Annotated in this window: 24 protein-coding genes (2 of these 24 cut by a window edge); 19 read left to right on the forward strand and 5 right to left on the reverse strand. The window is 72.0% G+C overall.

What is annotated here, in order from left to right; translation table 11 throughout:
- Nucleotides 1–7,874: the 3' portion of a protein phosphatase 2C domain-containing protein gene (locus tag ABEB12_RS34455; RefSeq protein WP_185063299.1), read on the forward strand. 6,112 nt of this gene lie to the left of the window's left edge; the window shows 7,874 of its 13,986 coding nt (coding positions 6,113–13,986); the start codon falls outside the window, past its left edge; it ends in the stop codon at nt 7,872–7,874.
- Nucleotides 7,875–7,887: 13 nt separating this feature from the next.
- Here the strand turns inward: ABEB12_RS34455 and ABEB12_RS34460 are convergent, their stop codons facing one another.
- Entirely contained in the window at nt 7,888–8,559 is a 672-nt protein-coding gene (locus ABEB12_RS34460; protein ID WP_185063298.1) for a winged helix-turn-helix domain-containing protein, read from the reverse strand.
- Nucleotides 8,560–8,848: 289 nt separating this feature from the next.
- Between ABEB12_RS34460 and ABEB12_RS34465 the strand changes: the two genes are divergently transcribed.
- The 6 genes from ABEB12_RS34465 to ABEB12_RS34490 all read left to right on the forward strand — a co-directional run bounded on the left by ABEB12_RS34465 (nt 8,849) and on the right by ABEB12_RS34490 (nt 11,532).
- The gene (locus tag ABEB12_RS34465) at nt 8,849–9,193 is read left to right on the forward strand and encodes a DUF6247 family protein (RefSeq protein WP_185063297.1); all 345 of its coding nucleotides are present in this window, start codon (nt 8,849–8,851) and stop codon (nt 9,191–9,193) included.
- 3 nt (nt 9,194–9,196) lie between these two features.
- Nucleotides 9,197–9,451 (forward strand): hypothetical protein, encoded by a 255-nt coding sequence (locus tag ABEB12_RS34470; RefSeq protein ID WP_185063296.1) that lies wholly within the window; start codon nt 9,197–9,199, stop codon nt 9,449–9,451.
- A gap of 93 nt (nt 9,452–9,544) precedes the next feature.
- Nucleotides 9,545–9,979, forward strand: coding sequence for an SRPBCC domain-containing protein (locus tag ABEB12_RS34475; RefSeq protein ID WP_185063295.1), 435 nt, complete (start codon nt 9,545–9,547; stop codon nt 9,977–9,979).
- Between the two features lie 2 nt (nt 9,980–9,981).
- Nucleotides 9,982–10,299: a metalloregulator ArsR/SmtB family transcription factor gene (locus ABEB12_RS34480; RefSeq protein ID WP_185063294.1), complete on the forward strand. Its 318-nt coding sequence runs from the start codon at nt 9,982–9,984 to the stop codon at nt 10,297–10,299.
- A 7-nt stretch (nt 10,300–10,306) separates the two neighbouring features.
- Complete coding sequence (locus ABEB12_RS34485; protein WP_185063293.1) at nt 10,307–10,780, forward strand: hypothetical protein; 474 nt, start codon at nt 10,307–10,309, stop codon at nt 10,778–10,780.
- Nucleotides 10,777–11,532, forward strand: a complete 756-nt coding sequence (locus tag ABEB12_RS34490; protein ID WP_185063292.1) for a DUF899 family protein — start codon at nt 10,777–10,779, stop codon at nt 11,530–11,532. The genes ABEB12_RS34485 and ABEB12_RS34490 overlap by 4 nt, the downstream gene beginning before the upstream one ends.
- Nucleotides 11,533–11,546: 14 nt before the next feature.
- On the opposite strand, the gene ABEB12_RS34495 is transcribed toward ABEB12_RS34490, so the two are convergent.
- Nucleotides 11,547–14,780, reverse strand: coding sequence for an nSTAND1 domain-containing NTPase (locus ABEB12_RS34495; RefSeq protein ID WP_185063291.1), 3,234 nt, complete (start codon nt 14,778–14,780; stop codon nt 11,547–11,549).
- A 145-nt stretch (nt 14,781–14,925) separates the two neighbouring features.
- On the opposite strand from ABEB12_RS34495, the gene ABEB12_RS34500 reads away from it, so the two are divergent.
- The 11 genes from ABEB12_RS34500 (at nt 14,926) to ABEB12_RS34550 (ending at nt 27,872) form a co-directional block, all read left to right on the forward strand.
- Nucleotides 14,926–15,270 (forward strand): hypothetical protein, encoded by a 345-nt coding sequence (locus ABEB12_RS34500; RefSeq protein WP_185063290.1) that lies wholly within the window; start codon nt 14,926–14,928, stop codon nt 15,268–15,270.
- 5 nt (nt 15,271–15,275) lie between these two features.
- On the forward strand, nt 15,276–15,695 hold the full coding sequence (locus ABEB12_RS34505) for a hypothetical protein (protein ID WP_185063289.1): 420 nt from the start codon (nt 15,276–15,278) through the stop codon (nt 15,693–15,695).
- A 195-nt stretch (nt 15,696–15,890) separates the two neighbouring features.
- Nucleotides 15,891–16,040, forward strand: coding sequence for a GNAT family protein (locus ABEB12_RS42290; protein WP_425572301.1), 150 nt, complete (start codon nt 15,891–15,893; stop codon nt 16,038–16,040).
- A 313-nt stretch (nt 16,041–16,353) separates the two neighbouring features.
- Nucleotides 16,354–16,905: a hypothetical protein gene (locus ABEB12_RS34515; RefSeq protein ID WP_185063288.1), complete on the forward strand. Its 552-nt coding sequence runs from the start codon at nt 16,354–16,356 to the stop codon at nt 16,903–16,905.
- 107 nt (nt 16,906–17,012) lie between these two features.
- A complete protein-coding gene (locus ABEB12_RS34520) occupies nt 17,013–18,227 on the forward strand; it encodes an ABC transporter permease (RefSeq protein ID WP_185063287.1) in 1,215 nt (404 codons plus the stop codon).
- 149 nt (nt 18,228–18,376) lie between these two features.
- Nucleotides 18,377–19,660, forward strand: a complete 1,284-nt coding sequence (locus ABEB12_RS34525) for a cytochrome P450 (RefSeq protein ID WP_185063286.1) — start codon at nt 18,377–18,379, stop codon at nt 19,658–19,660.
- A gap of 12 nt (nt 19,661–19,672) precedes the next feature.
- A complete protein-coding gene (locus ABEB12_RS34530; RefSeq protein WP_185063285.1) occupies nt 19,673–20,767 on the forward strand; it encodes a terpene synthase family protein in 1,095 nt (364 codons plus the stop codon).
- Nucleotides 20,768–20,949: 182 nt separating this feature from the next.
- Nucleotides 20,950–23,637 carry an amino acid adenylation domain-containing protein gene (locus ABEB12_RS34535; RefSeq protein ID WP_185063284.1) on the forward strand — a complete coding sequence of 896 codons (2,688 nt, stop codon included), beginning with the start codon at nt 20,950–20,952 and terminating at the stop codon, nt 23,635–23,637.
- Nucleotides 23,624–25,081 (forward strand): tryptophan 7-halogenase, encoded by a 1,458-nt coding sequence (locus tag ABEB12_RS34540; protein WP_185063283.1) that lies wholly within the window; start codon nt 23,624–23,626, stop codon nt 25,079–25,081. Before ABEB12_RS34535 ends, ABEB12_RS34540 begins: the two co-directional genes overlap by 14 nt.
- Nucleotides 25,082–25,083: 2 nt before the next feature.
- Nucleotides 25,084–26,478, forward strand: a complete 1,395-nt coding sequence (locus ABEB12_RS34545; RefSeq protein WP_185063282.1) for a cation:proton antiporter domain-containing protein — start codon at nt 25,084–25,086, stop codon at nt 26,476–26,478.
- Entirely contained in the window at nt 26,478–27,872 is a 1,395-nt protein-coding gene (locus ABEB12_RS34550) for a tryptophanase (protein ID WP_185063281.1), read from the forward strand. The genes ABEB12_RS34545 and ABEB12_RS34550 overlap by 1 nt, the downstream gene beginning before the upstream one ends.
- A 198-nt stretch (nt 27,873–28,070) precedes the next feature.
- Here ABEB12_RS34550 and ABEB12_RS34555 read toward each other — a convergent pair whose 3' ends face one another.
- A complete protein-coding gene (locus ABEB12_RS34555; RefSeq protein ID WP_221498438.1) occupies nt 28,071–29,282 on the reverse strand; it encodes a tryptophan 2,3-dioxygenase in 1,212 nt (403 codons plus the stop codon).
- Between the two features lie 8 nt (nt 29,283–29,290).
- Entirely contained in the window at nt 29,291–29,986 is a 696-nt protein-coding gene (locus ABEB12_RS34560; protein WP_185063279.1) for a tryptophan 2,3-dioxygenase family protein, read from the reverse strand.
- A gap of 282 nt (nt 29,987–30,268) precedes the next feature.
- Between ABEB12_RS34560 and ABEB12_RS34565 the strand changes: the two genes are divergently transcribed.
- Entirely contained in the window at nt 30,269–30,931 is a 663-nt protein-coding gene (locus ABEB12_RS34565) for a response regulator (protein WP_185063278.1), read from the forward strand.
- A 12-nt stretch (nt 30,932–30,943) separates the two neighbouring features.
- On the opposite strand, the gene ABEB12_RS34570 is transcribed toward ABEB12_RS34565, so the two are convergent.
- A protein-coding gene (locus tag ABEB12_RS34570; protein WP_185063277.1) for an alpha/beta hydrolase crosses the window boundary here: on the reverse strand, nt 30,944–57,671 show its 3' portion. It continues 22,739 nt past the right edge of the window; 26,728 of the gene's 49,467 nt are visible here — the last part of the coding sequence; the start codon falls outside the window, past its right edge; it ends in the stop codon at nt 30,944–30,946.

Raw genomic sequence — 57,671 nt, forward strand, 5'->3', positions numbered from 1 at the left:
CAAGTCCGCTGAGCCGCATGGCCCAGCGCGCCAAGAACTGGGCGGCCGGCGGCGTGGCCGCGCTGACGATCACCCTGCGGGTGCTGAACCCGATCGCACACGAGGCACCGGCCGTCCGGGCCGCCGAGGTCGTGAAGACGGTCGATGCGAACGCCCCGGCCAACGGCAGGCTCAACTTCGACGCACCCGAACGCGGCCCGACCTCCCCCGACCGCACAGCGCCCGGCGATCCGGCGCGGACGTCCCTCGACCGCCTGGCGCCCGACGCCTCGGCCCGGGCGGCCGGCGAACTCTCGCCCGGCGACGCCGTTCCCCGGACAGCCGGCGAACTCCTGCCCGGCGACGCGATTCCCCGGACAGCCGCCGACCTCACCCTGGACGACCGGCCGGCCACACCCGTGGAGGCGGCGACCCGGGCGGCGGTCGCGCAGGCCGCGACCCTCGCCTCGGCCGCCGGGCCGGCGTTCCCGGGCGCGCTGCCGAACCAGCCGCTCACCCCGACGAGCCCGGTCTTCCAGGCATCCGCGCCGGAAACCTGGTGGGCATCCCCGCTGCTGTTGCGGAACTGGCACCCGGTGAACCGGCGGATCGAGTTCGTCCTCTCCGGCCGCCGCACCTCCTGGGACGAGGGCGGCATCGTGGTCGCCGGCGAGGAGCGCCTGCTGGACGTGGCCACCAACTACCTCCACGCCGCCGGCCCGACCAACCTCGCGCTGCCGCGCCCCGAGGGCATCTCGGTGTGGCGCTGGAACCGCATGTCGGTGGAGGACCAGCAGGCCCGGTGGCGCGAGGAGGTCCAGCGCAAGCGGACGGACTTCGACCACCACCTGACCACGGAGGATCGAGCCGCCGCCGAACTGGACGCCGAGCTCGCCGACCTCGAACTCGGCTTCCGTAGCCAGGCGGACGAACTGGAACGCCAGGCCGACGACCTCGCCGCCCAGCTCCCCGCCCCCGGTCGTTACCCGAGCCAGCAGTGGCGCGAACAGCACGCGGAGAACCGGGGCCAGGTCGCCGACCTGCGCACCCAGGCGGCGGACTCCCGGGGGCAGGCCGATGAGCTGGCCCGCCAACGCCCCGAAACGTCCCTGGCGGTGCGCTCCCCGAGCGCGCTGTTCCGCGCCGGCCAGACGGCCGACCAACGCGCCGACCAGCTCGAGGACCAGGCCGCCGCGCTGCACGCCGACCTGCCGGCTCCCGGCCGCCACCCGAGCAAGCAGTGGCAGCGCCAGCACGCCGACAACCGGGCCCAGGTGGACGCGCTGCGAGCGGAGGCAGAGCGGGAACGAGCGACCGCCGACGAGATCTGGGCTCACCTCGAGCAGCGCCGGCGGCCGACACCGGACGAGGTGCTTGCCCTGAGGGAGGACGAATACCTGGCGCAAGCCGCGGCGGCCGAGCGCGAGGCTGACCGGGTGTACGCCGCGCTTCCCTCCCCCGCCCGCTACCTGAGCCGGGAGTGGCAGCGGCGGCACGCGGAGAACCGCGGGCAGGTGGACGCCCTGCTCGCGCGGGCCGTCCAGGCCCGGGACGCCGCCGACGAGGCCCGCAAGTGGCGGGAGGACCTCGCCCCGATAACCGGGTACCTGCCTGTGGCGCGCGATCGGGACGGCGGCCGGCGCCACGGTTCGGACCTGCCGGCGCAGCCGCGAAACGACGGCGTACCGCCGGCCTCGTCCGCCCAGGCCGGCGGTGGGAACGGCATCGGCGGCGGCTCGTCCGGCGCTTCGTCGGATTCCGCACCCACGCGGGCCGAGGACCAACCGGCCGGCCGCGTGCAACCGGCCGCCGACGGCGCCGAGAACAGCAGGGTTCTGGCCGAGCCCGGCCGAGGACCACCGCTGACCCGTCGCGCCATCAACTTCTTCAAGAGTTTCTTCACCGCCACCGAACACCCCGCTTCGGTGGACACCCACATCGCTGCCGCCCAAACGGGCGCCGCCAAGGCCGCATCCACCACACCGCTGACCCCCGAAACCGGAACCCCCGGCCGGCTGCGGAAGATCTTGCTGACCGGCCTCGCCGCGGTAGCCATAAGCCTCGCGCCGGCGGCCGCGTTCACCCCGGCCGCACACGCCGCACCAACCGCGACGTCCCACCCCACCCAGACCACGGACCTCGCCACCGCGAGTCGGGGATCTGGGTACGGTGAGTCGGGGATTCAGGCACGGTCGCCCGCGCCGACCACGACCGAACCGACCACAACCGAGCCGTCCGCGATCGGGCAGACGAACGCGCGGCCGGCCCAGGTGCTGGTTCTGCCCGGCGACCGGTTCAACCAGCTCGCCCGGAGCCTCAGCATCCACCCCGACGAGCTGGCCGGTGCCAACCCGCTGCTCCATGACCGCAACAAGATCATCGCCGGCCAGACCCTGAACCTGCCGGCCGATTGGTCGGGCGGCTACGCGCTGGGCCGGGGCGAAGGCCTGTGGCACGTGGCCGAGCGCTTCGGCATCCGGGACGCCAGCGGTGGCAACGGCTGGCGCCAGCTGGCCGAGTGGAACGCCCGGGCCATCGCCGGGCGACCGCTCACCCAGCTCCGAACCGGCCTGCCGCTCACCGTCACCGCCCCGGCCGCACCGCCGGCGGTGACGACGCCCGCACCCCAACCCCCGGCCCAGGCCACCCCGCCGGCCCAACCACCGACCGCCCCGCGCGCTCCCCCGCCGCCGGCGTGGCCAGCCTGGCTCACCTGGGTGGGCGCGGCGGCCGGTGCATTGGGGCTGGCCGCCCTCGCCCGGTGGCTGGCCAAACGGCCGTGGCTGGCCACGGTCGGCCGCGCGCTGGCGAGCGGCGGACGCGCCGGTGCTCGGCAGTTCGGCAAGGCCGGCCGCGTCATGGGCAAGATCGCCGGAAGGGCCTGGCGGGCCACCGGAAAGGCCGGCCGGGCGTCCGGCAGGGCCGGCAGGGCGCTCGGCGGCGCGATCCTCCGAGGCGCGCGCGCCACTGGGAACGCACTGGGTCTCCGGGCCGCCCGGTGGACCACCGCGGCCCGGCTGCGGTTCGGCGCGGCCTGGCGCGGAGCGGCCACGTTCGTCGACGCCCTCCGCTTCCAAGCCATCTGGTGGACCACCGCCATCAGCGGCCAGGCCAGCGCGGCCTGGCAGGGCACGAAGGCACGGGCCGACGCCCTCCGCTTCCAGGCGACCTGGTGGACCACTGCGGTACGCGGCCAAGCCGGCAACGCCTGGCGAGGCGCGAAGGCGCTGGTCGACGAGCTGCGTTTCCAGGCGCTCGTCTACCGGGGCGCGGTGCGCAACCAACTGGCGGCGGCCTCGTTCCCCCGGCACCTCGCGCAGCGGTGGCGCGCGCACCGGGCACTCGTCACGCAGCGGCGGGCGCTGGCCCGGCTGGCCGCCGCCGCCCGGGCGGCCGAGCGTCACACCCGGCGGGCCGGTCCGGGGCCGGACCGAGACGCCGCACAGGCCGCCGCCGACGACGCCAAGGCGGCGCTGGCCACCGCCCGCAAGACCGCCGAGGCCAAGGTGCGCGAAGCCCGTGCCCCCGGAAACACCAACGCCACGAAGCCGGCCAACGGGAACGCCCCGCGGCCGAACGCCGCCAACGAGAACGCCCCCCGGCCGAACGCCGCCAGCGGCAACGCCGCCGGCAGGAACCCCGCCGGCCCGAAGGACGCCAAGGCGGACAAGCGCCTCGCCAAGGCGCTGGACCGGGCGGCGCGCGGCCGTGGCCTGGCCGGCTGGGCCGCACGACTGTCCGCGCGGCTGGGCCTGCGCAAGGCGCTGTCCCCGCGAACCCGCCGGGCCACGGTGCGCGCGGCGGCCGGACTGGCCGGCGTCGGTGTCGGGCTGGCGGTGCTGGGCGCGGGCACCCCGCTGACCTGGGTCGGCATCGGACTCGCCGGCGTGGCCACGGCGGCGGCCATCCGCGCGGTGTGGTCGCCGAGGCAGGCCAGGGCACCGCCGCTGCGGGTACTGATCGAAAGCCTCCGGGCGCTATGGGCGCACACCAGTGCCCGGGTCGCCGCAGTCACCGCGCTGGCCGCCGGGACCACCTGGGCCGCGCCGATCCTGCACGGCTGGCTGGGCGACGCGATCAACACCCTGGCCGCGCTGCCCAACCACATAGCCCTCAAGGCGCTGCTCGCCTCGCTGGCCACCGGCGTGCTGGTCTGGCGCTACGTGCTGCGCCGGCAGTTGTCCAACCAGCTCAAGGGCATGCAGACCCGGCCGTGGCTGGCCGCCTGGCGCTCCGCCGCACTGGTCGTGGCGATCAGCGCGAGCTACCGGATCGCCACCGCGTTCGCCCAGCAGGCGCAGACGCTGGGCTGGCTGGTCGGGTCGATCGCGGTGGCCACGCCGATCGTGGCGGTCGTCAACGCCCTGGTGCAGGACAAGGACATCGGCCGCACCCGCGTGATCAAGGCGATCATCGCCGGTTTCACCGCGCTGTCCACCGCGCTGGGCACCGGGTTCCTGCTGGCCGCGCTGAACCCGTCGGCGCCGCTGGCCGCCTGGCTGGTCGGCGCGTTGATCTCCGGAATCCTGGTTTCCGGCAACACCCCGATCGCCGACTACCTCGCCGCCGCGTTCGGCAAGCACCGCGTGAAGCTCGCGCAACAGAAGCTGGACCAGCTCACCAAGCAGACCAAGCAGGACGAGGCGGCAATCGCCGAGCAGCTGCACAAGGTCGGCCAGGCCTGGCTGGACTACCTCAGCTTCTCCAAGGTCGACACCCGGGTACTGCTGCGCAAGGCGCTGGACACCGTGCTCAACGCGGTGTTCACCTTCATGATCCTCAGCCCCTGGGCGACCACGGACAGCCTGGGCGACATCACCTTGCGCGCCGCGGTCGTCGCCGCGCTGCTCTGGCTGACCGGCAAGATCCGCGACCGGGACGAGTACCGGGCCAAGGACGAGCCCCGCGACAACGTCTATGGCTACCAGTCCAACCGCGAGCTGCGCGCCCCGTCCCGCCCGTCGCCGCTGCGCGGGAACCGGCTGACCCAGCGCGCCGAGGCCTACCGCACCGCGCTCACCGCCGTGCTGGAGGAGTTCGGCCTGGGCGGCCGGAAGCTGGACCGCGCGCTGGCCGAGGAACTCGCCGCCACCCTGTTCGCCCAGCTCACCGCCGAGATCCCGGCCCGGACCGACGACTGGGCACCCATACCGGGGGCGAACGGGGTGAACGCCGCGCTTGCCGAAGAGCGCGACGCGCAGCGCCGCCGCCAGGACCAGCACCGGATCACCGCCGCGCACACCCTGCTGGTGCTGGCGGCCAACCCGGCCGCCCTGGCCCGAGTGGCCGGCGCGACCGACCCCCGGACCGCCGAGGTGCTGGAGTTCCAGCTGCTGCTCGGCGAGCGGATGGCCCAGCTGGCGGCCCAGAACTCGGTGACCCTGCCCGACAGCACGCCGCTGCTCCCCCAGGGCGCGACCCGCTCCGCCGACTGGCCCGCCCTGCTGACCAGGCAGATCAGGCGGCGACAGGCGCTGCGCCAGGACCACCTGTCCGGGCCGCTGCAGCGGCTGCTGGAAGCGATCGTCGCCCACCACACCGGCCTCGGCCAGCCCAACCACCCGGACGCGGTGAGCGCCCGGCTGCAGCTGATCCGCCTGGAGTTCGACCTGGTCCGCGAGGGCATGCGCAAGCCGTCGTCCGACCCGCTCAGCCAGGTGCGCGAGTTCCACCAGCAGCGCCGCTCCAGCGCCGCCGACGCAGGGAACGACCGGCTGGCCCTCGGCCACGGACTGATGCGCGCGGCCGCCGGGCTCATCAGCGAGGCCGAGTTCCACCGCGTGGAGCGCGCCGCCCAGCGGCAGCGCTGGATCGAGGCCATGAGCCGAGCCAACCAGGCCCGCGCGCCGAACGCCCGCCCCGCCACGCTGCTGGAACTGCTGCTCCTGCTGGCCGGACGGAACGCCCCGGTCACCGCCCAACAACTGGCCGACGAGTTCGGCGGCTCACCCGCCACGTGGCAACGCAAGCTGACGGCGCTGCACCGCGTCAAGGCGATCAGCGCCGACCACCGGGCCGGCCTGGAACTGGTCCGGCTGTGGCGCGACGCTAGCCCTCAACTGCGCCGGGCGCTACGCGCCAACCCGACCGCGCTGCCCCGCGGCCACCTGCTCGAGCCGTTGCACCGGGCCCGGACGAGCGGCCCGACCGAGGCTGCCTACTCGGCCCTGCTGGCCCTGCTGCGCGAAGCCAACCTGGCCTTCCTGCTTCCCAGCGACGGCCCCACCGACGACGCCGCCATCACCTGGCGCCGGCTGATAGGTCGGTTCTACCTGCGCCAACACCCCGAGGGCGCGGTGAACTGGCCGGCCCCGGCGCGGTCCAGCAACGCGGCCACCCGGGAAGCCGCCCGGGCCTGGGCCCGCGCCCGGGTGCCGGCCCAGCAACGCAGGCTGCTCGCCGCCCGGGTGCGCGCGGTGCAGGTGGCCACCCACCGGCGGCACGAAGCACTGCTGCTGGCCACCGAGCTGCGCGCCGCCGGCGCGCCGGACGAGGTGATCAACCGGCTGGTCACCGGGGCCACCGCCCGCCAGCTGGACGCCTACGTCCGCCTCGCCGAGGCCCGGGCCGAGGCCGTCGCCGCGCTGGACCGGGTACGCGCCTACCCGCACCAGGCCAAGCGCACCCTGCGCGCCGCCGACCGGGCGCTGGCCCGCGCACCCGCCGCCGACCCGATGCCCGAACCGGCCGAGCAGTGGCTGCGCGAGGTCACCCGCGACCTGCACGCCATCCGCCGCGCGCTGCAACGCCGGGTCACCGACGAACGCCTCGCCCGGGCGCGCACCCTGCTCGAACGCCACGACCAGGACCGCGCCTACGCGTGGTCGCGCAAGCTCTGGCGCACCCTCGGCGGCTGGCGGGCCATGGAGGACGCCCGCCAGGCGGCCGCGGCGCTGGAACGCCGTTTCCCCGACGCGCGCGACTTCCACCCGCCGCCGGTCGAACCCGGCCAGATCCCGATCGTCACCGACCGAGAGGTCGTCCCCGACACCGGCGCACCCCACCCCGGCGCACCCGGCTCCGGCGCACCCGACGCCCCCGGCTCCGGCGCACCCGGCGTCCCCGGCACTCCCACCTCCGGCTCGCCCACCTCCGGCCCACCCGGCCGCGCCGGCCCGTCCGACGCCACCCGCCCCGCCCCCGACGGCCGCACCGCGGTCACCACCCTGCGCGGCCCCGGCAACCGCACCAACCAGGACGCCGGCACCACCCTCACCCTGCCCGACGGCTCACACGTCCTCATCGTCGCCGACGGCCTCTCCCGCACCCCGCGCTCCGAACGAGCCGCGTTCGTCGCGGTCACCGCCGCCCGCGCCGAACTCGCCCGCACCGACCGCCCCAACTGCGGCCCCCAACGCGCGGTACGGGACGCCTACCAGGCCGCCGCCGACGCCCTCGCGCGCAGCTACGCGATCGACAACCCACACCGCCGGGTGGACACCACCCCGTACGCCACCACCCTGCTGATCGCGCTGGCCGGCCCCGACGGCCGGATCACCGTCGGCTGGGTCGGCGACTCCCGCGCCTACCTACTCACCCCGACGACAACCCGCCAGCTCACCGACGACCACACCCGGGCCGGCATCATGACCCGCTGGCTGTCCCCCGACTACCGACCCACACTCCAGGTCCGCACCACTCGCGCGACCAACCGCGGCCTCCTGCTGGCCAGCACCGACGGCCTGCACGGCCACCTGCCGGACCTACTCGCCGCGCTCACCGGCGGGGCCGGCGCGCTGGCACCCGGTCCGGCGCCTGACGGGAACACCGCCGGCGGAACCGACCCGGTGGCCGCCACCCGAATCCTGGCCACCGCCGCCCGCGCCGCCGGCAGCAACGACGACGCCACCGCCGCCATCGCCCCGCTCGGCCCGCGCCGCGGGCCAACCCGGTGATGTGCGGCCGGTACTAGCAGGTCACCGAGGCGATGGGCAGTGCCAGACGGTAACCGACGCCGCGCACCGTCTCGATGAGATGACGCCGGCCGATCTTGGCCCGGAGGGAGGCGATGTGCACGTTCAGCGTCTCGTCCACGCCGACATAGAAGTCACCCCACACCCGCGAGTGCAGCGAACTGCGCCGGCACACCCCGCCGGCTTCCTCGGAGAGCACCGCCAGGATCTGAAACTCTTTTCGGGCCAACTCGATCACCTTGCCGGCCACGGTGACCGATCGACACCGCAGGTCTATCACCACGTCCTCGATCTCAATCAATTGAGACGGCTCGAATCGGCGCTCGCGAAGTCGCCGGACAGTCTCGATACGGGCGACCAATACGCCGGCGCTGTACGGCTTACTGAGATAGTCGTCCACTCCAGTGCGCTGGCCGAGAATTTGCTCGCCGAACTCATTGCGGGCGACCAATGCAATGATCGGAAGATCAGTTTTCACCCGGAGGGCCCGGCACGCGCCCAGGCTGGGCACGCTGGAAGCCGTGCTGAACACGCCCACGACCACCGCATCGACCGAGTCGAGCCGCTCCGGCGCCTGATCATGGCTCACGTCCACCTGGAGCCCGGCGAGATCGCCGATCAGTTCCACCGTATCGGGGTCGCTGTCACCGATGAACGATAGCCGCATTCGCCAGCCTGTTCTTCTTACGCGCCCTATGCGCGGCCATCCGATGACCGGCGCAGCAGTACCTGTGTGCCGATTGTCCCTTGATTAACGCGCCACAACCGGCGAGCGCACAGCGGCGCGGTTTGCCTGGCATCGTCACCTCGGCCTCCAAGAAAGCCTCGCGTGCCAGCAGCATTTCGAACCGGCGCATACCCGGTCAATGGCCCTAAATCCTCTCTAACATCCCCTTAGGGCAATCTTTGTCTTCCAGGCCGAGGCACCCCTCGCCGACACCCGCTATGGTGGCGCCATGACGGCCGCGGTGAACCCGTTCGACGCATCGCCGGTGCCGGCGCTGCCGCCGGACGCCACCCCCGCCGCGATCCGTGCCGCACTGATCGACGAGGAGCGCGCCGAGTTCGACCAGGCCTACCGGGACGCTCTCGCCGAAGCGGCGCGAACACTGGATCTGACCAGGCTGCTGGACGTGCTGCGCAACTATCACCGCATCGCCTGGCTCACCCAGTCCCAGGGACCCGAGGCACACCGGCGAATGCTGGACAAGGCCACCCAGATCATGCGGACCGGCCAGAACCCCGACGCGGTACCGAACGAGCAGGTCGAGGCCCTGATCCGAAAGCGCCTCGGTCAGTAACGCATGTACCGGCTCGTCCAGGACCGGGCTGTCCTGGAACAGCTCGAAGCGCTGCCGATCGAGGCGCTGTCGAGCTATGCCGAAGCTCTGGCGGTCCTGGAGGTAGCCCCGGCCGGCGGCCGACCCTACAACCAGGACAAACCCGACGGACCGATGTACGAGCTGGTGTTCGGCCCGGCAGGCGAGGGCGCGATCACTTACCTACTGCTCGAACGAGAGCGCGAAGTGCACGTCCTCCTGATCCAGTGGGCCGGTTAGCCTCACCACTTGATGCAACCTAGCGGTTGCGTCACAGTCGAGGATGTGCAACTCTGTGGTTGCACATCAACCGAGCGTGAAGGAGTTCCGCACATGAGCATCGACCAGATCGAGCGCGAGACGTTGATCGCCGCACCCATCGAGCGGGTGTGGGCGCTGGTCGCCGAACCCGGCTTCTGGGCGTCCGACGAGGCGAACCGGTCCGGCGCCACCGCCAAGGAGGGCGAGTCGACCGTGGCCCGGCACAGCCAGCACGGCGACTTCCCGGTGAGCGTGGAGAAGGTGGACCCGCCGCACTACGTGGCCTACCGCTGGCTCAGCGCCTTCCCCGGCGAGACCCCGCGCGAGGACAACACCACCCTGGTCGAGTTCACCCTGACCGAGGAGGGCGACAAGACCCGGCTGCGCGTGGTGGAGAGCGGCTTCGCCCAGCTCCCCACGCCCGAGGACAACCGGCAGAACATCATCAAGGATCACACCAGCGGCTGGTCCAGCTGCATCGACGAGCTCAAGGCCCGCGCCGAGTAGCCATGACCACCGTCGACAACGTCTTCGCCGCGCTCGCCGACCCGCGCCGGCGCGAGTTGCTCGAGCTCATCGCCGAACACGGCGAGGCCACCGCGACCACGTTGGCCGAGCGGTTCCCGATCTCCCGGCAGGCCGTGGTCAAGCACCTCGGCGTGCTGGACTCCGCCGGGCTGGTCACCGCGAACCGGGTCGGCCGCGAGGTGCGCTACGCGGTCCGCACCGAAGCGATGGACACCACCGCCCGCTGGATGGCCGAACGCGCCGCCACCTGGGACCGGCGCCTGGCCCACATCAAACGCCTCGCCGAGGCAATGGAATAGGAGCGAAATGGACACCACCGCACTGCGCGCCGCCTACGAGAAGCTGCTCGACGCGGCGGCCTCCCCCGACCTCGGCGAGGCGGCCGACGGCGGCTGGAACGCCGACCAGGTCCTGGCCCACCTGATCAGCGTCGACGCCTCGACGGCGGCGGTCGCGCTCGGCGTGGTCGCCGGCGCCCGCCCCACCTTCGACAACCGCATCACCCTGGACCGCTGGAACCTGAACCGGATCATCGGCGAGCACTCCGGCCGGGCCGACCTGATCGACCACGTCCGCCGCCAGGCCACCCTCCTGTGCGACATCGCCGACCACCTCGACGAAAAGACCACCGACGTCCTGGTTCCGACACTGCTGCTGTCCAACGACCAGCTGCTGGTGGACCAGCCGGTCCCGCTGCGCGGCCTGATCGACGGCCTGGCCACCGGCCACGTACCCGACCACACCCAGCAGATCCTCAACCTGCGAAGGAGCCAGTCATGACCGCCATGCCCAACACCGTCGACCGAGCCACCTTCCAGGCCGAACTCGACAAGCTGCGCACCAGGGAGAAGGCGCACACCCGCGAGTCCGACGCGATCGCCGCCGCCCGCCGGCGCCTGCCCATGGTGGAGATGGACCCCACCACCCCGCTGGTCGGCCCCAACGGCCCGACCACGCTGCTCGACGCCTTCGAGGGGCGCAAGCAGCTGATCGTCTACTACTTCATGTGGTACCCCGGCCGCCCCGCGCCCGAACAGTGCGAGGGCTGCACCTGGAACAACACCCAGGTCACCGAGCTGTCCTACGTGCACTCCCGGGACATCACCTACGCGGTGTTCTGCCAGGGGCCGTACGAGGAGAGCGCCCGCTACCACCAGTTCATGGACTGGAAGATGCCGTGGTACTCGGCGCGGGACTCCCTGGACACGCTGCTGGCCGGCCGTCAGATCAACCTCATGCACCTGATCTGCTACGTGCGCGACGGCGACCGGGTCTTCGAGACCTACTGGACCAACTACAGGGGCGTGGAGGCGGTGGACTTCAACTACACGCTGATGGACCTCACCGTGTACGGCCGCCAGGAGCCGTGGGAGGACTCCCCCGCCGGCTGGCCGCAGGGGGTCGTGGACGGCACCCGGGTCGACGGCCGCCCCACCGCGCAGTGGTCACGCCTGGCCGCCGGCCGCTCCGACGACCTCGGCAACACGGGCGGGGAGCCACCCGCGGCACGCTCCACAGGCTGCTGCCACTAGCGCGGCGCGACGCCTCATTGGTCGAGTGCGCCGGCGGAGACGCGGAAGATCTCGTTGGCGGACTGGGGAGGTGCGCACGGCCAGCGGATCAGATGCGCGCCGTCGTCCTGGGACGCGTGGTTGACGTCCAGGCATTCGGGTACCGGCGCGGCCCGGGTGATGATGACGTCGGCCGAGGACACCCCCCGGTTCAGTTCGTGGATGTGCCAGCGCCCGCCGTCCGGCGCGTCGCACGGGCGCTGCACGACCATCTCCGCGCCGCCGGCGCGGCGCTCCCCCGACGCGGAGGTCAGGCAGAGGCCGGAGGCCTCGTTCCGGATCCGGTAGCCGTCCCCGTCCGGGAGCAGTGACCAGGTCATACCGGGTTGCCGGGCGCAGGTCTGTTGCAGCGCGGGCGCCGCCTCGGCGCCGTCCTTCACCGCGACGCACTTGTTGCTGTGCTTGGCGCGAAGCTGCGTGCCGCGCTCGGCCGTGGGCCCCTCGTCGGGGGCGGGCGGCCCGGCCGGCTCCGCGCACCGCGGCCGATAGTCGCGGTCGGGCAGGTACCGCTCCCACTGGTCCGGGGTGACGCGGTAGCGGGCCAGCGCGCAGATCCGCTCGGCGGCCCGGTCCGGGTCGGTGTCGAAGGCCTGCACCGTGCCGTCCTGGCCGGCGGTGACCAGTGCGCCCGGCAGCGCGGCCACCGACCAGATGGTCCCGCCGTCGCCGTTGATCGGCCGGGCCAGCGGCTCGGGCGCGGCCGGGTCCGCCACGTCCCACAGCGCGAGGGTGTCGTCGCTGGCCACGGCGAGCAGGTCGCCGGAGAACCTGACGTCGTTCACCGGGCCGGGGAAGTCTGACAGCTCCCGAATCGCCGACGGGTTGCCGATGCGCCACAGGGTGACCGTGGCGTCGCCCTGGCCGGCGGCCATGGTGCGGCCGTCCGGGCTGATCGCGATCGCCTGGACCGGCTTGCGGCCAATGGCGAGCGGCCGGTGCTGTGCTCGGGGCGCGGCCGGGTCGGCCAGGTCCCAGAAGCTGACCGTGCCGTCCGCCGTCCCGCTGACCAGGGTTCTGCCGTCCGGGGTGAACGCCAGTGCGAGCACGTCGTCGTACCGGGGATCGAGGTCGGGGCCGATCGGGCGTGGCTCGGGGCCGGTGAGGTCCCAGAGGCGGATGGTGGCCTCCGTAGCACCCAGGGTGGCCAGCAGCGCCCCGTCCGGGCTGAACGCCAGCGGGCCGCCGTGCCCGGGATGGTCGAACAGCGGGTCGCGGATCGTGCCCAGCCCGGCCGTGGACCAGAACCGCAGACGGTCGTCCGCGCCCGAACTGACCAGCCAGCGCCCGCGCGGATCGAACATCGCCGACAGCACCTGCGTGGGGTGCTCCAGGTAGGCGGCCGGTCCGGCCAGGTCCAGCTCCCGGCCGGGCACCCGCCGCCACACCCGGACCGTGTGGTCCTGGCCGGCGGCGGCCAGCAGTGTGCCGTCGCGGTCCGCCGCCACCATGTGCACCGTGTCCGTGCTGTCCGAATTGATCCGGTGCCGCGAGTCCAGCGCCGGGCCGGCCGCCAGCACCGCGCCCCGCGCTTCCGGGGTGTCGTGCAGGTCCAGCGCGGCCAGCGCGAGGTGCCCGGCCAGCGTCGGGTCCGGCACCCGTTGCCAGTTCGCCGCGGCGGCCACCTCGCGCGACCGCGCGGCGTTGCGCTGCCCGACGGTGTCCAGTGCGACCACGGCGATCAGCGCCACCAGCACGGCGAGCGCGGCGACCAGCGCGCGCAGCCGCCTGGTGCGGGTGACCACGGCGCGCTGCTCGGCCTGCTCGGCGCGGGTGGACTCGCGCAGGAAGTCCTGGGCGACGGCATCGGGCCGGGCGGCGGACGACGCGGTGCGCTCCACCGCCGCCGCCAACCGCGGCCCCCGGTACAGGCTGGCCTGGTGGCGGCCCTCGCGGTGCCAGGCCGCGGCGGCCTCGGCTAGCCGCTGCTCCACCCGCAGCCCGGCCCGGTCGGCGTCCACCGAGCGGCGCAGCCACGGCCAGGAGCGCACCAGGCATTCGTGGATCAGCTCCACTGAGTCGGCGCCGGTGGTCACCAGCCGCGCGTGGACCAGCGTGTTCAGCACCAGCTCGGCGGTGTCGGTGTCGGTGTCGGTGTCGGCGTCGGTCCCGGCGAGGCCGGCGAGCAACCGGTCCCGGGGCACGCGGCGCCGGGCGTCTTTGTCCGGGCTCTCACCGGTCTCCACCAGCCGCGGCAGCAGCGCCCTGGCGACCGGCCGCGCGTCGTCGTCGAGATCGGTGATCGCCTCGTCGGCGGTGGCCGCGATGCAGCCCGCGATGCCTCCGGTCCGCGCGTACCCGGCGTGCGTGAGGCGATCTTCGGTGCGCTCCGCCCAGGTGGCCCGCAGGGCGTGCGAGAGCAACGGCAGGGTGGTCGCGTGCCGCTGCCGGTCGCCGGCCGACTCGGCGGCCAGGCCGAGGTCGCGCAGCATGATCTCGGTCAGCCCGGGCTCCACCTCGAGACCGACCGCCCGGGCCGGGCGCGCGATGGCGTCGCGCAGTTCCGCCTCGGTCATCGGGCCCAGCGGCAGATGCCCGCCGCGCAGCGACGCGACCAGCTCGGGATGATCCATGCAGTTCGGGTAGAAGTCCGCGCGCAGGCCCAACACCACGAACCCGGGCAACGCGCCCAGCGCGCGGATGAACGCCTCCCGGGCTGCGGCGTCCTTGCACAGGGTGAAGATCTCCTCGAACTGGTCGACCACGACCACCCGGCGCTCCCCCGCCGCCTCCAGCGCGCGCATCGGGTCGCTGCCCGGCGTGAGCAGCAGCGGAGCCTGGGCCGAAGCGGCGGGCAGCCGGCCGTCGGCGATCGCCGGGATCAGGCCGGCGCGCAGCAGCGAGGACTTGCCGGCACCGGACGCGCCGACGACGAACAGCGGCCCGGCACCGGCCGGCCGCCGGGCCAGCGCGTCGAGCAGCTCCTGGGTGTCGCGGTCGCGGCCGAAGAACCAGCGCGCGGTCTGCCCGTCGAAGCTGGCCAGCCCCGGATAGGGGCACACCGGGTCGGGCGCGACCAGTTCCCGCAGCCGCTCGCCGGCGTCCAGTGCCCGGTCGAAGCGCGCCGCGATATCAGGGGTGATCGGCTTCCCGCCGTTCTCCAGCTTGCTCAGGTAACCCTTGCTGTAGTGCACCAGCTTGGACAGGTCGGCCAGGGAAAGGCCCCGTTCCTCGCGCAGCCGGCGAAGCTCGGCGCCCGCCGCTCCCCCCATTGCGTAGCCTTTCTCTTCACCAAGTCCGGGGAACGTACCAGCGGGTTTACCGGAATGGGGCCACTTCGGGGTTTCCCAATTCCGGCCTCGGTGGGAAACGGGAAACCCCTGCCGCCGCCGGCTTTGCCCGGTGACGCTGATTCGCATGATTATTCGAACGCCCCGCCGCGGCGTCGCCGTCGGCGCCCTGGTACTCGGATTGCTGGCCGCCGGCGTGGGCACCGCGCACGCCGGCGGAAACGGCCAGCAAATCAACTACTACAGCCACGACGCCACCGGCCAGTGCACCTCGGGCCGGAACCAGAACGGCGTCGCCGTGCGCAACTGCACGACGTTCGACCGCATCGGCGGCAACCCCGACCAGGGCTACTTCTGGGTCGGCCCGGTCACCATCACCTGGATGCGCAAGGCCGGCTTCACCCAGCACAGCACCTGCGTCGTGCCGAAACAGCAGCCGAGTGACTTCTTCACCTGCTACCAGCCGAAGTGAGGATCATGATGCGGATACTGACCGCCACATTGCTGGCCGCCGCCCTCGTGGTGCCGGCTGGCGCCGCCGCCCCGGTCCAGCCGGTCGCGGCGTCCGTGCCCTCGGCGCCCGCCGCGCCGGAGGTGAAGGTCGAGTTCGGCTGGTTCGTCTATCTGAAGTTCACCAAGGACGAGGTCCGCACGTTCGCGCCGCTGCTCAAGGCGGAGTCGAAGGCCGCGCCGGCACTCATCTGCAAGCGGGTACCGCCCGGCAAGGCCCGCGACTTCTGCGCGAAGGGGGTGAAGAAATACATGGGGAAGGTCGCGGACACCTGGCGGAAGGCGGCCGAGAAGAACCAGTGCGTCGAGCACAAGTACCTCTACGCCCCGGTCACACTGGTGAGTTGGAAGGCCTACGACTGTGGCGGCCGCGGCGGCTCGTGGTAGCGGATACGCTGCGGGTCCCCCACCGAACCAGAGGTACGTGTTGCTGATTCGACCAGCCACCGAGGCGGATCTCCCGGCGATCGTGGGGGGCTGCTGGCCGACGACGACATCGGCGCCGGCCGGGAGTCCCCCGATGACCTGTCCCCCTACCGGACGGCCTTCGCCGCGATCGACGCCGACGCCTCGGAAACACTGGTGGTCGCCGCACGCGACGGCGCGGTGGTCGGCACGCCGCAACTCTCCGTCCTCCCCGGGCTGTCCCGCCGGGGTGCACTGCGCGCCCAGGTGGAAGGCGTCCGGGTGGCCAGCTCGGCCCGCGGCGAGGGCTTGGCGAGACCCTGCTGACGCGCACCGCTTCTACCAGCGCCTGGGCTTCACCGCGACACACGAAGGCTACAAACCGCACCCGTAAACGATTACCGCTATATCACGTGTGATCGCCTGCACAGAAACAACATGTGGCTACCGCACCATGGACAACGATGCTATTTTTATTGACTCTTTGACGGCTTTCTGGCCGCTTTATGGCCGTTGACCGCCGGGTGACTAGAACAAGTTCTGGACAGATCCGGCTCAGGCATTTAGGTTCCTCAATGTGAACCCCGGGTCGTGGCCGGACTTAGAGCGATTCATCCGCTTGGTGCGCGTCACCGACTCGATGACGGATTTCCTGACCGCATGGACCGGGCGCGCGGTCCGCACCGAAGTGCTCTACGCGGCAAATGCAACGCTGGCCGATACGAACGACGCGACGGTGTTGGACGTGCTGCCCGGCGTGCACATACAACGCCGGCACGTGCTGCTGCGCGCGGGCGAAACGGTGGTCGCCGAGGCCGAGTCGTCGGTGCTCATCAGCTCCCCCGCGCTGGAACCGGACGTCCGTGACCAGCTGTGGAACGGCGCCAGCCTGGGCGACGCGTTGCGCACGCTGCACCGGCGGCGGGTCTGCGTCGGCATAGCCGACGCGCTGGGTAGGGCGCCCAGTCTGGCGCCCGACGGGAACACCGCCGGCGCGCCGGACATCGCCCGGCTGGCCTCCGGCCCGACCGGGGACGGCGACCGCAGAATCCTTTCCGTGCATTCCCGGCTGGACGTCGGCGGAATCCCGGTCGCCTCGGTCCGCGAGTACATCCTCGAGGCAGTGCTCCAGAACCACGTCGTGCACATTCCGGAACCGAAACGTGTAGCCGCACCTGGATCCGTCGGCTGACCACCCGTCATCCTTAGGAATCACCCGCCCGGTCTTTTCGAGCGGAGTCGGCCGCCGAGGTAGTAATGCGGTGCGCATCCCCGGCCAAGGCCGCCGATGGTGGACCCATGAGCATCAGAGAGGCGGCCATCATCGCGCTGCGGGCGCTGCGCGCCAGCCGGCTTCGCTCGGCGCTGACCACCGTCGGCATCGTCATCGGCGTGACCGCGGTCATCGTCCTGGTCGGGCTGGGCGACGGCATGAAGACCGGGTTCAACAAGAACTTCGGGGCGCTGGCCACGCTGATCACCGTGGACAAGGTGTCCGGGTCGATCCCGGGCGGCGGCAAGCCCCGCGACCTCAAGGAAGGCGACGTCACCGCGCTGCTGGAGAAGGCACCGGACATCGCCACGGTCACCCCGGTGCTCAGCGGCAAGGCACTGGTCTACTCCGGGCCGGGGTTGCAGGTGCAGGGCCAGGTCGTCGGCTCCACCCCCGACTACCTCAAGGTGAGCAACCGCGAGCTGGTGCGCGGCCAGATGTTCACCTCCGAGCAGGCGAAGTCCCGGGCCCGGGTGGTGGTGCTCGGGCCGGAGCTGGTCACCAACCTGTACGGCGGCGACCCGGACAAGGCGATGGGCTCGCAGATCCGCATCCAGCGCAACGACTTCAAGGTGATCGGCATCCTCAAGTCCCAGGGCAGCGTGGACGACTCCGCGCTGATGCCGCTGGGCACCGCGCGGGCCTATCTGCTCGGCGGCTCGGACACCATCACCACCATGCTGGCCAAGGCCAGCGGGGTGACCCGGGTGAACCCGGCGGTGGACCAGATCAACCAGATCATGGCCGAGCGGCACAACATCAAGGACATGAGCAAGCGGGACGTCACGGTCACCGCGCTGCAGAGCCAACTGGAGGAGACGAACAAGTTCCTCGGCTACCTGAACTGGTTCGTGGTCGCGGTGGCCGCGATATCTCTGCTGGTCGGCGGCATCGGGGTGGCCAATATCATGCTGGTCTCGGTCACCGAGCGGACCCGGGAGATCGGCATCCGCAAGGCCATCGGCGCCCGGCGCAGCGCCATCATGAAGCAGTTCCTGATCGAGTCGACGGTGCTGGCCGGGCTCGGCGGCGTAATGGGCATCCTGTTCGGCACCGGCATCACCCTGGCCGGCGCACAGATCATCCCGGCGGTCGCCCCCGACTTCGGCGCCCCCGAACTCTCCCCCGCCGCGATCGCGGTGGCGTTCGCGGTCAGCCTGGCCATCGGCCTGATCGCCGGCGACTACCCGGCCCAGCGCGCCGCCCGCCTACGCCCCATCGAAGCCCTCCGCTTCCAATAGCTCCCCGCGAGTCGGCACTCACAGCGCACCGAGTCGGCGGTTTCAGCACACCGCCCGGGCACGCGATCGATTCGCTATCGGGATTGTGCTCCGTCAACCAGGCCAGGAAGATCTCCCTTGGGCTGGTGTTCCGGGGTGGGGGTGGCGGGTTGGCTGGGTTACCGACCGTCCCGGGAGCGCTGCCGGTGCTGGGCCACGCCGTGCCACTGCTGCGGGATCCGCTGGCCTTCCTCCGCGGCTTGCCGCGCATCGGAGACCTGGTGCGGGTGCGCGTCGGCCCGCTGCGCGCGGTGGTGGTGTGCGACGCCGAGCTGACCAGGCAGGTCATGCGCAACGACCGCGTCTTCGACAAGGGCGGCGTGCTCTACGAGCAGGGCCGGGAGATCGCCGGCGACGGCCTCACCACCTGCCCGCATGCGCGGCACCGGCGGCAGAGGCGCATGCTGCAACCCGCGTTCCGCACCGACCGGCTGGCCGGCTACGGCGAGGTCATCGCCGCCGAGATCCACGCCGAGGTGTCCCGGTGGCGCCCCGGGGAGGTGATCGACGTCCCGGCGCGGATGCTGACGCTGAGCACGACGATCGCGGTGCGCACCCTGTTGTCCGCCGACCTGTCCGCCGAGGAGACCCGGGCGGCGACCGACGACCTGACCACCGTGCTGACCGGGGCCTCCCGAGCGGTGCTCACCCCGCCCCCGCTGCGCGGGTTCACCGGGAATGGCCGCTACCGCCGGGCCCGCGAGCGGCTGCGCCACCGGCTCGGCGCGATCGTCGCCGAACACCGGGCGAACGGCGCCGAGGGTGCCGGGGTATTGCTCGACGCCCTGCTGAACACCCCCGGGATCACCGACGCCGAGATCAGCGACCAGGTGATGACCTTCTTCTTCGCCGCCTCGGAAACCACCGCGAACGCCGTCGCCTGGGCACTGTTCCTACTTGCCGGCGACGACCGGGCACGGCGGCGGTGGCACGCCGAGTCCGCCGCCGTGCTGGCCGGCCAACCGGTCGGCCACTCCCACCTGGACGGCCTGCGGTTCACCGGGTGGGTGGTCGCCGAGGCGCTGCGGCTGTACCCGCCGGTCTGGCTGGTCACTCGGAGCCTGGCCGAGGACACCGAGCTGGCCGGCCATCGGCTGCCGGCCGGCACCACCGTGGTGTGCAGCCCGTATCTGATCCACCGCACCGGCTTCGCGCGGCCGGACCGGTTCGACCCGGATCGGTGGCGGGACACTTCGACGCACACCGCGCTGCCGTTCGGCCTCGGTGCCCGCAAGTGCATCGGCGACCAGTTCGCGCTGGCCCAGGCGACCATGACCCTGGCCGCCATCGGCGCTCGCTGGCGGCTGGAACCGGTGGCCCGGGCGCGGCCGGCGGCCGGGCTGTCGCTGCGCCCGCGCGGACTGCTCATGCGCGCCACCGAACCGACGGTCTGAAGGGAACGGATCATGCTCCCCCTCGAGGTGCCGGCCTTCTACTGCCCGCTGCCGCTGATCATGCACCCGGAGCTGGAGCTGATCGCCAAGGGCTCCCTGGACTGGTTCCAGGGCTTCGGCTTCTTCCCGGGCGAGGAGCGCCGGCGGGCGCTGCGCGACTGGCTGTTCACCGAGCTGGTCGCCTACTGCTATCCCGACGACGACCCGGACCGGGTACAGCTGATGGCCGACCTGGTGCACTGGACGACCTTCGACGACTCGCAGATCGACGGCGACGACTCCTATGTTCGCGACACCTGCACCGAGCAGGCCGGCGGCCTGCTCGCGCTCAGCGTGAAGCTGGTCCGCATGCTGGAGACCGGCGACCCGGACCTGCTGCCGAGCGACCCGTGGATCGGCTCGCTGTTCGACCTGCGCCGACGGGTGGCCGCCATCGCCACCCCGGCGCAGCTCGCCCGCTGGACCGGCGCCTTCCGCGAGTACCTGCTCGCCGCCGCCTGGAAGAACTCCTGTGCCCGCCGGCGCATCCAGCCCAGCCTGGCCGACTACCTCACCATGCGCACCGCCGGCGGCGGCGTGCAGCTCTACACCACGCTGTCCGACGTCGTCGGCGGCTACCAACTTACCGACGCCGAGCTGAGCCACCCGCCGGTGCGCGCCCTCACCGACATGGCGCACACCATCGTGGCCTGGGACAACGACCTGTTCTCCGACTACAAGGAGACCCTCACCGAAGATCCGGCGATCAACCTGGTCACCGTGCTCGCCGCCGAACACGGCTACGACAAGCAGCGGGCGGTCCCGGTCGCGATGGCCATGCGCGACCGCGCGCTGGGCCGCTACCTTCGGGTGCTCCGGCACACCGGCGACTCGCTGACCGAGGCCCAGCGCCGCTACGTACTCAGCCTCAGCCGCTGGATCGCGTCCAACATCGAAACCTCCGCGCTGAGCACCCGCTACACCAACCCGCTGGACCAACCCGCGGCCGCGATGCCACACGCCGAGTTCGCCACCGACCGGACGGCCGCACCGACCGACGACAACCCCACTCCCCTGCCCTTCCCCACCATCGCCTGGTGGTGGAACGAGTCTCTGGCACCCCGGTGACTGAAAGTAACTGAACATTAAACATCAGAAACCCTTGATATAGCTTAAGTAAGTCACTTGACATTAATCTTCAGTGTATCGGACGCATGAAAACTGCACCGAATCCTCGACCCCTTAATTTGTACTAAGTAGCCTATATAGCGTTGATCTCTACAGTCTGTCGGGGAATCGGGACGCACCACATGGAGCAGACAGCCGAGCCGCTCTGGCATGACGTGGTCGCGACCTTGGCGCGCCGTCGGCCGGAGGCCGTGGCGGTCAGCGGGGCTGGGCCGACGCTGAACTACGCGCGACTGGACGCACTGAGCGAACGACTGGCCGAGCGACTGATCACGCTGGGCGTCCGTCCCGAGCGACTGGTGGCACTGCTGATGGAGCGCACCAGCGCGCTGGTCGTCGCATTGTATGCAGTGGCCAAAGCGGGTGGCGCGTATCTGCCGCTGGATCCGACGCATCCTCCGGAGCGGCTGGCGTTCATGCTCGGCGACGCGGCCCCGGCCCTGGTCATCACCGATAGTGAGCTGAACGGCGGACTGCTCGAGGGGCACCGGGTACTCACGTTCGGCCCGGACGAGCTGGCCGAGGACACTCCGAGCCGGCACATCGGCAGCCACCGAACGGGTGCGCCACGAGCGGGTGATGCGGCCTATGCGATCTTCACGTCCGGCTCCTCCGGCAAGCCTAAAAGTGTACTAATTACGCACTGCGGTGTAATGAATATGGTCGGACAGCAAATCGAACATTTTGCCGTTCGGCTGGCTAGCCGGGTGTTGCAGTGCGCATCGACCGGGTTCGATGCGGCGTTTTCTGAGATTGCCATGGCATTGTGTGCGGGCGCCCGATTGGAGTTGGCCACGGCGGCCGAGCTGGTGCCCGGTGCCCCGCTGGCTGCGACCGTGGCGCGGCGCGCCGTCACCCACTTGACCATCACGCCGAGCGCGCTGGCCACGCTGGACCCCGGCGACCTGCCGTCGGTGACCACCCTGATCGTGGCCGGTGAGGCATGCCCACCTGGGTTGGTGGACCAGTGGGCCGGCGGCCGGCGAATGGTCAACGCGTACGGGCCGACCGAGACCACGGTGTGCGCCACGATGAGCGATCCGCTCACCGGTGGGGTGCCACCGATCGGCCGGCCTCTGGCCGGTACCAGCGCGGAGGTGCTGGATCACCGGTTGTGCCCGGTGCCGCCGGGTGAGGTCGGCGAGCTGTGGGTGGGTGGCCCGGGAGTGGCCCGCGGTTACCTGGGCCGGCCGGGGCTGACCGCCGTGCGGTTCCTCGCCGATCCACGCGGGAAACCCGGTTCACGGATGTACCGGACCGGCGACCTGGCGCGCGTGGACGAGGACGGCGTGCTGTGGTTCGCCGGGCGGGACGACGAGCAGGTGAAGATCCGTGGTCACCGGGTGGACCTCGGTGAGGTGGCCGCGGTGCTCGGCGAGCACCCTGCCGTGCGGGACGTGCGGGCGATCGCCCGGCCGGGCGCGCACGGGGTGCACCGGCTCGAGGCGTACGTGGTGCCGGCCGAGCCCGGAGCGGCGGTGGCCGGGACGCTGCGGGCCTGGGCCCGGACACGATTACCCGAGGCCATGGTGCCGGCACTGGTGATCACGCTGGATCGGTTGCCGCTCAACGCGAACGGCAAGCTGGACCTGGCCGCGTTGCGCGCCCCGACCCGCTTCCCGGCCGCGCCGGAAGGCGGCGCGCCGCGGCTGTTGTGCGACCTGTTCGCCGACACGCTCGATCTCGGCGCGCGGGCCTGCGGGCCGGACGAAGACTTCTTCGACCTGGGTGGCAACTCGCTGACCGGGACGCTGCTGCTGGCCAGGGTGCGCAAGGTGTTCGGAGTGCGGCTGACCCTGCCGGACCTGGCGGCGGCGCCGACCCCGCGCGAGCTGGCCGCGCGGTTGGACCGGACCGGGTCGGGCGGCGCTGAGGACCTCCTGGCATTACGGCCCCGGGGTGACGGACCGCCGGTGTTCTGCCTGCCCCCCGCGGCAGGTCTGGGCTGGTCGTACGGCCGGCTGCTCGGCGTGATCTCGCCTGTACACCCGGTGTATGCACTGCAGTCCCCCGGGCTGCGGGCCGACCAGCCGCCGCTTGAGGACATGACCGAACTGGCCGAGCACTGCGTAGAACTGATCCGCCGCACCCAGCCTCGAGGGCCGTACCACCTGCTCGGCTGGTCCTTCGGCGGCGTACTCGCGCACGCCGTCGCGGTCGCCTTACGCGCCGCCGGCCAACAGGTCGCGATGCTGGCCGCAATGGACGCTTATCCCGGCCACGGCGGCACCCTCGCCGCCACTGGTTCAGCCGAACCGGCGGCCGAGCTGGACGAGGCGACCGCGCGGCTGCTGCTGGCGAACTCGCTGGGCGCCGACGTGCCGTGGCCGGACCGGTTGGTGGACGTGCTGCGCGCGAACGTGCGGATGCAGCGCGAGCACCTGCCCGGGGTGCTCGACGGGTCGATGACCTTGTTCACCGCGCAACACCCGGGTGAACAACCGGACCCGGATTCCTGGCGGCCGTACCTGGGCGAACCGCCCCGCGTCGTGTCGCTGCCGGCAAGTCACCACCGGCTGCTCGACCCGCCGGCGCTGGCCGTGATCGCCCCGGTGCTGGCCGAGCTGCTGGGGGACCACTCCCCCATCGCTCTCGCCGAGGACCCGGGTCGCCGGCCCGACCCGCTCGACGGTCCGTGTCACGTGCTGCGCAACGACGCCGGCCAGTACTGCTTGTGGCCCGCTGCCCATCCGGTGCCGGCGGGCTGGCAGATCACGCTCACAGAACGGGACCGCGCGGCATGCGTGGCGTTCGTGGAGCGGGCGTGGACCGACCCGATGCTGCTGGGAGGACCGGATGACCGAGTATGACGTGATCGTGGTGGGCGGTGGGCCGGCCGGTTCGACGGTGTCCACGCTGGTCGCCAAGCGCGGGCATCGGGTGTTGTTGTTGGAGCGGGAGAGCTTCCCGCGCTACCAGATCGGCGAGTCGTTGCTGCCGGCCACGGTGCACGGGGTGGCCAAGCTGCTCGGGGTGCACGAGGAGATCGAGCGGGCCGGGTTCACTGTGAAGCACGGCGGCACGTTCCGGTGGGGGGCCAACCCGCAACCGTGGACGTTCGACTTCGCGGTGTCGCACCGGATGGCCGGGCCGACCTCGTTCGCCTACCAGGTGGAGCGTGCCCGCTTCGACAAGATCCTGCTGGACAACGCCGCCCGCCGCGGCGTCGACGTCCGCGAGCAGCACACTGTCACCGACGTGCTGCGTGACGGCGACGACCCCGAGGGGCGCGTCACCGGGGTCCGCTACCAGGACGCCGACGGCGCTGAACACACCGCGTATGCCCGCTACGTGGTGGACTCCTCGGGTAACACCAGCCGGCTGCACACGCACGCCGGTGGACAGCGTGTGTACTCGGAGTTCTTCCGCAACCTGGCCCTGTTCGGCTACTGGGAGGGCGGAGCCCGGCTGCCCGCGCCGAGCGAGGGCAACATCCTGTGCGTGGCGTTCGACGCCGGCTGGTTCTGGTACATCCCGCTCTCGCCCACCCTGACCAGCGTGGGCGCGGTAGTACACCCGGAGCATACAGCGCGTATACAGGGCGATCCCGAGACGGCGATGCGCGAGCTGATCGACGCCTGCCCCATGATCAGCGAGAACCTGGCCGACGCAACCAGGGTGACCGAGGGCATCTACGGGCAGCTTCGGGTGCGCAAGGACTGGTCCTACCGCAACACCGACTTCCACTGCCCCGGCATGATCTTGGTCGGTGACTCGGCCTGCTTCGTGGACCCGGTGTTCTCCTCCGGGGTGCATCTGGCCACCTACGGCGCCACGCTGGCCGCCCGCTCGCTGAACAGCGCCCTGGCCGGCGAGCTGGAGGAAAAGGAGGCGTTCGCCGAGTTCGACGCCCGCTACCGGCGCGAGTACGCGCTGTTCTACGAGTTCCTGGTCGGGTTCTACGACCTGCACCAGTCCGAGGACTCCTACTTCTGGGCCGCCCGCAAGGTCGCCAACACCGCACCCACCGACCTGGAGTCGTTCATCAACCTGGTCGGCGGCGTCGCCGGGGACGAGTTCACCGACACCACCGGGAGCCGGCTCGCCGCCACCTCGGCCGAACTCGCCGACGCCTTCACCGGAACTGGCCATGCGGAGGCGAAACCCGGCGGTGGGTTCCTCGGTTCATTGCTCGCGGCCGGGGCCGAGCTGCAGGTTGGTGCTGCGCTCGGTGACCACGGGGCGCTGGACTCGGCCGCCGTGGCGGGTGGGCTCACCGTGTCCGGCGACGGGTTGAGCTGGGAACGAGCCTGACCGTGCTCGTGTCCGGGGTGGCACCCCCGTTACCGGCTCCGCAGCTGGCCACCTTCCTGTCGCAACTCGCGGTGCTGCTGGCCGTCGCGTTGGGCATGGGTCTGCTGGCGCGGCGGTTCGGGCTGCCGGCGCTGGCCGGGGAGCTGTTCGGCGGGGTGCTGCTCGGCCCGACCGTGTTCGGGCAGCTGAGCCCGGCTGCGTTCGACCGGCTGTTCCCGCGCGACGGGATGCCGCTGTTGGACGCGGCCAGCCAGCTGGGTGTGCTGCTGCTGGTCGCGCTGACCGCGGCCCGGCTGGACACCGGGTTCCTGCGCCGCCGCGCCGGTGACGTGGCGCGGGTGGGGTTGGGGGCGCTGCTGCTGCCCCTGGCCGCGGGCATCGGCCTGGGCTGGTTGCTGCCCGAGTCGCTGCTGCCGGCGGGGGTGCCGCGCGGGCTGGTCGCGGGGTTCTTCGATGTGGTCATGTGCGTCACCGCGATCCCGGTGATCGCCAAAACACTGGCCGACCTCGGCCTGGTGCACCGGGACGTCGGACAGCTCATCCTGGCCGCCGCCGCACTGGACGACACCGCCGGCTGGGTGCTGCTCGCCGCCGTCTCCGCCCTCGCCACCGGCGCCGCCGGCGCGGGAGGTGTAGGTGCGGCCGGCGCGGGGGTCCCCGGGGCGGGCGCTAGCGTGGCGGGTTCGTCGGTCAGCGTGGCCGCGGCGAGTGCCGGGCACTCCGCGTTGCTCATCGGACTCGCCGCCACCGCGCTACTGGCCGCGGCCGCGCTGCTTGGCCGGCCACTGGCCCGGCTTGGCCTGCGCCTGGCCGGCCACACCGCGCCGGCCGCGACCGCCTACGCCGTACTGGTCACCCTGCTGTTCGGCGCGGCCGCCGGCGGGGCCGGCCTGGAACCGGTGCTTGGGGCGTTCCTGGCCGGCATCGCCGTGCTGCGCCGGCTCAACCCCGCCCACCTGGCCGGGCTCAACACCGTCACCCTCTGGGTACTCGCCCCGATCTTCATGGCCGGCATCGGGCTGCGCATCGACCTCACCGTGCTCGCCCAACCCATCGTCGCCGCCACCGTCACCGCCGCCGTCGCGGTGGCCGTCACCAGCAAACTGGCCGGCGCCTACCTCGGGGCCCGGGCCAGCCGGATGACCCACTGGCAGGGCCTAGCCCTCGGCGCCGGCATGAACTCCCGGGGCATGGTCGAAGTGATCATCGCCCTGGTCGGGCTGCGCGTCGGGCTGCTCACCCCGGCCATGTTCACCGTGGTCGTGCTCATCGCCCTGGTCACCTCGCTGGCCGCCCCACCCATGCTGCGCGCCGCCGCGCACCGCATCCCCACCGACCCCACCGAAACCGCCCGGCACGAGCAACAACTGGCCTGGACCCACAAGGAGCAAACCTGATGGCCCGCGAGTACCCCGTCGAGCCGTACCGGATCAAGGCCGTCGAGCCCATCCCGGTCACCACCCGCGCGCAACGCACCCAAGCGCTGGGCCGCGCCGGCTACAACACCTGCCTACTGCGCGCCGACGAGGTCACCATCGACCTGTTCACCGACTCCGGCACCAACGCCATGTCCGACCGGCAATGGGCGGCGATGATGGTCGGCGACGAGGCCTACTGCGGCTCCAGCAGCTTCTACCGACTCGAAGACACCGTCGCCCGCTACTACGGCTACCCCGAACTCATCCCCACCCACCAGGGCCGCGCCGCCGAGAACATCCTCGCCCAATGCCTCATCCGCCCCGGCCACCACATACCCGGCAACATGTACTTCCCCTCCACCCGCGTCCACCTGGAACGCAACGGCGGGATCTTCCACGACGTCATCATCGACGAGGCCCACCAGCCCGACGCCGACGTTCCGTTCAAGGGCAACGTCGACCCGGACAAGCTGCACAAGGTCATCGCCGAGGTCGGCGCGGACAACATCCCGCTGTTCTGGATCCACGCCACGGTGAACATGGCCGGCGGCCAACCCATCAGCCTGGGCAACCTCGCCGAGGTCCGGGAGATCGCCGACCACCACGGCATCCCGGTCATCCTGGACGCCGCCCGCGCGGTGGAGAACGCCTGGTTCATCAAGTGCCGGGAACCCGGCCAGGCTGACCGCACGGTCGCCGACATCCTGCGCAACATCTGTGACCTCACCGACGGCGCCACCATGTCCGCCAAGAAGGACTCCTTCGCCAACATCGGCGGCTGGCTCGGCGTCCGCGACCCGTCCCTCGCCGAAGCCGCGCGCGGGCTGGTCGTGGTCTACGAAGGCATGCACACCTACGGCGGCATGGCCGGCCGCGACATGGAAGCCATCGCCACCGGCATCGAGGAATCCGTCCGCGAGGAAAACATCTCCGCCCGCGTCGGCCAGGTCGAATACCTCGGCGAGAAACTCCTCGACGCCGGCGTCCCGGTGGTTCGCCCCATCGGCGGCCACGCCGTCTTCCTGGACGCCGGTGCCATCCTGCCCAACATCCCCCGCGACCAATTCCCCGCGCAAACCCTCATCGCCGCCATCTACCAGGTCGCCGGCGTGCGCGGCGTGGAACGCGGCGCCGTCTCCGCCGGCCGCGATGCCGTCACCGGTGAGAACCACTACCCCGAACTCGAGCTGGTCCGCCTGGCCATCCCCCGCCGCACCTACACGCAAAGTCACCTGGACGCCGTCGCCGCCGGCGTCATCGACCTGTACAACGAACGCCACCACATCACCGGCGGCCTCCGGTTCGTCCACGAGCCACCGACGATGCGCTTCTTCCAAGCCCGCTTCGAACCGGTCAACGGAGCTCTGCTCTGAGACGGTCTTCTGACTGTTATCTCATTTGCGCTAGGCTCCCACGCCATGAGCACGCAGCCAGATCTGGTCCGCAAGGTAAACCAGCTGGACAATGACGTGCACGCGATCTACGACAGGGCGCAAAGCTGGACAAGTACGGCGCCCAACTCAACCAACAGGGTGCGAAGCTGGACCAACAGGGCGCCAAGCTGGACACGATCATCGAGTTGCTGCGGATCCCCCGTTCGGAGTGATCCCGCGCCGAGGGTCAACCATGTCGAAGACGGGCAAATCCATGGCGGATCGAAGATAGGGCGTACCGACGGTATAGCCGGTACCGGCGGTGTCGCCGAGCATCCGCACGGCGATGCTGTGATGGGTGCGGCGCCAGCGGCGCATGACCGCTTCGTACTCGGACATCGCCTCGGCGAGGACACGAGCGTCGTCAGCGCCAATCCGGCCTTCGGCGGCCATGACTGCCTCCCATACGGTCGGTTGACCGGCAAGAACGGCCTCGCGCACCTTCGGCACCGACGTGTAGGGCAGGCCGGCCAGCCGATCGGGGTTGGGTTGCCGGCACAGCGACTCCATGGCCTTGTAGCTCTCCGACTGGATTGCGCTGGCGCCCTCGGTGAACGCCCGGAACGTTCGGAACGCCTCGACCTGCATGGTCGCGATCAGCGAGAAGATCGTGCCGGCTTCGCGCAGCTCTTCGCTGTTGCGCTCGAGCAGCCTGGCCGCCGCCAGCGGGTCACCCGCGTCCAGCGCGGTGATCGTGGCGCGCAGCCGTTGCGCCTGCGCCGCGAACGTCGCCTCGAACGCCTGCAGCACCCGTAGGAACAGGTACTCGTCGTGCAGCGTGGCGACCGGCTGCATGGTGAGGCACAGCAGATCGCGCTCGGCGGCCGTGCCGGTGGCCATGACGGCCGCCGCGAACTCCCGGGCCGGGTCCGGGCCGGTGTCGGTACCGTCCAGATCGTCGGTTACGCCCACCCGTTGCGCCGCCGGGCGGGCCGCCCGCAGCGCGAGCCGGAGGCGCTTGGCCACCAGTTCCGGGGACGGCCGCATCTCGGGGAGCACGTCCAGCTCGCCCGCCAGCTCGGTCAGCTCGAAGGTCAGCAGGTCGGCGAGCAGGAGCGCCACCGTGCGGTCCCGCCGCCGGTCGGGCGAGTCGTCGGTGACGATCGGAAACAGCGGCTGGGCGGTGTAGGTGAGGTAGTCGTAGCGGCCGTCGGCCTTGTCCAGCACCACGTCGAGGAAGTTCAGCACCAGCGACCGGCGTGCGGAGTGGGCCGAGGCGGTCACCGTCAGCCGGGCTCGGCGCAGCGCCTCCAGCGACTCCGGGTCGAGGAAGTGCTTGCCGCTCTTCAACACCTCCGAGGCAACGGCCAGCAGCGGAAACCCGGCGGGGTCGGCCGTGCCCGAGAGCACCGTGGTGATCATGTGCCGGCCACGGCGTCGCGGACTTCCCACAGTTCCGGGAAAAACTTGCGGTGGATCAGGGAGTTGAGCATCGCCACCGGCTGGCCGCCGGTGCCGAACGCCTTTGCCCCCCGGATCCGCACGGCGATCGTGTAGTGCCGCACCCGCCACACATTGATCGCCTCGTCCCACGCCACCAGGGACTCGGCGAGCTGGTAGAGCCGGTTCGTCGGCCGGGCGTCCCGGTACAGCGCGACCAGCGGCCGCCCGTCGTTCCGCAGCCGGGCGTCGAACGCCTTGCCCAGCCGGCCGCTGACCGCGCGCACGCCGCGCCAGCCCGGCGACTCCAGGCCGGACCCGTTGCCCAGCACGGCGGCGACCTGCTGGAAGTCGGCCGGTGCCATGTGCGTGAGCATCCGCAGCGCATCCGTGCAGAGCTCCACCCCGAGGCAGGCCCGGCGCACCAGGAGCACCGCCGCCTCGAGGTCGTCCTCGGCGATCAGCCCCGCGGCGGTGGACAGCTCGAAACACGCGTGTTTGAGCCACAGCTCTGTGGTCTGGTGCACGGTCTGGAACAGCAGCTCGTCCCGATGAGCCATCTCCGCCGGCTCTTTCTGCAGCGTCAACAGCTCGTCGGTGCGCATGTACCGCGCGTAGTCGGTGGCTCCCGGACCATCCAGAACGGGTGCGGCCTTACCTGCGGACGCGGACATACTCCCCCTCAAATTTTTCTGGCATCTACTGGTCACAACGCGGTCAACCTGAATGTGCGGAGACGACGGATCAACTCGCCGCCAAACGTTTGACGCTGCGCCGGTTTCACATGTGGTTAATTGTGCAACGATCAGCTACCGAACGAAAGTAGCTTAAAGGAATATTAACAATGTTCTCGCCAGTACGCTAAATCTATATCAAGTCTCGAGTGAATGGCGACGAGTGCCGCTACAATCGTGTTCCAGTAGATACGAACTCACCTCACGTCAAGGCAGCGAGAAATGACCCGAATACTGCTGGTCGAAGATGACTACAAGGTTGCCGGAGCATTGACAAGCGCTCTGCGGAAGTACCGGCTCTCGGTCCCGCACGTCAGCGCCGGCGACTCCGTACCGGACCAGCTGGACGGCGCTGATCTGGTACTTCTGGACCTCTCCCTGCCCGACGTGGACGGCCTGGACCTCTGCCGCCGGATCCGCGCGGAGAGCAATACCCCGATCATCATTCTGACCGGCCGGGCGGGCACCAACGACCGGGTTCGGGGTTTACGAGCGGGCGCGGACGACTATGTGGTCAAACCGGTCGACGTCGCCGAGCTCTTGGCCAGGATCCATGCGGTGCTCCGTCGTTATCGGCCGACCGAGGCGAGGCCGCGAGTCATCCGGGCCACCGATGTCAACATCGATCTCATGCGTCAGATCGTCACCGTTGCCAACACTCGGATCACGTTGACCCGAAAGGAATTCCAGTTGCTCGCGCTGATCGCCGAAGAAGACGGCGAAGTGTGCTCGCGCGATCGGCTGGTGCAACAAATCTGGGGCCGGCCGTGGCCGGGCGCCTACAGCACCCTCAACGTGCACATCGCGACGCTGCGCTCGAAAATCGGCCGGCCGGAAATCGTTCAAACGATCCGCGGCGTGGGTTACCGGCTCGGTCGTCCGTAGTTACTCGTCCGATTAGCTCCCCCCGTTTCCGAATACCAGCGGGATGTCCACCAGCGTCAGGTTGCCTAACCCACTCCGTTCCAGCGAACGCCGGGCGATCTCTCGCACAAGTACTTCGTCGGTGCGGTCCGGGGCCAGCCCGCCGAGGTCCTGCTCGGCCAGCCCGCGCGTGGCGAGCACCAGGTTGCCCGGATCGGTCACCAAGATGCGGTCGAACGAAGGGCGCACCCGGGGGTTCTCGCCGAGGAACGCGACCAGTCCCTCGGTGGCCAAGTTGGTGTGATCAACGCTCAACCGGGACCAACCTCTCGCGGCGGGTACCAGGTGTGCGGCGGTATCGCCCAGGTTGGACGTGATCACTTCGGCGAGGTGGGACTCGCCAGCCGCCGGAACGACCTGTACCGCCAGGTAGGTGGCGGCCGGCTGGTAGGCCTGCCCGGGAAGTGCCAACGCGGCCACTCGGGCGCCGGCCCGGGCGGCGGCGGCCAGGTGCGCCTGCTCGCGGGTGCGCCGGGGGGAATCAGTGCGGACCAGCTCCTCCAAGGCGGTCTCCACCGCGACGCGGGCGGCCAGTGCGGCGTTGGCGACGCTGCCCAGCCCGTCGGCCACCACCACGGTGACCACTCCGCTAGCCGGGTCGACATGCGCGGCGACGGCGTCCGTGTTGCGGGCACCGGGCACCGGTCCGGTCAGGCTGGCCACCGCGAGCCTCGGCGTACCGGCGGTGGACAGGGCGAAGGTGGCCTCGGCCGTCTCCACCCCGGCGATGCTTCCCCGCTCCCCGCCGACCGTCGGCGTGGTCAGCGTGGAGATGTGGGTCAGCGCGTTCGAACCGGCCTTCACCAGCCGGGGGGCGAGCCGCAAGCCCCTGAGCAGCAGCTGGCGGGGCGCCCACTCGACCCCGAGGTCCGCACTTACCGCCTCCCGCGTCGCGTAGAAGAACCGGTCGAGCGCGACCCGGGCCTGCTGCAGCGCGTCCAGGCGGGCGGTGGTGCCTGGCCGGGTCCGGCCGAGCCGGCGGTTCGCCGCCTTCAGCGCGGCATAGGCCCGGCGCAGCTCGTACGCCGGCGGCGGCGCTTCCTGAGTTCGGCTCGGTCCGTAATCGACCAGACGGTCGGCCCGCACCAGCAACCGGCCGAGCCGGGCCGAACGCGCCCCGGGCTCCGGCTCGTCCACCGTGCGGATCCGCTCGGCCAGTGCGCGCAGGTCCTCGTACGCGGCCAGCCGGTTGTCGATGGCCTCGTTCAGTGCCTGGTAGGCCGCCCGCAGCTCCGGGCTGTCGGCGGCGGCGCGCAGGTCGGCCCGGCCGTGTGGCGGGGCGTTGGGCTGGGCGGTGTGCCGGCGCGCGCGATGCAGCTTGATCACCGCGAGCTCGGCGCGCCGCCAGGCGCGGGTCAGCTCGCGCGAGGTAGCCCGGCGGATCGATGCCCGCAGCTCCCGCTCGGGTCTGGTCCGAGGCTCCGGAGCCAGCCGCTCCACCCGGGCCAGCGGGTGCCTGCGCTGGTAGAGCGCCCCGCGCCACCAGCTCCAACCCGGGAGGACCGCCCGCATCAGGTCGTCCAGCATGCCGGGTGTGTGGTACCGGTATACCCGGGTGCCGTGGGACAACAGGTCGAGCAGGATCTGGTGGGCGTGCCCGATGTCGTCCTCCGACGCCCCGGCCTTCAGCAGCGGCGCCAGCTTTTCTCCGCCGGGCAGCATCCTCGGGTTGGTGCGCAGCGCGTGCCGCAGCATCGGGTTCGCCCGCCGCCAGGCGACCCGCAGTCCCTCGACCGCCCGGTACCCCTCGCCCGGGGTCCCCTCCAGCAGACCGGCCCGGGCCAGCGCGTGCAGCTTCCGCTGCCAGGTCCGCTCGGTGACCGGGTAGGCGAGGCCGGCGTGGCGGCGAACCAGGTCGGCCGCGGTGACCGGTCCCTTCGCACCGGCGACGATCAGCAGCGCCGCCAGCAGCGAGCCCGGCTCAAGCTTCGGCTTCGCCCGGGCCGCGCGCTCGATGTTCTGGCGCCACTTGTCCCGCTCCCGGGTGTGCAGTTCGACCTCGTCGAGCACGGCGAACGTCGAGTCCAGCAGGGTGAGGGCCGCCTTCAACCGCTGGAACTGCTCGATTCGGTGCGCGATGTCCTTGCTCCCACTCGGGCGCAGGGGCTCATCGATGCGCCGCTCGTCGGCGACCAATGCGTTCCGCAGCGCGCGGATGCGCTCCCCGAGCAACGCCCGCGCCACCACCATGCCCTGGTCGTGCCGCTTGCGGTGCCGCTCCCGCTCGAGTTGGCCCAGTGCTCGGGTGGTCAGTGCCTCGATCGCCCGCCGGGCCAGTTCTCCCCGGGGTGAACCGGCGAGTCGCAGCCCGGCCGTGAGGAGCAGATCCCAGAGGTCGCGCAGCAGGTAGTGCAGATGTTGCCGGTGACGTTCCGCCATGGCGTCGCCGAGGCGTTCCTCCCACACCCGGCGCGGGATCGGCCTGATCACCACGCCGTCCAGCGGTGCATTCCGGTCGGCGGGCAGGCCCAGCAGGATCCGGTCGTCGGCGTCCAGGGCCAGCTGGTTCAGGTTCTCCGGCCGGACAAGTTCGTCGAGCAACCGGTCCAGGAACGCCAGGATGTCGGCCCGGTCCTGGTGGCGTTCGCTCATCCGGGTCAGCGCGCCGAACAGGGCGTCCCGGTTGCTGGCCACCATGAGCACGGTCAACGCCAGCGCGCGGAGGTGCTGGCCGTGCCGGTCCAGCCACTGTTCGCGCACCCGCGCGGTGGCGTCGGTCAGCTCCGGGACGTACTGATCCACCAGATCCAGCTCGAGCGGATTGGGCGGCAGCTGGCCGAGCAGCTCGACCATGCGCGCCGCCGTTCGGCGGGGCAGCTCGGGGTCGTCCAGTTGCCACTCTCCGGTGCTGAGCCCGGTGGCGGCGAGGAAGTCGTCCAGCGCGCCGGGCAGCGCGTCGACCCGCCGGGTCACCCGGTACAGCGGTCCGATCGGCCGCTCCCGTCGGGCCATCGACCGCGAGCTCTTGGAGCCCAGGGCCTTCTGCTTGCGTTCCAGGAGATCGCGCAGTGGCCACAGCAGCAGCCCCCCGGCGAGCGCGAGCGCCGCGAAAGCCACGACTTCCATGGTCGTCTTGGCACGCAGGATCGAGTAGCCGAGGACGACCTTCAATGCCGCGTCTACCCGCAGGAGGGTGACCAGCCAGTCCGGCCGGCCGAACAGCTCGAGGCTGGACTTGAGTCGGTCCCCGGAGCGCTGCAGCCAGATGTGCCACCGCCGGACGGTGCCGATACCGGCCGCCCGAGTCAGGGTGTTCTGCCCGGTCCGGTACTGCAACCACTGGACCCGTTTGAGGAGCAGCGCGCCGCCGGCCGCGATCAGGTAGTCGGTGATGAACGGGGTCGGCGCGACCAGCGCCAGCCACAGCGCCAGGTCGTGGAAGTAGTCACCCCAGCTGGTCGGTGGGCCTCGTATCCCCAGTGCGTTCAGCAGCTGGAAGGTCGGGATCGCGTACAGTCCGGCGGCGACCGCGTTCCACGACCGCTCCCCGCCCCGCTGCCGCAGCTGGACGGCGGAGCCCAGAGCAGCGGCGAGCACCGCCGGGATCATCGCGGCCAGGTTGTGGCCCACCCCCAACCGGTCACCGACCCAGAACACCAGTACCGGGAGCCCGGCCAGGGCGAGCAGGTCGCTCACCCAGGCCACCGCCGCCGCCCGCACCGCCGAGTGCCAGGCATCGCGCCGAGGCCGGGTGTAGATGCCCCGCTCGTAAAGCAGCGTGCGCCGGTTCTTCACCGACCGGTAGTTGATCACCGCGCTCACCGCCAGCGCGGAGATCAACGTCTTCACCGCGAGGGTGGACTCCGGCTTGGACGCTATCCAGCGCAGCGCATCCTTGATCAGGGCCGGGGCGTGCGTGCTGAGCTCCCCGGCCAGTGCGCCGAACAGGCCCACCGCTGTGTGCCCCAGCGCGCGGAACGGCCGCTTGGTCCGCAACCCGTCGGCCGGCCTCGGCGTGGGCAGCCAGTTCGCGGACCACCGCACCCGGACCGCCAGCACCGCGCCACCGACCAGCGCGCCGACCGCCGCCGGCCAGAACCCACCCGCCGCGAGGGCTACCCCGAACCCGAGCAGGCCGGCCGCCAGCCGGGCCCGGGTGGTCCGTCGGGGGCCGGCCCGGACCGGCATGTCCCAACCGATCAGTTCGACCACCCGACGCGGCAGTCCGCGCAGCTCGGCGACCTCGACCCGTACGCCGGGCCACCATGCGACCGCCACCCGCGCACCGGCCCACCAGATGGTCAGCTGGTCCCGCAGGGCCGACCGGCCGGCCCGTGCCTGGGCGGCAAGCCACCGGAGCACCTCTCGCGCCGACACCGAGTGCTTTCTCGGCGCGGAATGCCTGGCCGACTGTTTGGTCGATTGCTTGACTGGCGGGAGTTGCTTGGGCGGAGCCCGGTGCTTCGGGCTGGTGCGCGGGCGGAGCCGAAGGGCGGTACCGAGCCACGCAGCCAGCGCGAGCGTGATGGCTCCGGCAAGGCCGGCCGGGTAGCTCCACGGCACCGGCCGGATCTCGAGCGCCGGCAAGTCGACCGGCGGCTCGACCGGCTTTACCGGATGCACCGGTTTCACCGGCTGTACAGGCTTGACGGGTTTGATCGGCCGGTAGTTGGAGATCCGGTAGCGCTGGCCGGGGTAGATCAGGTCGGGGGTCGGGTCGGCCCGCACGGCGGCCCGGTAGCCCGCCCAGTCCCGCTGCCGTTTGAAGACCCACCAGAGGCTGTCCCCCGGTTGGGCGGTGATGATCCCCTTCCAGGTGGCGGGCACCTTCACCCGCTGCCCGCCGATGCGCTGGTGCGGCCCGGTGAACCGGCCGCCGTTGGCTGCGTTGAACTCGGCGAAAGTCACCCCGTACGCGGCCGCCTCCCGCCCGGCCGTGGTGCGCTTCGGCGCGATGCCCAGGTGGAACCGGGGCGACGGGACGGCTGTGGGCGACGCTCCGGCCGAGGACGGCACGGCCGTGGTCTGTGCTCCGGCGGTGGTCGGAGCTTTGGCGGCGCTCCGCTCGACGGCAACGCTCCGCTGGGCCGGCATCTGGTCGGGCACCGCGTCGGCCCGCCCGACCAGAGCCGACGAGAACATCACCGCGCCCAGCAGCACACCGATGAGGCCGCTGAACACCCGACGCCACGCCGGCGGCCCCCTGATACGGCGGACCGCGTAGCCGAGCAGCCCCAGCACCGCCGCCCCGGTGATCACCGGCACCATGACGTGACTCGGCCAGTGGCCCAACCAGGCCAGCCCGGCCAGCGCGAACCCGGCGTGCGCGAGTGGCTTGTCCGGGGAGGCCCACCGGCGGCGCGACTCTTCGTCGCCGACCACCGGCCGCAGCGCGGCGTAGATCTTGCGCAGGTCCTCGCCGAGGTACTCGGCGACCTGTGTCGGCGTCATCGCGGGCCGGTCGGTGGTCCCCCGGAACAGGGCGACGATCCGTCCGGCCTCGAGGTCGGTGACCGCGCGCTCGACCATCGACAGCAACTGTCTGACTTCGCGCCTCGTCCGGCGCGGCTGGCCGACGTCCCGGAACACCTTCCGGACCTGCCAGGGCGTCGTCCCCAGCAGCGTCGCGATCTCCTCGCCGGAAAACAGCCCGTCCCAGTACAGCTCCCAGATCACCGCTTGCTCGGGGGTGAGCTGGGCTGCGGACTCGGGCAACGGCTTGGTGACCGGGCGCGGCGCCGGCCGTTCCGTCGTCGGCGGTGTGGCAGCCTTTCGGGTACCGGTCTCGGCGAGGCGCCGGACCGCGTTGCCGAAGCCACCGAACCGCTTGGCGACCGCTGCCGCCGACGGGGCCGGTGGGCTTCCGGCCGGTCGCTGTGCCGCCCATTCCTTGTACCTGGTCAACGTGATCGGCGGAGACGGCACCCCGGCCGAGGTGGCAGCCGCGACCACCCAGGCCGCCGCCTCAGCCAGGGCGGACAGCACCTGTTCGTCGGTGTAGGTGGCCCGGAAGTTGGACAGGCCCGCCGCGGTCTGGGCTTTGTTCCAGCTCCCGTAGTACCTGATCACCGTCGTGTCGCTGGGTGCCAGACCGGCCCGGTGCCACTCCGCCCGCGTCGGCGTATGGCCCAGCGCGGCGGCCAGCTCACGAAGCCTGGCTTCGATGACCCCAGGCTCGAAGGCCTCGGTGGCGCGTGGGTCCGGCCGCGTGCTCATTCGCTCGGCCTGGCTGGGGCGCCACATCTGTGCGGCGGCAGACCGGTAATCGCGCAGGGCGAGGCCGTGGGCCAGGAAGCTCCGCCACACCATCTCCGCGGGTATGCCGATCGCCAGCGCGACCAGGTCGACCGACATCGGCTGGCCCGTCTCGGCCCCGGTGTAGAGCGCGTAGGCGGCGCGCGCCTCGTCCCGGCTCAGTACGGCGGCCGAGCGCCGCGACCTGGTCGGCCGCGTGGCGGGCACGGCGGCGTCGCCATCCTGACCGTGCTCGCCGTCCGGGCGTCTTGGGCCGAACATCGGAAGGACGACGGCGAGTTGCGCCGCCACCTCGCCCAGCGCCCGAGTCATCAGGATGGTCAACGCAACGAGCACCGCGATGCGGACCGCGGCGCGGACGGGCGGACCGCGGCCGCGCGGGATGCCCCACCGGGCGAGCAACAGCATGCCAGCCGCCACTGCCACGAGCCCGAACGCCTCAATGTGGTGCGGCACGCTGCCCCAACTGGCCAGCCCCAACAGTGGCACGCCCAGATGCAGCCCCTGCCTTGACTCGGCGATCCGGAAACTGCTCGCGAACCGCCCGGGCCACCGTCTCCACCCGCGCGGCTCCAGCCGAGGACCAAGCGGGATGCGCACCTGTGGGTGGTAACCGTCGTAGCCGAACTCGACGTCGGGGAATACCCGGAGCAGCACTCGCCGGATCGCGCGGTTGGTGGGCAGGAACTCGCCGACCAGGTCGGTGTAACCGAGCACGGCGGCCCGCTCACCCAGGATGCGCAACATCTGGGTGGCGACGCCCCTCCCCTGCCACTCGTCGACGATCTCGGCCGCAATGTCCGCGCGGTTCTCTTCGATGCCGATGAAGCGGACGATTCCGATGGCCCGCCAGCCAGACTTCGTCCGGGCCTCCGCGACGAGCGCGACGTGGCGCCGACCGTCGATGTCGAGCAGATGCCTGCGCATCTCGGCGGTCAGCCTGGGCATGCCGCCGAAGTACGGCGTGTACTTGCTGTCACTGGAAATACCCTCGAACACCTGATCCAGCGCCGGGCCGTCGTGCCGGCCCATCTCCCGGATCCGGTACCGCCGCTTCGGCCCCCACCAGGTGCGTACCCCACGCCCCGCGACCAACCGGACCTGGTCGCGCCGGCCGGTAATGATCAGCGCCATGTTCGCCAATGCCGGGGAATGCCTGTTCCAGTAGCTCCGGTGAGGGCGCTCGACGCCGAACTGGCCGCCGTAACGGCCGCCGGTGCCGGCATCGAAGACGAGGGCACCGAATGCCTGGCTCGCCGGATCGACACCGTGAATGCGCTCCGGGGTGCGCCCGAGTGGGTCCCGCTTCGCCGAGGCGACCCACACCCGGGTGAGGAGTCCGCGGAGCAGCTTGGAGATGTGCGCGGCGTGCACGCCGGGGCTGCCGAGAATGATCCAGTCGTCGACCAGCCGGAGGACATCCCGCAGCGCGGCGGTGATCCCGGAGATCACCGAGCCGTAGGAATGGGCGATCAGGGTCAGCTGCTGGTCGGCCCGACCGGTGGCACGGATGCCCAGCAGGAACCGGTGCAGTTTCGGCGCCGCCGCCTCCGCGTATCGGGTGCTGGTCGCCTCCCGCAGGTGTTGTGGCTGGTCGAGTGCCCAGTGCGCGATGACCGAGACGCTCCGTACCTTGAGCTTGAACGCGATCCGCTTCCACAGCCGCTTGGCGCTGCGGAGGCCGTCGCCCACGGTCTCCAGACGGTTGCCCATGCCCGGCACATAGAGCGCCACGTACGCCGACGTGTCCGGGTTCTCGTAGGCGACGATTGCGTGCCCTCGACCGATCGTGTCGAATCCGATCAAGTACGCCCGCGGGAAGGGCTTCAGGATGAACCCGATGAAGCCGAGGCCGAGGCTTCGCTCGATCGCCTTGATGCCCTTGAGCATTCCGCGTATCGCCTCGCGACGCGGGACGACGTAGGCGGTCATGCCCCACAGTTCGCGCAGTTCCCGCTTGAGCGCCGCCTTCTCCCGCGCCAGCACGAGCAGGTTCGCCCGGTGCCGGTCCACGACCGGGATGCCGGCCCGCCGGCCCGCCTCGTCCGGGGACTTTCTGATCCACGCCGAGCGCTGTGGCCGGGACAGGGTCCGCCACCTGTCGAAGACCATGGCCGGGGACGCGTCGGCCGGTATCGACGGTGGTTCTTCATCTACCGACCTGCGACCTCGCCAGGTCAGGTGCAGGGCCGCCCAGGTCACCGCCACGACCGTGCCGCCCAGGAGCGCCGGGGAGGACAGCCAGTCGACGTGCGTCAGTCCACCGAACCAGGCCAGGCCGGCCAGCGCCAACCCGGTGTGGGCCAGCCGCTGGCGGGGCCGGTCCCGGAAGACGAGCTCGACGTCGCCGAGGCGCAGCCGGTTGCCGTCCGCCAACGGCGTCGCCTCGGTCACCGGCTCGCCACCGACGGTGGTGTCGGCGTGCGCGGTGAGCATCCACCGGTCGGCTTCCAGCGTGATCGACGCGTGCGGGTCGGCGAGCGAGGGGTCGCCCAGCGCCACCGAGGTCGGCGCGCCGCCGGTGCGGCCGAGGGACACGCCCTCCGGGCCGATCAGCACGGAGATGCCCTCGGCGTTCAGACTGGCCCGGGGCCCGGCGGTCGGCTCATCGAGATCTGGTGCCGGCTCGGTCGCCACGAGCCGGATCTCGACCGGCGGGTCTCCCTCGCTCGGCGGCTGGAAAGCGAACAGATCATCGTTGCCCTCGGCCGGATCGGCGAGCAGCGCGGTCAGCGCCTCGGCCTCCGAGGTGAACGAGCCGATGGCTAGCAGTCGCAACGCCGGATGTGTGGCGGTGAGCTCGCCCCACACTATGTTGCGCACCACCAGCGGCAGCAGGTCTGCGCTGCTGGTCCGGGCGCCGGCCATGCGCAGCGCCCAGAGGTTCAACGCCACCCTCGAGGGCAGGTCGGCGCTCGGCTCGCCGGGGCCGGTCAGCGCCAGGCCGTTGGCCTCCGCCAGCTCACGCAGCGCCGCCCGTGCCGCCCGGTACTCCTCGTGCACCGTGCGGCGGTTGCCGCCGCTGTGCGACGGCGGTTGGGGCTCGACCAGCCGGCCGTGCGGCTCCGACCGATCGACCAGCAACATGCGCAGCGCCTTCGGAGCGCCCTGCACCAGCGCACCGGTGGCCTCGGCACGCAGCTCGGCCAGGCCGGGTAGCTGCTCGCCGGAGAGGAGATCTCCCCAGACGATGTTGCGCACCACCAGCTCGAACAGGTCCTTGTCCGGAAATCGCAGATGATCGAACTCGGCCTCGGTGCGCAGCACACGCAGCGCGTGGCTCACCCGGAAGCCGCCCACTGGCTCGGTGGACCGGCCGGCTACCGCCCGGTCCAGCATCTGGCGCTGAGCCCCGGTGAGGCCGGGTAGGCCGTCGATCAGGCCGCGCAGCTCGGCCACCGCGGCCGCGTGTTCCCGGCGCAGCGCGTCCTCGTCGACCCGCACGGACCGGGCCGCCCGCACGGCCAGGAACCAGCGAAGTCCGGCGTGGTGCAGGTGCAGCCTCTGCCACCACCCGGGCTCGGTCTCCCGCTCGACCCGAGTGACCCGCTCGTCGGCGGCGATGACCCGGTGGCGCCGGCGTTGCGGGTCGGTGCGGGCCATTCGCGCGAGGGTGTGCGCGTACCCGGCGGAAGTCCAGTCGGCGCGGTCCGGCCGGATCCGCCCGGGCAGCCCGGCCAACTCCCGCTGGTCGACCAGCCGCAGCGCCAGCTCGGCGTGCCACATGGCGTGGTCCGACGTCTCGCCACGTGCCCGACCGAGCTCGGCGACGACCCGGTAGAGCAGCCCGAGCGGGTCGGCGGCGTAGATGTGCCGCGTCCCGGCCTGGGTGGGCACTACGTCGCTGGTGCGCACCGGGTCCACGCCCGGCGTGCTGAAGCGCTCGTCGCTGGCCAGGTAGAACCGCACCGGCCCGACCGGCCAGGACTCGTCCAGCGCCTGCCCCCGCAGCAGCATGCGCGCGATTACCACCAACAGGCGCAGCTCGCGGGCTTCCGCCCGGAAGACCTGCGGCTTGTCCGTCTGCTGGAGCCGGGCGAACCACTCCTCGGCGATCGCCTCGGCCCGCAGAGCAGTGAGTTCGCGGACGGCGAACTCGCCGAACAACCGTTGCTTCGCGGGTTGGCCGGCGCGGATCCGGTCCCATTCCTCGAGGATCGCCGCCGCGTCCGCCTCGTGTTCGGCACCGTGCGGGTCCGGGTGATCGCCGAGGTGGAAGGTCCGGTTGTGCCGTTGTAGCCAGCGCAGCAGCGCAGGATTGGCCAGCACGGTGGCCGCGGTGTCGGCGAACATCACCATCTCGCCGCCGGGTGCGTGGACCGGGTGCGTCCAGGCGTAGTCGAGCATATTGGACGGCAGCTCACCGAGCCCGACGCGTTCGAGCAGCGGCCGCATGCCGGCCTCGTCCAGCACGCGCAGCGGGGGCGAGCCCTCGACCTCCACCAGCCGGGTGTGCCCCTGCTCGATCGCCGTCGGCAACACCCACCGCTCGAGCACTCGCCGCTGGGTGTGGCTCAGCCCGCCACGCACCAACCCACCGCCGTGGGCGGCCGCCGCGGCGCGGGACAGTACAGCGCGCACCGCCGATTCCTCGTGGTAGTGCAGGTAACCGGGCAGCTCGGGCGCCTCGGCAATGGGCGCGCCCCGGGAGCTCTTGCGCCAGAACCCGTCGGCCATCACCGAACGCAGCACCGTCGGCAGGTAATGGCTCTGCAGCCGGGTGAGCTCGAACCGGGTGGTCAGGTAGTGGACCAGCAACAGCGAGGCGAGCCCCTCGGCGAGACGCTCGGATTCGACCTCGAGCACCGTGGTGAACGGGTTCGGCTCGACCAGCAGCGGCCCGGACAGCCCGGCCGCCAGGCTGTGCCGGGCCAGGGTGTCGAACGGGTCGTCGGTCGCGCCCGCATCCCAGCCGTAGGCGAGCTGCAGGACGTGGCCAAGCTCATGCCAGACTACGGCGAACGCGCCCATCAGCTCCGCGTCCAGCCGGAAGCCGAGCAACGCGGCGACCTCGGCCAGGTTCGTGGCCTTGACCGCCAGGTCCTCCGGTGCCAGCCACATCACGGGGACCCGCAGGTGAGCGTCCAGCTCGATGGCGGTGGACCCGCCGTTACGGTCCCAGAAGGTGTGGTCCCGGATATGCTCGAGCAGCCCGACAAACCGCTCCCGGACCGCGGGATCGAGCGGCAACCCGGCCTCGTCCAGCATCTCCAGGTACAGCTCGATTGCCTGATGTATCCGGGCGCCGGCGCCATCTCGTTCGGTCACGGGTTCCAGGTGGGCGCGGCCGAACGCCGGTACTACCGTGATTGCGGCCGGGCCGCCGGCGGGCTCGGCGGGTGGCCTGGTGACCGGGGAAACGATCGGGGCGACGGCGGGCGTCACCGGCGGCGTGAGCGGCAGCAGCCGCGCCGCCACGTCGTCGATGTGCAGCCAGGGGTGCAGCCCGACCGCCGCCTCCAGGTCGTGGATGTCGCCGGCGATCCGGTCCAGCAGCCGCTCCACCCGCATGGTGCGCCCCGACGCGTTCGCCAGGTGGTCGGCCACGGACGCGGCCAGCTCGACCGCCGTCGCCAGGTCGTCGCTGGCCCTGGCCCTGCGCACCCCCGGGTTGGGGTTGCCGACCAGGAGGCGCAACCGGGCCGGTTCCGGCATCGGCAGTGCCTGGATCGCCTGCTCGGGCAGCTCCGGTTGGCGGATGCGGGCCAGCTCCCGTTCGGCCAGCAGCGCCCGCTCCCACGAGTCCAATCGGTGCAGCCTGGCCAGCGTCAACGGGTCGATGAACACCGCCGGCGCCCCGTCCGGTTCCGGCGCCACGAACATGATCAGCGCGGTGCGCCGGGCGACCCGTGAGGCGTAGCGGCGGTTCAGCCCGGGCAGTACGTAGAACGGCACGTGGTGCGCGGCCCACCGGCCCTCGGGATCGGCCAGCCGGTGGTCGGGGTGGCCCGGGACGAGCGGGGCCGGCCGCAGCTCGGCGAGTAACTCGGCCACGGCGGTTTTCGCGGCGGCGTGCTCGTCGGGAATCTGCGCGACCGGGCGACCGGCCGGCAACTCCACCGCGATCGCGCCGCTCCGCGCTCCGTACCCGGTGCCCGGGCGGCGGACCAGAAGGCGCACCCCGTACCCGACGGCGACCAGCACCGCGACACCGGCAAACGCGGCGGCGCCGGCCAGCACACCCGGACGGGTCAACCAGACCGGATCGACCACCGGCACCCGGATGACCTTCGCTCCCGACGGGAACACCAACGGGTTCCTGGTCAGGTTGCCCCACCGCCACGCGATGCCCCGGACCAGCCAGCCCAGCACGCCGCCGACCCACATCCCGCTGCCCACGCCGTAGACCAGGGTGGGCAGCGTGATCCACAGCTGGTAGCCCAGCCAGCCGAACAGCCGCGCCCACCCGTAGCCGGGCCGTCCCTCGACCGGTTCCGCCCGCCAGGCCGGCACCAGGATGGACGCCAAGGCAGCGGTGAAGCCGAGCGCCACCGGCACCCATCCCGCGCCGAGCACGTTCAGCGTGACGCCGGCGAGTACCCCGGCGGCGAGCGTCACGCCCAGCAGCCGCTCGGAGGCCAGGCCGAGCACCCGCATTCGCGGCACCCGGACCCATTTGCCGCCGCGCGCCCGCGCGCCCGGGGCCCGCTTCGCCAGGCGGCCCACCCAACGCGCGGCCCGCTGCGTCAGGCCACCCGCCCGACGCGCGACCCTTGGCGCAACGATCTTCACGAGCTGGCCGCGATCCGCCCAGTGGTAGGTCAACGGCGGGACCGCGACGTCCTTCAGGCCGGCGTCACGCAGCTGCGCCCGCACCGCCCGGTTGCGCGGAATCTCGAGCACCGGCCACTGCCCGTCGCGCGCCGGCCGCACCGTCGCGTGCCGGACCAACCCGGGCAGCACCGCCTCGAACCGCGCCAGCTGGCGCCGGTCGAGCGCGCCCGCCAGGAGCACGCCGTTGGCCGGTTCCCCAGCGCCGCGGACGTCCTGCTCGCGCCAGCTGAAGGCCGCCACCAAGCCCGCGATCGCGACGCTGTAGACCAGGTCGAGGGGGTCGGCCACGGTGTGCGGCCCGAACAGTGCGTGCGCAACGCCGACATTCTCAACCATCCACCGCACCTCGGTGAACGCGTTGATCGCGGCGGTGAACAGCAGCACCCCGGGCACCCACCGGGCGCGGAAGGCGTGCAGGCGGTCGCCGGTGAGGTATCCCCGGCCGGTCCGCAGGACGAAGTAGCCGACGAAGACCGCCAGCATGCCCACCGCCCAACCACCCCCGAGGTTGCCGGCATGCGAGAACAGGTCGAAGGGCTCGGGCAGCGACCGGCGCAGCCCCGGTTTGATGGCCAGCATCTTGGCCAGCATCGAGAACCCGAAGGTCAGCAGAACCGCGCCCCAACTGGGCAGGTACTGCCCAGGGCGGGTCGTCCTGGCGTCCGCCGCGGCGGCCTCGACGGCATAGCTGACCGCGGTGAGCAGGCGGTCAAGCTCCTCGTCCGGCTGCTCCACCCGGCGCATCCCGACCTGCACGACGGCGAGCAACCGGGCGGCGTGCTTGGTGCGGCCCTTGACCAGCTCGTCGGCGGCGGCGCTCAGCAGTGCCCGCAGCGCGGCGGTCTCCCCGTCGCGCGGCCACACCGGCATGTACTCCGGGACCCGCCGGTCGCGCAGCCACAGCCCGACCAGCCCGAGCAGCGTCGCCCGGTCGGCGACCGGGATCGCCGGGACGCCCGGGCCGGTCGTCGCCTGCCACAGCCCGAGCGCCAGCCGCTCCCGGACGGTTCGCTCGGCCCAGCGCGCGCCCTGCCCGAGGTGTACCCAGTCGGCGGCGGCAAGGAAGTCCCAGTACGGCCCGGCGTCGAAATCCCCGTGCTCCAGGTTGTGCCGCATCCTGTTGAGCAGCAGGTCGTCCAGCGCGTCGCGGTGCGCGGCGGGAGTCTTCGCCAGCTCACCCAACAACGGCCAGGCCAGCCGCCACCACGCGGACAGGGACAACTGACCCCGTGGCCGATAGACCATCAGCAGTCGTGCGCGGTGCGTCGCGGTGAATCGCCGCAGGCGCTGCTCGGTCATCCGGCCGACGCCGGCGGACCGGACTTCATTGAGAAGCTTGTCGGCCGGCCCGAACCGCTTCGCGACCAGCTTTTTCCGCGCCCGTCCCAGCAGCGCGTCGATATCCACCGGCGGTGAGCGAGCCCCTCCCCCGCCCTTCAGCCACGCCAGCGCCCCACCGGAGACCAGCGCGAACCCAGCGACGGCCACCACCTTCAGCGGCCATGCCCAGGCAGGCAGCGCGACCACCGAGCCGGCGGCGACCCTACCGGCGGCAACTCGGCCGACGGCAACCACCGCCGGCCGCCGAACCAGTTGCCGGAGCCGTGCCCACGCAACCGCGCGCCGCAGGTCCCGCACAGACACCGTCTCCGCCGACGGCGCGACTGTGCCGCCCCGGCGCACGGCGTCCGGCCCTTCGACCGTGAAGCCTTCCATGCCGCGGATCAGCCGTCGCACGGCCGGCAGGGACAGGGAAACACCGTGCAGATGGGCCAGACTGGCCTGGATCCAGGTCAGGCTCAGCCCGTTGTCCTGCGCTTCCTCGCCGAACAACACCCGGATCAGCGACGGCAAGTTGAAGAAATGCCGCAACGCGCTGACCGCGAAGCCGGCGACCACCGGTGCCGCGACGACAGTCGTGGAGCCAGCACCCGCGTTGCTGAAGGACACGATTCCGCCGATGCCGTCATCGCCGTCGAGAGCGGGCCCGCCGGAGGCACCCGGACCCAGGTACGCGGCCACGCGGTAGTGGCCGTCACGGACGCGGACAACCGGGCCGCGGCGGGTGGTCAGGCGCCCCCAGGGGAAGCCGGTGACGGTGAGGGACTCACCGATGCGGGGAGCCGGCCGGGCGGCCGACCTCGACTTGGCAGGTCCGGCCGTGGTGATCAGGAGAACCAGGTCGACGACTTCCCCGAGCCCCACCTCGAGGCGGGCATGCGCGACGGCATGCCGGGCCAGCGCCACGTCGTCGGGTGATCCGAACTGCCCCGGCCGCAGCATGACCATGCCCAGGACAGGTTTGCCGTCCACGAAGAACGAATCCGCCGGCCAACCCCTGACCACATGCGCGGCGCTGATCGCCATCCCGTTGCCGATCCACACCGCGGACCCCCGGCCGATCCGGCCGCCGCCCTTGCCGCGCATCGTCACCCGGCCGACGTGGTCCGGTGCGGCACCGTGTCGGCGAACCGCGCGGACGACGGCGAACGCCACCACGGCCAGCGCGGCGGCGGCCGCGCCGAGCACCGGTGCCTGGGCCAACAGGCCGCCGAGCACGGGCACCACCGCCAGCGCAACCAGCACGCCCGGCCGGGCGGCACCGTGATCACCACGTCGCCCGGGCTTGGTCGGCGCCGCCTGGCGGACCCAGACGACTTCACCCGGACGAATCCGGTCCGGTTGGTGCCGCGAACGGACGGCGAGAATCTCCTCGGTGACGACGAGCACCGGGTTGCCGTCGATCCACAGGGTGTAGGCGCCGAGGCGGTCTGCGAGCCGGCTCAGGCCCCGCTGCCGCAGGTACTCACCCGGGATCAGCACCACCGTCCCCGGCGGATCATGCGGTGCGCCCGGCAGGCGGTCCGGATCCACCGGACGTGCCAGGTCTTCGTGCCATGCCTGCTGCAGCACCGTGCGCAACGCCGACTCCTCGCCGGGCAAGAACCCTTGGAAGATGGCCGCGCTCGTGCCCGGAGCCGGCTCGGCGGGCGGCGGGCCCCGGCGGTTGATCACCCAGGCGAGCCCGGCCAGCACCGCCGAGACGCCGAAGAGCGCACCCGAGGCCACCAGCGACCAACCCGGCACCCCGAGCGCACCGGTCACCCCACCGGGATCAGCCGCCGCCGGCACGACGACCAGCCATGACGCAAAGGTGGTCACAGCGGCCAGAACAACCCGGCGGACCCAGATGGACACCGCCAGCGCGGCGCGTATGCGCGCCAGTGGCCCGCGTCGGGGCGCCGCCACCGGGGTGGCTTCGGTTTCGGTTCCAGTTTCGGCCGGGGCACCATCGGTGTCGGTGGGCGCCTGGGTGTGTGGGGTGTAGCGGCGGAGGTTCCAGGTCACCTTGGTGGGCATGGTGAAGGTCTGCCAGGTGAGGTCGAGCCAGATCTTGTGGGCGGGTACGCCCGGTGTGGGGAAGTCCAGCGTGAGCTCGACCGTTTCGCTCTGCCCATCGAGGATCTTGGGCATCTTCTCGTTGGTGCTGGCCAGCAGGGGGCGTCCGGTGTGGTCGGCCCAGGCCTTCAGGTAGGTGGCGAATGCGTCGGTGAACTCGCCCTTGCCCCACTTGTAGAGACGGCTGGTCGGGATGATCCCCTTGTCGGTGACGAACACGGTGATGCGGACGACGCGCAGGTCGGGTTCGTTCGCCACGTGGTTGCGGACGTAGACGACCGCGATCCTGGGATGCAGCAAGTGGGCTTGGGTGTCGTCCCGGCGCCCGCCCTTGACTAGGCACAGGCAGGACGAGCTGCCGTGGCCCAGGTGCATGATCTCGATCGGGTCGCGGGACACCCCGACGGTGAACTCCTGGCCGTCGGGGTCACGCCAGGTCATCTCGTCGGGGGCTTCCACGCGCGCGATGACCTGCCGTGATGCGGCCGGTAGCCATTCCCGCCAGGCGGCGTCCCACACAGCGGCCGCGGCGGCCCGGTCACCGGTGCGCTGCCATTCCTCCAGCCACCGGCCCATCAGCTTGCGGTAGGTGGCATGGCTGACCGGCAGGTAGCGCACCAGGGCGTTGAATTCCTCGGAGCCGATCTCCAGCCGCAGCGGCAGGCCGGGATCCAGCCGGGCACCCAGGGACGCTTCCGCGGCGGCGCGGGCGCGCCGCTCCAGCTCGACCGCAGTGCGTTCCATCACCCCGGGGCGGTCCGGCGGTGGGCGCGCCGCCAGCTGGGCGCGGACCCGTTCCAGCAGCTCGGGCACGGCAAGTTCCTGTGGGCGGGGGCGGTTAAGCACGGCGGTAACCCACCGGTTTCTCGACCGTGCTGAAGCCTCGGTCGGGTCGAGTTCGATGACCGGCACGGTCCATTCCATCGCCGAGACGAGGGTGGTCCACGCGCCCAGGAACTGCGCACGGTCCGAACGCGACTCCCGACCGGGCAGCTCGGCCAGCAACCCGAGCAACGACTCTCGATACGGGTCCATGTGCGGCTCGGTGAACAGCATGATCAACCCGAGCAGCTGGTGTTCGGTGCGGCGCCGCTTGGGTAGTTCGGCCACCCAGTCGGCGTTGCCTGAGACCGCCACCAGCAGTGCGAGCGTGAGCCGGTTGCGCGCCGACAGCCGTTCCCACGCCCGGTCGTACAACCACTCCGGGCCGTGTGACATCCGCGCCCGGGCGAGCGCGTCGGCCAGCCAGGCCGAGTCCAACGCCGACAACAGCTCCTGCACCGCCGCTCGGTGCCCGGCGTCGTCGAGGTCACCCAGGTTCATCGGTACCGGCGCCGCCGCGATCAGCTTGCGCAGCAGATCGCGGTGCAGCGCGGGCTTCTCGGCGAACGGCGCCTCCAGCACCGTCGAGAGCACCATCCACGCCCGCATCCACAACTCTGGCGTCGGTCCCTTCGTGAGCGACGGGTCGTGGGCGATCGAGTGCGTCTCCCAGGCTTCGACCAGCCGGGTGCCGGCCCGGGCCGCCAGCAGCTGCACCGCCCCGGCAACCGCCGCCGAGCTGTGTGCCCGCCCGGTGATCTCCCGCAGGCTGTTGGTGTATCTCTTGAAGGTCTCGAAGTGGTACCGCCCCGTAGACTGCAGCGCGTCGATCCGGAGCCCGACCGCACGCAGGTCGATGGCCTCGCGGTAGAACTCGACCGCGAACCGCAGCCGCTGCGCCACCGTCGCGGACGACCAGTACTCGGTCAGCCACGCCGGCACCGAGGGCGATCCGGCCACGGCGAATAGCTCGTTGACCCGACCTGACGAACGCAGGAAATGCCACTGTCCGGTCTCGGTGTCGGTGCGATCCACCGCCCCGGCCAGGGCGAGGAACAACCGCTCACCCAGTTCGCGCCGTTCCCCCGGCCGATCGGTCTCGGCCAGCACCTGCCACGCCCGCCGCCAGAACTCCTCCGACACCGCGGCCTCACCGGTCGCCTCGGCCAACACCGCGTGCAGCCGGAGCAGCCGGGCCAGATCCGCGCGCCCCTTCTCCAGCGAGGCCGGTACGTCGAGCGACCCCCGGCGCGGGTCGGCGAAACCCGCGAGCTTCTCGAGCGCGGCGGCCAGCTGGTCCAGCTCGGTCGCCGCCTCGCCGAGCGAACCCCGCGCCATGCTGCCGGCGGCGTCGTCCGGAAGCTCGGCCACCTTCCACGACAGCCGAAGCAGCCGATCTTCCGCCTCCCGACGCTTGACGGACCGGTATTGGGCACCCCACCAGAGGCCCGCGATCGCCCCGGGCGCGCCCAACACGAGCGCCCAGACGATCACTCGCCGGCGGGTTTCTCGGCCCTGCTGCTCGTCCTCCAACCGTTCCAGCTCCGCCCGTACCGTCGGCTCCTCGCCGGCGTAGCGATCCACACTGGTGCTGGCCTCGCCCAGAGATCTCTCGAGGCGGCGGACCTCCAACGCCAGACCGGCCGCGTCGTTCGAGGGGTCGTCGATGAGCCCCAACATGTAGGACAGCGAACTCGGGTACAGGTCCTCGGGGAGCGGGCTGACCGTCCGGTCGACGATCCGCTGGGCGGCCGCGCTGATCCGCCGCGAGTCCGCGTCATCGGAGAAGTCCTCCGCACGCAGTTTCAAGGCGCTGGCCCGCGATTCCAGGTCCAGATAGCCCAGCGAGTCGATCCGGAGATCGAGCTGGTTCGCGCGGGTGATCACCGCGCGCACCCGCCGGGCCAGAGCCGCCCGGTCCATGTCCTGGCCACCGGGCGGGGCCTGGGCGCGCTCGACGACAACCGCGGCGGCCTGCGCGGGCGGCCGAGCATCCGCCGCGGCCGGGCTGACGAACGGGGCGACCAGCCACACCGCGGCGACCCCGACAAACACCAGAGCCTTGGCGATCCGGCCCAACCAGCGGCGTTCCTGGGCCAGCGGAGGCCCCCGGGCACGCCGTGCGAGGTAATCGGTCAGCAGCCGCCGCACGATCAGCACGCCGCCCGCCGAAACCGCGACCAGCAGCGCGCCGAAACGACCGTCGGGGACCAGGCCGAACCCGGACCAGTGGCCGAGCCCGAACACCGCGGCCAACCCCAGCCCGGCGTGCGCACGCAGGCTGCCACGCCCGCCACCTCGGAGAGGGCTGGGTGGCGAGGAATGCGCTGGGACCCGCTTCTCGCCCTGGAAGTAGGTGTCCACGCCGGCGGCCGTGGTCCGCATCGCGCGCTTGCCGATCCAGCTGACGCCGGCGCCCAGCTCGCCGGGCCAGCCGGCCATCGCGATCTCACGCGGCGTCGGATATCCCGGCTCGCCGAATCGGTGGGTGCGTGCCCGGCGCAGCACGTCCTCCGCGGCCGTGCTCTCTCGCGCCAGGCGCGGGTCAGGCTGGATCTTCGCCTCGGCGTCGACCAGATGCTTTTCTGCCATGAGCTGGCGCAGCGCCGCCTTGGCCTGGTGCTCCGCGCCGGGCAGCCATTCGAAGCCGTGGGTGGCGAAAAAGTACCGCCCGGCGCCGCTGCCCCGCACGCCCATGACGCCGCCGCCGGAGTCGGCCAGCCAGTCCTCCAGCGTCCACAGCAGCGCGCCGCCGAACCCGTTGCCCTGCGCGGACCGATCCAGGTGCCAGTTGGTCAGGTCCAGGCGCAGGACTCCGTGCGCCTGGCGTTCGAACTGCACAGAGACCGCGCCGACCACCCGCCCGCCGGCGGTGTCCCCGTCGGGCGCCAAACTGGGCGCCCGACCCAGCACGCCGGCTCCGCCGGCGGTGTCCCCGTCGAGCACCTCCATCCGCACCGGCAGCGCCAGGTAGGCCGGCCCGGCGTACTCGCCCCGGCTGGCGTCGCGCAGCCGCAACCCGCCGTAGGTGCGGGTGGCCAGGTACGCCACGAATGCGACACCGAGCTGGCCGGCCCGGGCCTGGATTTCGGCGGCGCTGTGCGGCAGCAGCTCACCGATGCCCGGCCGGCGGTCCGCGAGCGTGATGAGGCGCTCGAGCGTCCGGCGGGCGTGCACGTCGTGGTCGGCGCCCGGGTCGACTTCGTGGTCGATCACCAGCTTCCGCTGAGCGTCGTTCAGCCCGTACCAGGCCGCGTCCAGCACGTAGATGACGTCGCGGAGCGTGTAGGCGATCAGGTTCGCCGCGATCTGCGCGCCGTCGCCGTCGATCAGCTCGGCCAGGTGCGCGGCAGACACCATCTCCACCACCGGCGGCGGCCCGCGCGCGGTCGACCAGCCGTACTCGTCCTGGCGGACCGAACGCACCCGCCGCACCGTTGGCAGGACCCACCGAACGGCGAGTTCCTGACCGTCGTCCAGGTACCAGGCCAGCGGGTGGTCATGGCCCCGCCCACCGGTACGAGCCCCGCGCCCGAGCATGGCCAGCCCGCGCCGAACCAGCCGCGCCACAAGCGGCAGAGCATGTTCCCGGCCGGATCCGGGCGGCCCGGCCGGCGGCGATATGAGCGTGCGCCACACCCAGGCGATGGCCGCGGCGAGCCCGGCGCCGAGTGCCCAGTGCGGCCGCACCCAGGCAAGCGGCAGGAGCACGGCACCGGCCAGGAAGCGAGCCGCCGTCGGTCGCTTCTCCCCGCGCAACCACCGCATGGCGGCGAGCACCCCGGCAGCGAGCGCGGCAGCCACCGCGCCGGCTACCGCGGCGTGGCTCGGCAACGCGGTGAGCACGGCCAGCGCGGGGCCGGCGGCGGCCACCGCGAGCAGCACACCCAACTGGGCGAAGCCAGCCTGGCCGAGCCACCGGCGTTGGAAGTGGCCGCCGACCGCATCGGGAGCGACCGTGATGCCGTGCAGGGCGAGGAGCGCCCGTCCCACGGCGTACACCAGCCGGTTCTGATGCGGGCCGTTCCCCGCATGATAGCGGGTCCGCACGTTGAACCGGGTGGCTACCGGGGTGCCGACGATCCGCCCCAGCTGGATCTCGCCGCCGGCCAGGATCTCGCCGCCGCCCGCCGCGACGGTGTGCCGGATGTCCGGGTGGTTGCGCACATCGACCGGCACGAACCAGCCGGTGCCGTCCGGCCGCAGCACCCAGGCCAGCACCTCGTCCTCGGGCAGGGCGTCCGTGCCCAGGCGTGCGGGCGCGACCCGGGCGCGCTCGGCCTGCCACTGGTGCGTCGGCCAATCGGGTTCCCGCGTGTTGGGGTACCGGGGCAGGCCGGCGACCATGGCCGCCCACGCCTGGTGGGCTTCGCGCACCCGCTCGCCGGTGGGCAGGACGAACAGCAGCTCCGCGTCCGACCGCACCAGCAGTACGTGCTGGCCGTCGGCGGTCGCCGAGTAGACCCGCAGCCGGTCCACCTCGAGCACCGGGCGGCGGCCCGCCGACAGCCACCAGGTGACCAGCCGCTCGCGTGACGCCGGGTCGTCGCGCAGTGCTTCCTCCGATTCCGGGTCGCCGGCCAGCTTCTTCGGCAGGTCCGGGTCGACCAGCAGCTCACCGGCCGGGCCGGTGAACGACCACACGCCCTGGCCGCCCCGGCCGACCTCGGTGAACGCCCGCGCGAGACGCTTGCGGACCTTGGCGGACGCCCGAGCCTCGCGTTTGCGGACCAGTGCCCGCGCGTACTTGTCGGAGTTGCGCTCGGCGTCCTGGAGGGTCTTCGCGCCGCGCAGCGGGGAGAACACCAGAACCAGGGAGGCCGCCCAGACCCCGGCCATCCCCACCAGCGCGGCCGGTCGCAACCCGAGCGCGGTGCCGAGCGCCCCACCCAGCAACGCGCCGAACGGTGTACCGAGGTCACCGATCAGCCGGCTGACCGCGATCACGTGCGCCCGCACTTCGCCGGGGGCGGTGTTCTGCAGGTAAGTGCTCCTGGTGGCCATCCGCAGCTGGGTCACCAGCGGGTTGATCGCGAGGACGAGCGCCGCGACGACGAGTCCGGCCCACCCGGCCGGGCTCAGCGGGTAGATCAGCAACAACGGTCCGGACAGCAGCGGCGCCCACAGCAGCAGCCGGGCGCCGCGGTACCGCTTGACGGCCACGCGGCCCCACCAGGCGCCGAGCACCTCGCCGGCGACCGCAAGGGTGAGCACCGCGCCGACCGCCCAGCTCGGCGCGTGCAGCACCTGGGTGAGAAACAGCACCTGGGCGCTGAACACGACGCCGTAGAAGAACTTGGCGAACCCGTCGTGCAGCGCCAGGGCGAGCAGGATCCGGTGGCCGAACAGGAACTTCAGCCCGGTGCGCACCGAGGTTCGGCTGCCCTTCTGGTTCGGCGTGTGGATCCGCCCCAGGAGGATCGCGTTGTACAGGTACGAGAGCGGGTCCAGGAGCAGCGCGCCGACCGGGCCGAGCACCCCGGCCACGGCACCGCCCACCGCCGAACCGACGGCGCGGGCCGTGCTGGCGCCGGAGATCAGCTGGCCGTTGGCGTCCGGCCGCGCCGCCTCGTCCGGGACCACGTCGGCCACGTAGCTCTGCGACGCGACGAAGTAGACCGCGAACAACGCGCCCAGCACCCCGGCCACCAGGTACAGCTGGCCCAGGGTGAGCACGCCGAACGCCGCCCCGAGCGGGATGTACAGGGTCAGCCCGAACCGCGCCCACTCGACGCCGATCATCAGCGGAAGTTTGCGGACCCGGCTCGCCAGGACACCCGCCGGCAGGGTGGCCAGTACACCCGCGCCATAGGTCACCGTGGCCAGCAGGCTGACCTGCAGCGTGCTCGCGTGCAGCGACCAGGCCGCGAGCAGTGGCATCACCACGGAGGAGGCCGACGAGCCGGCCTCGCTGGCCACCCGGCCTCGCCAGAGCAGCCGGAAGTCCCGGGGCAGCGTCGAACGCGCGGCCGCGTCCTGGTCACCAGGCGCCGGCGTCCGCTGCCCCCGGCCGCGCTGCCAGCCGAACGGCAACAGCCCGGCCATGCCCATCGCGCCGTGCGCCGTGTCGGCGTCGCGACCCAGGACCAGCCACAGCACCGCACCGACCGCGAAGCCCAGCCCGACCAACCGCACCGGCGGGCCCCGCGAGGAGCGGGTCGTGCCGGCCTTCCGCACCGGGAGCCCGCGCGCCGCCAACAACCCGCCGACAAGGACGGCCGCCACGGTGACCACCGCGCGGTCCGCCAGAGCCGCCGCCCCGAGGCCGGTGAACACGCCGATCACCAGCGCGTTGGCCCCGCCGGCCAGCCGGGCCGTCCGGGCCAGGGCGGCCGCGCGCAACCGCCTCCCGGCCGCGACCAGCCGGCGCCATATCACCAGCGCGGCCGCCACCGCGATCGCGCCGGCGACCCAGCCACCCGCCGGAACCAGTCCGGTGTGGACCGCGGCCGCCGCTGCAACGCCGATGACCGCCACCGCCACCGGCAACCCGGGCCGGATGGCGCCGCGCTCGTCCCGGTCCCGGGCCAGGTGCGTGTACTGCCGCCTCAGTTGGGCGAGGCGCAGCTTCAGGTCGTCCAGGGCAGCCCGCGTCGCGGCCGGAAGATCGGCCCGCTCGGCGATCTCGGTGACGTCCGCGATCATCTCCGCCGTCTGGTCGGCGATCTCGTCGGCCGGGTAGGTCAGCTCCTTCAGCACCTGCGCGCGGCGCTCGGCGGGGTCGCCGCGCAGCGCCGCGTACGTCGCTTCGTAGTTTTCGGAGATCCCCCAGAGAAGCTCGACGGTCTGCCGCCGGTAGCTGTCCAGGCCGGCCAGCACGATGACCGCCTGGACGTCCGCCTCTCCCGCCCCGGTGGTGTGCAACGCGTCCAGGGTCTGCCGGGTGTGCTTGGCGTGGTCGGTGACCGTGCCGGCGATGTGCGCGTGGTACTCGTGCGCGATCACCAGCGCGCGCTGCTGGACGGTCAGCCGGTTCCACCAGAGGTCCACCACGTAGATCCGGCCGCGCCGGGTGAACGCCATCAGGTTTCCGGCAACCTGTGCCCCGATGCCCACGCCCAGTTCGTCATCCAGCAACCGGACCAGTTCGGTGACGGTCACCTCGATCACGGTCGGCGGGCCCCGTGCCGTCCAGCCGTGCTCGTCCGGGCGGACCGGTCGCAACAGCTTCACCTGGGCCAATGCGGCCTGGATCGCAGGCACCCAACCATCGTCGAGGTACCAGGCCAGCGGCCCGTCGTGGCCATTGGCGGGACCGTCGCGCGGCTCGGTCGCGTCGTGCATTCGCCGGTACTCGGCACGCAGCAAGCCAAGGTCGCCCATCAGCCGGCTGATCCGATCGGTCGACGCCAGCGCGGACAGTTCGGCGAGCAGCCCGGCCAGCTCCACCGCGATGGGGCCAGGCTCGGCATCCAGCAACTCACCCAGCTGCGCGGCGCGACCGGCCGGCGTGCCTGCGGTCAGCCCGTCCAGGAATTCCTGGTAGATCCGCACGGCATCGTCGGCCCGGTCCAGCAACGCGTGCTGCTCCGGGGTCGCATCGGTTGTCGAGCGGGTCGCCAGCAACGCTTCGTGCATCTCCCGGTACACGGCACGTAGCCGCTCGGCAGTCCGTTGGAGTTCGCGGACCAGCGGTGTACCGGGCAGTTCGGCCAGCTCGGGGATCATCTGGTCGAACCTGTCGATCAACGTGCCGGGTTCGATGCCCCACAACTCGCTGACCTGGTCGGCACGGCCGAGCGGGTCGCCGGCGGTCAGCCCGGCGAGGAGTTCCTCTTCGTTCGCCAGGCGCTGTTCGATGCCCAGCGCCGTGTCGCGCGCCGCCGAGTCCAGCCCGTCGAGGCCGCGCAATGCCGTCTCGACCTTGTCCAGCAGGTCGCGCAGGCCGTCGAGCCGTGTCCGCGCCCGCGCGTGCTCCGTGCGCAGCTCATCGACGGAGGCCCCGCCAGCGGCGTGCGCGAGGAAAGCATCGAACTCGTCCAAGGTCGCTGCCGCATCTGCCAGGCCGCTCGCCGCGAGTTCGATCGCGGCCGGGTCGGCCGCCCGCCCCTCGGCGGCCAGGTCCTCGATGGTCGGGGCCAGAACGTTGAGATGGCCGACCACCTGCACCTGCATCCGGCCCAGCAACAGCCCGGCGAACACCTCGACGGGATCGTGGTCCTTCCAGGCGTCCTCGGGGGCGAGAGCCGGATCCTTGGCGAGGTCCGCCAGCACCGCATCGAGCTCCCGGCGCGCGGGGGCGGTGCCGCCGTGGTCCAGCACGTCGCCGTTGATCCGCAGCGGGATGAGTTTCTCGGCGCCGTCCAGCACGTACACCACGGTCACTCCGTGATAGCCCCTGGAGCCCAGCAGCTGGTTGATCTCGGCGTCTCCGTCGACGTACTGGTCGGGCGAGCTGGTGTGGGTGCTGTTGTCACCGACCAGGCCCGCCGCCCGCAGTTGGTCGAGCAGCTCGGCCAGCGCGGCAAGCGTCCCTGGGCCGAACCGGACCGGCCGGCCCGACCGGTCGAACGCCACCACCCGGACGCGCCTCGTCGGTTCCTCGCCGGATTCCGGCCGGCCGTGGAACAGCGCCGCCGCCAGCACACCCACCGCCAGGCCGCCGAACCGCCGCTGTGCCGAGATGAGCCTCCCCCGGGCCGGCCACTGGATCGGCCGGGTCACCCAGATCGCCGCGTGCCACCAGCCCGCCGGGCCGCGCGGGGGCCCCCGGTGCCGACCGTGCCCGGCCGAACCGGAGCCGCCCGGCGGCGGGCCCCGGCGGGTGACGACCAGGGTGAACGCCACGGCCAGGGTGCCGATTCCGGTCAGCGCGATCTGCGGGGCCAGCGCGGCCCACTGCGCCAAGGCCCAGGTCGCGGTGGCCACCAGCGGCGCGACGAACTTGCCCACCGCGCCGGCCAGTGCGTTCGCCGTTTCCGCCTGGCCGGTCTTGTGCGGCTCCCCCCGGTTGGCGAAGTAGACGGCCAGAGCAGCGCTTGTGCCGATGCTCAACCCGGTGGACGCGGCCTCTCCGACGTTGCCCTGCACGACGATCCCCGTGGTTGGGTCGCCAGCCAGCTGCATGACCAGGTTGAAGATCCCGCTCGCCGCCATCAGCGCGGCCATGCCGATCACGAACGCGCGCGGGTAGCGCTGCAGGAAGTCGCCCTCGCCGCCCCGGAAGTGCCTGATCAGGTCGGCGATGAAGAAGATCGCGGTCACCACGATGCCACCGGACACCAGCCCGTAGCTGGTGAGGAAGTGCACCGTGCCCGACGCGTGGTCACCGAGCGCCAGCTCCCAGAAGCCGTCGAACACCGAGATGGTCGCCTGGGTGAGCGCGGATATGGCCGCCATCTTGAGCACGAACCGGTCACGCAGCGCCGTCAGCGGCCCGGTGAACGGGTTGTCCGTGGGCTTGGCCCGGTCGGGCGACTCCGGAGGGGTGGTCAGCCACATGCCGACCGCCGCGACGACGGTCAACCCGACGCCGAGCAATGCCGCCGGCACCAGACCGCGACTTGCCAGC

This window comes from Actinospineispora eucalypti, assembly GCF_039543365.1.
GTDB classification, from domain to species: domain Bacteria; phylum Actinomycetota; class Actinomycetes; order Mycobacteriales; family Pseudonocardiaceae; genus Pseudonocardia; species Pseudonocardia eucalypti.

Coding starts and splice junctions, on each gene's coding strand:
- ABEB12_RS34540 (WP_185063283.1), top strand. CDS start 23,624: ATGACCGAGTATGACGTGATCGTGGTGGGCGGTGGGCCGGCCGGTTCG.
- ABEB12_RS34515 (WP_185063288.1), top strand. CDS start 16,354: ATGACGGATTTCCTGACCGCATGGACCGGGCGCGCGGTCCGCACCGAA.
- ABEB12_RS34560 (WP_185063279.1), bottom strand. CDS start 29,986: ATGTCCGCGTCCGCAGGTAAGGCCGCACCCGTTCTGGATGGTCCGGGA.
- ABEB12_RS34530 (WP_185063285.1), top strand. CDS start 19,673: ATGCTCCCCCTCGAGGTGCCGGCCTTCTACTGCCCGCTGCCGCTGATC.
- ABEB12_RS34500 (WP_185063290.1), top strand. CDS start 14,926: ATGATTATTCGAACGCCCCGCCGCGGCGTCGCCGTCGGCGCCCTGGTA.
- ABEB12_RS34475 (WP_185063295.1), top strand. CDS start 9,545: ATGAGCATCGACCAGATCGAGCGCGAGACGTTGATCGCCGCACCCATC.
- ABEB12_RS34505 (WP_185063289.1), top strand. CDS start 15,276: ATGATGCGGATACTGACCGCCACATTGCTGGCCGCCGCCCTCGTGGTG.
- ABEB12_RS34485 (WP_185063293.1), top strand. CDS start 10,307: ATGGACACCACCGCACTGCGCGCCGCCTACGAGAAGCTGCTCGACGCG.
- ABEB12_RS34460 (WP_185063298.1), bottom strand. CDS start 8,559: ATGCGGCTATCGTTCATCGGTGACAGCGACCCCGATACGGTGGAACTG.
- ABEB12_RS34480 (WP_185063294.1), top strand. CDS start 9,982: ATGACCACCGTCGACAACGTCTTCGCCGCGCTCGCCGACCCGCGCCGG.
- ABEB12_RS34495 (WP_185063291.1), bottom strand. CDS start 14,780: ATGGGGGGAGCGGCGGGCGCCGAGCTTCGCCGGCTGCGCGAGGAACGG.
- ABEB12_RS34470 (WP_185063296.1), top strand. CDS start 9,197: ATGTACCGGCTCGTCCAGGACCGGGCTGTCCTGGAACAGCTCGAAGCG.
- ABEB12_RS34550 (WP_185063281.1), top strand. CDS start 26,478: ATGGCCCGCGAGTACCCCGTCGAGCCGTACCGGATCAAGGCCGTCGAG.
- ABEB12_RS34565 (WP_185063278.1), top strand. CDS start 30,269: ATGACCCGAATACTGCTGGTCGAAGATGACTACAAGGTTGCCGGAGCA.
- ABEB12_RS34535 (WP_185063284.1), top strand. CDS start 20,950: ATGGAGCAGACAGCCGAGCCGCTCTGGCATGACGTGGTCGCGACCTTG.
- ABEB12_RS34520 (WP_185063287.1), top strand. CDS start 17,013: ATGAGCATCAGAGAGGCGGCCATCATCGCGCTGCGGGCGCTGCGCGCC.
- ABEB12_RS34465 (WP_185063297.1), top strand. CDS start 8,849: ATGACGGCCGCGGTGAACCCGTTCGACGCATCGCCGGTGCCGGCGCTG.
- ABEB12_RS34490 (WP_185063292.1), top strand. CDS start 10,777: ATGACCGCCATGCCCAACACCGTCGACCGAGCCACCTTCCAGGCCGAA.